Source organism: Vreelandella titanicae BH1 (genome assembly GCF_000336575.1).
In the GTDB taxonomy this organism is placed as follows: domain Bacteria; phylum Pseudomonadota; class Gammaproteobacteria; order Pseudomonadales; family Halomonadaceae; genus Vreelandella; species Vreelandella titanicae.
This window is the reverse complement of record NZ_AOPO01000009.1, coordinates 114,625-172,295: the sequence shown is the minus strand read 5'-3', so window position 1 is coordinate 172,295 and position 57,671 is coordinate 114,625. Positions and strand designations below refer to the sequence as shown.

The window sequence follows — 57,671 nt, the reverse complement described above, 5'->3', positions numbered from 1 at the left end:
TCGATCCCGAAGCACAGGCTCAGGAACCTGGCCACGTGCTGGAAAATGCCGAGATTACCCTATTCGGGGATAACGGCAGTGTCATGCAGTCGCTAAAAACACCGCGCCTTATCCATACCCCGCAGCGCAGCGAAACCTGGACGGAAGAGCCCGAGGCAGTACTGTATGACAGCGAAAACCGTCAGTGGCTGGCCAGCGCCGCTGTAGGCACGCTCAACACCGCTACCCAAGCCCTGCTGCTGTCAGGTTCGGCTCGACTGTTTGCACCAGATGAAGGCTGGCAGCTAGATACCGAGCTACTGCACTATGATGGCCTCGAGCAGCATGCCTGGAGTGACACACCGGTATTGATGCAGCAACCGCCGCAGCAAATGAGCGCTTCACGTATGGACGTTTGGCTTAACACCAGCCAGGTTCGCTTAACGGATAATGTGCGCGGCACGCACCCCCCGGCCACACAACGCTAATAGGAACCGCCATGAAAGCCATGATTTCCCCAGCCCTGCTCTACACTGCACTGTTCGGTTTAGCGATACCTTTATCAGTGTTAGCCCAAACCAACTCATCTTCCCAGGCCCCAGTGGAAGTGGAAGCCGACCGTTTAGATCTTGATCAGCGGGCAGGCACAGCTGTTTATACTGGGGATGTGGACATTCGCCAAGGCGAAATGCAACTGCGCGGCGAGCGGGTAGAGATCGAACGCAACGACGCGGGCGAACTCTCGACAGCCACCGCTACCGGTGAGCGCGCCTACTTGCGCCATCAAGGCGAAGGGCAAGAAGGCCCCACGGAAGGCTGGGCGCGGCGGATTATTTATCACGTCGCCGAGCGTCGCGTAGAGCTGATCGACCAAGCCGAACTGACCCAGCAAGAGGACACCTTTAGTGGCGGTCGCCTTGAGTATTTTATTGACCGAGAAGTGATTCAAGCGCGCTCTGACGTTGATGGCAGCGAGCCCCAGCGCATACGCATGACCCTTCAGCCTGAACAATAGGGAGCCTAGCTGTGGCCACTGCTGACACTGCGCCGATCAAAACCCTTTATGCCCACCACCTGGCTAAAAGCTACAAACGCCGCCGAGTGGTCAAAGACATCAATCTGGAGATATCCCAAGGCAGTGTCGTTGGCCTTTTGGGCCCCAACGGCGCGGGCAAAACCACCTCATTTTATATGATTGTTGGGCTGGTCAAATCCGACGCTGGCAAGGTGGGTATCGACGATGTGGATTTAACGCGCGCCCCCATGCACGAGCGCGCAGCCGCGGGGATTGGCTATCTACCTCAAGAGGCGTCTATTTTCCGCAAACTCTCGGTTGCCGAGAATATTATGGCGATACTCGAGACCCGCAAAGAGCTTAACCGCAGCGATCGCGAACAGCGCCTGGAAGCGCTACTCGAAGACTTCCATATCACCCATATTCGCGACAACCTGGGCATGAGCCTTTCGGGCGGCGAGCGCAGGCGTGTAGAAATAGCCCGCTCGCTAGCCACAGAGCCCGCTTTTATTCTGCTCGATGAGCCTTTTGCGGGCGTTGACCCCATCTCGGTAGGTGAGATTAAAACCATCATTCGTGCACTGAAACAGCGCCATATCGGCGTGCTGATCACCGATCACAACGTGCGTGAAACACTAGACATTTGCGATATCGCCTATATCGTCGGCGATGGGCAAATCATCGCCAGTGGCTCGCCCGCCTCGATTCTCACCAACCAAAAAGTAAGGGATGTGTATTTGGGCGCCGATTTTCGCCTGTAATGTTTTTGCCTTAATCGCCCCTAAATAGCGCTTTAAAACAACTTTACGACCAATGGCATGCTTATTGCACTTGCGCCAAGCACTCACTCGCACTAGGGTGGAGCATTCTGATTAACGAGTGGTTCTCAGATGGTCATGAAAGCTTCTCTCCAACTGCGTATCGGCACACAGCTGACCATGACGCCCCAGTTGCAGCAGGCCATTGCGCTGCTGCAACTCTCTACGCTGGATCTTCGTCAAGAAATTCAGCAGGCCCTCGATGCCAATCCCATGCTGGAGCAGGAAGATGAATTTAGTGAACAGGCTGTCAGCGAGCCTAAGGAAGAAGAGTGGTCAGAGAGCATCCCTACTGAGCTCTCGGTAGATAGCGACTGGTCAGATACCTATCAAGATATGGGAAGCCAGGGGGGCAGCAGCAGCGAAGGCCCCGACTTTGAGCGCCAGGCAGCCGGGCAGAGCCTTCATGGCCACCTGCTGTGGCAACTCGCCATGACCGATTTTAGCGCTCGCGAGCAGCTTGTCGCGGAAAGTTTAATCGACGCGCTAGACGCCAACGGCTACCTGACCCAGCCGCTCAACGACATCCGTGAAGGGCTTCGTGCCCAGGGCATTGACGGGCTAAGCCAGCGCGAAGTGGAAACCATTCTACTCAAGCTCCAGCAGTTTGAGCCGACCGGCATATTTGCCCGTGACTTGCGTGAATGCTTGATGCTGCAGCTCGCCGCTCTCCCCGATCATACGCCACTGCTGGTTCCCGCCCGCCGCTTGGTGCGGCAGTTTCTCGAAGCGCTTGGCAAAGACGATATGCGTCTGCTGAAACGCCGTCTAGGGCTCGACGACGAACAGCTGGCCGATGTCATCCTGCTTATTCGCAGCCTAGACCCACGCCCAGGCAGCGCCTACGGCGACACCGATGACAGCTATGTCACCCCCGATCTAGTCGTCCGCCACGATAATGAAGGCTGGCATTTAGAGCTCAACCCCGAGGCCCTGCCACGGCTGCGCATTCAGCCCGACTACGCCAGCTTGATTAAGCGTGCGGATAAAAGCGATGACAACCAGTTTCTCAAAGAGCACTTGCAGGAAGCGCGCTGGTTGATCAAGAGCCTCTCTAGCCGAAACGATACGCTGCTGCGTGTTGGTCGCGAAATCATTACCCGCCAGATTGGCTTTTTAGAGCACGGCGAAGAAGCCATGAAACCACTGATACTGGCCGACATTGCCGAAGCCGTGGAGATGCACGAGTCGACTATTTCACGGGTAACGACGCAAAAATATATCCATACACCCCGTGGTGTGTTTGAACTCAAATACTTTTTCTCAAGCCAGGTGAGCGGTCAAGATGGCGACAGCCACTCCAGCACCGCCATCCGTGCACGACTCAAGAAACTGATTCAAGAGGAGCCGCCCGGCAAGCCGCTTTCAGACAGCCGCTTAGTGACGCTATTAGGCGAAGGAGGGATTCAAGTGGCGCGTCGTACGGTGGCGAAATACCGTGAAGCCATGGGCATTCCCTCTTCCAGTGAACGGCGTCGTTTGCGCTAACTTCGTTAACGTTTCAGGGAAACTCTCGACAAGGGCTTTGCAACGCGGCAAAAAGGGTTACAATCGAAGTACAGTCCGATGGATAAGGAGCACGTCAATGCAAGTAAATATCACTGGTCATCACGTAGAACTGACTGACGCCTTGCGTGACTATGTCAACGAGAAGCTTGAGCGTGTAGAGCGCCATTACGACAATATAACTACGGTGCAAGTCACCTTATCAGTGGAGAAAGAGCGCCAGCAGGCCGCCTGTACGCTGCACGCCGCAGGTGCTGACTTACATGCGGAAGCCCTAGACAGTGATATGTACGCCGCTATCGACGCATTAGCGGACAAAATCGACCGTCAACTCGTTAAACACAAGGAAAAAGCACAAGCTCGCGCCCAAGGCGCCGGTGTGCGTTAATTCAATGACGTTGGAAACCATACTCCCCCCGGAACGCGTTCTGTTCGACGTCCCCGGGGGCAGCAAAAAAAGGGTGCTGGAGTTTTACAGCACCTTTATCGCCCAAAATATCCCCAGCCTGGACAGCCAAGAAGTGTTTAGCCGTTTAATCGGCCGCGAGCGCTTAGGTAGTACGGGTATTGGTAACGGCGTGGCTATTCCTCATGCGCGTAGCCCCCACTGCAACGCCCCTATCGCTGGATTTTTGAAACTGGCTGAAGCGATCGATTTTGACGCTATCGACGGCGACCCGGTAGATCTGGTGTTTGTCCTGTTGGTACCCGAAGAGGCAGATGACACGCATCTCTCACTACTGGGTCAGGTAGCGACCATCATGAATGATGCGGACACGCGCCAGCAACTGCGTAAAGCAGCCAGCCAGCGCGAACTGCTTGAGCTGATTACCGCCAAAATTCGCGAGCAATCAGCGGCCTAAGGGTCTGAAACCCTGTTCAGGGCAGATCACAGCAGGTTATCCGCTCACCACCCTCAACGCAGCTTGATCAAAGCAAAGAGAGACTCTATGCAACTGGTGATCATTAGCGGCCGCTCCGGGTCAGGTAAATCTATCGCCTTGCAAGCGCTGGAAGATCTTGGCTACTACGCGATTGATAACCTCCCAGCTATGTTGCTGGGGTCGTTGGTGGATGAACTGCGTGACCAGGGCGACCGAGCACATTTAGCGGTGAGTATTGATGCCCGCAATTTGCCGGGAGCTCTGGAGCGCCTGCCCTCTTTATTAGACGAGTTGCGCCAGCGTAAAATCGACTTTCAAGTTATTTACCTGACCACCGATGCGCGCATACTGCTTGAGCGTTACTCAGCAACGCGTCGCCGTCATCCGCTGACCCGCGATAGCGAAATGACGCTGGAAGAGGCGATCAATAAAGAAGAGACGACGCTAGAGGATATTCGCGATCTGGCCGATCTATTGATCGATACATCACGATTATCGGTGCACGATTTACGCCGTCGCATTACCGACCAAGTAGCCCATCAGCGGCGCGGCAAGCTGACGCTAACGCTGGAATCGTTTGGGTATAAACGCGGCGTACCGTTAGACGCCGACCTGGTCTTCGATGTGCGCTGCCTGCCAAATCCGTACTGGGATCCAACGCTGCGCCAGTTCACTGGCCGCGACGCGGAAATCGTGGCTTTTTTGAACAGCTATCCGATTGTTGATGCCATGAGCGACGACATCTTGGCCTGGCTAGAGCGTTGGCTACCCGCTTACCAGAATAGCCAACGTAGCTACATGACTATCGCGATTGGCTGTACTGGTGGCCAGCACCGCTCGGTCTATATGGCCGAGAAGTTAGCGGAAAAATTGACTCCTAGCATGGGCGAAGTTCAACTTCGCCACCGCGAACTGGGTCTGCACTACACCATAAGCGAACAGTTGGCCGCTCCCCTCGTCAGCGCTTCCACACCTAACGAGCGGCCAGAGACCTCTTAAGCGCGTCTATCCATTAATGACACCACTCGGCGAAAAGGAACCAGGGTGCCAGAACGCATACTTACACTTACCAATCAACGCGGGCTACACGCTCGCGCGGCGACAAAACTGGTCAAATGCGGCCAACAGTTCACGGCAAAAATACGCGTTTACAAACAGCAACAGGCCGCCGACGCCGCCAATATCATGTCACTGCTGATGCTTGCCGCACCTTGTGGCACCGAGCTTAGAATCACCGCCGAAGGCGATGACGCCGAACAGGCGCTTGAAGCGATTCAAGCGCTGTTCGACGCCCGCTTTGAGGAGGATCAGTAAGCCGCCGCTTGGCTTGTTAGTCCCCCGCCACGGTCATGGCATCAATCAACCAGCTACCCGTGTGAACACTGCCACGGGTATCAGTGTCATCGCCAATACCTACTAAGCCAGCAAACATCCGCTCCAGGTTTCCGGCAATGGTGAACTCTTCGACCGGGTACTGCACCTTTCCATTTTCGACCCAAAAACCTGCTGCACCGCGGGAATAGTCACCGGTCACACCGTTGACACCTTGGCCCATCAACTCAGTCACCCAAATACCCCGCCCCATCTCTTGCAACAAGCTTTCGCGTGATTGCAGTGGCGTTGCTAAACGCACGTTACGTGCCCCACCGGCATTGCCCGTGGTTTGCATATCGAGACGACGAGCGCTGTAAGAAGAGAGCATATAGCTGGCAATGCGTCCCTGATCGATAAAGCGATTATTGCGCGTTTGCACGCCCTCGCCATCAAACGGTGAGCTTGCCGTGGCGCCAATCTCCATTGGCCGCTCTTCGAGACTAAACCAGTCGGGAAACAATGGTGTACCGAGCCGGTCGCACAAAAACGAGGCCTGCCGGTAAAGCGCACCACCGGCTAACCCACCGAGCAGGTGGCCAATCAAGCCACTGGCCAACGATGGGTCAAACAGCACCGGAAAGGTGCCCGTTGGCGGCCGTTTAGCACCTAGCCTGCGCAGCGTACGCATCGCGGCTTCGCGCCCCACCTCAGCGGGGTCACGTAGCGCCTTGGGGTCACGGGCAGAGGTGTAGTCATAATCACGCTGCATACCGCTCGCGTCTTGGGCAATCAGCATGCAAGAAAGAGAGTGACTACTGCCCTTTTGGGTACCTAAAAAGCCGTGGCTATTGGCGTAAACGCGCACCCCTTCGCCACTGGAGAGAGACGCGCCATCTGACTGTGAGATGCCGTCAACGTCTCGCCCCGCCTGCTCGCAGGCAAGCGCTAACTCAATCGCCTCATCCGTTGTGAGCGCCCAGGGGTAGTGCACTTTTAGATCGGGTAACTCAGTAGCCATAAGGGAGGCATCGGCCAGCCCTGCGGCCGGGTCTTCGCCGGTATAGCGGGCAATCGCCAGCGCTTTCTCTACGGCTGCCTGGATCGAGGCACTGCTGGCATCAGTGGATGAAGCGCTGCCTTTACGTTGACCCACGTATAGCGTGACGGCAATGCCTTGGTCACGGGATAACTCAACCGTTTCAACTTCGCCCAGGCGTACGCTAACGCCTATACCCTGATCGACGCTTGCGCCTACTTCGGCAGCATCCGCGCCCAAGCGCTTCGCCAGCGCTAACGCCTCTTCGGCGCGCGCGGTCAATAGCGACTGCTGCGCGGATGCATCAAATGCCTGTGCCATATGGCCTCCTATTTCAACCGAATGCCTCTCAACCAAAGTCTTGCAAGAGAGTGTCATCGGCGAATCAATGTTGTACTCGCAGCTGGTATAATGCCGCCACGAATCTTGTCTGTGAGTCACACTATGCGTAAGCAACGTCCCGATCCCGTTGAAGTAGAAGAACAGGAAGAACGCCCTAGCAAGTCGCAACTCAAACGCGAAATGCATGCCTTACAGGCACTTGGGGAAACCTTAATCGCCATGCGACCGGCGGAACGCGCCCGTTTCCCCCTCTCTGACGATATGCTACGCGCTATCGAGGAAACCTCGCGTATTCGCTCCCATGAAGGTCGCCGCCGCCATATGCAGTATGTCGGTAAGCTGATCCGTAAAGAGGATCTTACCGCCATTCAAGCCGTGTTCGACTCCATCGACCAGGAGCAAGAGCAGCGCGACCACGCGTTCCACCGACTGGAAAAATGGCGGGAACGCTTAATTGACGAGGGCGATGCGGCAGTTGACCTGTTTATGGCGGAGCACCCCGACGCCGATCGCCAGACACTGCGTCAATTGATTCGCAACGCCCAGCGGGAACGCGAACAGGGCAAACCGCCGACCAGCTCGCGCAAGCTCTTCAAACACCTGCGCGAAACCCTCGCACTTTAAAAACAGCCTCTTTAAGACGGTTTTTCAAGACCGCCTATCAAGACTGCGTGCCGCCGACGGTCAGCTCATCCAATTTCAGGGTGGGCTGGCCCACACCCACCGGCACGCCCTGCCCTTCTTTACCACACACGCCAATGCCGGTATCCAGCGCCATATCATGGCCAATCATGGAAACACGCTGCATCGCTTCCGGCCCGTTACCAATCAAGGTGGCGCCTTTCAGCGGCACCGTCACCTTACCGTCTTCAATCAAGTAGGCTTCGCTGGCAGAGAACACAAATTTGCCAGAGGTGATATCCACCTGCCCGCCCCCAAAGCTCACCGCGTAAATACCGCGCTTAACGCTTTTGATAATATCGCTGGGCTCATCTTGGCCCGCAAGCATGACCGTATTCGTCATGCGCGGCATCGGCAGGTGGGCAAAGGATTCGCGTCGCGCATTGCCTGTGGGAGCCATGCCCATTAAGCGGGCATTGAGTTTGTCCTGCATATAGCCAGTCAAAATGCCGTCTTCGATAAGCGGCGTGTATTGGCCCGGCGTGCCCTCGTCATCCACGCTCATCGAGCCACGGCAATCAGATAGTGTCGCATCATCGACAATCGTCACACCTTTTGCGGCCACGCGCTCGCCCATTTTGCCAGCAAAAGCGGAACTGCCCTTACGGTTGAAATCCCCTTCCAAACCATGGCCGACGGCTTCATGAAGCAAAATTCCCGGCCACCCCGACGCCAGCACCACAGGCATTTGCCCCGCGGGCGCATCGACGGCTTCCAGGTTGACCAGTGCCTGACGCACCGCCTCTTTGGCGTACTGCTCGGCAACTTGGTCATCGCGCAGCTTGGCCATGGAGTAACGGCCACCGCCGCCCGCACTGCCGCGTTCACGACGACCATTTTTAACCGCGATAACGCTGACATTAAAGCGCACCAGCGGGCGAATATCCGCCGCCAAGGTGCCATCGCTTGCCCTCACCAGCACTACTTCGTAGGTACCTGAAAGAGAAGCACTCACTTGACTGATGCTCGGGTCTGCAGCACGCGCGATTTTGTCAGCCTGTTTTAGCATGGCGACTTTGTCTTCCGCGCTTAGCCCGGCCAGGGGGTCGATTCCCGCATAGCGCGACATGGCGGATACCGGGCGCACCAACTGTCCAGGCAGACGTTGACCTCTGCGGACGATGCCTGCCGCCGTGCGGCCGGTGTCCATTAGCGCATCGGCCGTTATTTGGTTGGAGTAGGCAAAGCCAGTCTTTTCACCTGCCAGTGAGCGTACGCCGACGCCACCGTCAATATTGTAGCTGGCCTCTTTTACCTCTCCATCCTCCAGTACCCAGCCCTCTTGCCAGGTACGCTGGAAATAGAGATCGGCATAGTCAATGCCCGCGCCCATGGCGTAGCCCAACCCCGTTTCCAGAGCCTCTAAATCGAGCCCTCCGGGGGTCAACAGAATGGCGGCGGCCGTATCTACATCACTTTTATATGCGGTCATTGGGGGCCTTCTAAAGTAACCTGCGGCGAAGTCCAAGGGCCTCGCACGCGATAATGGAGTGTCGTGGCGCGATCTAAGGCGTCGCCAAACAGCTGGTCAGCAAGGAACAGCGCTCCACCCACGATGGGTGCGCCAACGGCAATCGCCGCGATCGGTAAACTTTGCGTCACTGGTAGTGTGACGCCAAGCCGCTGGTCAAGTTCACGCGTCACCAGGTTGACACTGCCGGTAAGCGTTAGGGTGGTGGCCGGAGTATCAATTTGCAATGGCCCGCGCAGCGTCAGCAACTCACCAGTAACATCAGCCGTCCCCTTAACACGGTCAAATGCCGTGCCGCGGCCGGTAACGTCGGAAAAATCCAAGCGTAGACGACGTAAAATATTATCGAAATTGAGCAAGCCAATTAAGCGCGCAGGTGCCGATTCCAGAGTGACAAAGCGGCCATCACGAATGTCGGTACTGATATAGCCATCTGAGCGGCTTAACTCCAACTGCCAGGGCGCCCCCGGCCAATCAAGCGAAGCAGCCACATCGGCACTTCGGCTACGCATGGCCACCGGTTGGTCAAGACGCTCAAGGGCGGTGCCGATGTCGCCACCCTGAATCGTAATGTCCGCACGGGTATGACTGGAAACAGCGTCCCCCTCCCAGTAAAGCTCACCTCGCGCAGAGAGCTGACCCAGGGTTAAGCCAACGGGGGTAAGCGAAAAACGCTCGCCGTCAGTTTTCCAGTAAGCAGTCAAAGGGCCGAAGCGGCGCGGCCCCATAGCAATTTCGGCTAAGCGTAATCGTCCATTGGGCACATCGGCTAGCCAATCAGGAATGGCCACAGGCACCTTGCGCTGGGTATCGACCGTTTCCATCCAGGAGTCTGGCATCGGAGCATCGCTGTCGTGTTCAACATTGGCTAACGCCAGCAAGCGATCAAGCGCCAGCGCTTCAATGGCCACATCTAACGGTTGCGGTGATTGAGCATCGTACAGTAAATGCCCAGTGACCAGATTACCGCTTAGCCCCAAATCGATCCGGCTATCGTTCACGCCTCCCGACGCGTTAAGGCTGCCTAAACACTCCCTTTGGTAAACCACACAGGGTGTGGCTAACGAGACCGCCAACGGTATTTGAGTACCTCCACCCGACGCACTGAGCAACCCGCTGGGCATTAGCGGTGAAATCGCCTGCTGCCACGCTAGCGGGTCAATGCGAGGTAGGGCAGCATCGATACTAACCCCTGGCTGGGAGGGCCAGTCGGGCAGGCGCACCGCCTGGCTGCCTAAATTTAGCGTCCCGGCAAGCGAGCCATTAAGCTGTTGCAGTCGTGCAGAAGCGATATCGGCTAGGCGGCTTTCGATACGTTTTGTGTCCATATCGGCGGTTAATGTCCAGGGCCAGGCCTGCTGTGACGATTTTGCAAAGGGCTCGGGAAGATGACTGGTGACGCCGACTAAACGACTCTCCAAGCGCAGGATGGGCGTTGGCGTTAGGGCGACACTGCCCTGCCACTCTAGCGGTCCTTCTAGCGGCATACGCCCTTGACTATTCAACCCTGCAAGCCCAAAAAGCGCCCCAGTGGTGACACTCCCCTGCAGCTGTATGTCGTTGCGTTGAGTATCAATATCAGCGTTGATAGGGCCTCCCAGCAACTGCCCACTAACCTCACCGACGAGACCTGAACTCTTCCCGTTTTGAAGCCAGGCGAGATCCCCCTCAACCGATTGAAGACGTAGATCGAGCGGTTTATACACCACTTCCGGAAAGCGTGGCCGAGCATTGATTTCCAGTTGCAGCGCTTCAGGGTTTGCCAACGGCAACGACAACGCAATATCGCCGTTAACGCCACCCGTTACGCGCAAATCACTTAGTGGGGAAAGATCAATCTCGGGCATTGCCTGTAAAAATGATATCAGCGCTGGCCCATCCGATTTTAACTGCCCCGAAAGGTTGAGCGTCTCATCCTCCATCACCACCTCACCCTCTGAAGCAGTGATGCCATGGCTCTGGGCGTTATCAATTTCAGCTTCTAACACTCTGTTTTGCCACTTTAAGCGCCCCTCGACGTCGTCAAGACGTGGCCAGCCTGGCGCGATCGGCAAATGTCCTTGGGTCACCGCCAGAGCGAGCGTTGCAGTAAAGTCGTTGGCGGTCGCCCCTTCGCCTAACGGTTGGCTAAGCTGCAGAGAGCCCTCGCTCACGTAGCCACCAATATCATTAAGCAGCCATTCGCGAAGCTCGTCATCCATGACGCTGAGCGGCAACCACTGGGCCAGCGGACGCTCAACAGCATCCACGTCACTGAAATTGAGGTCTAAACCAAAATGCCCGCGCTGATTACCCGTCACCAAACCAAAGCCGCCCGCTATCTGGGCGCCGTCCCAGTCGACGCTTAGGCGCTTGCCACTCACCATGGTATTGGGGCCGTCGTATACCCACTCCACTTCCCCTTCAGCACGTCGCAGTTGCATGGGAGCGGCAAAAAACTCAGGAAAGTAGAGAGTGCTTTCACCGTTGCTGCTAAACAGCACGCGGCCGCGTAAATCCCGCGCCTGTACCCAGGCATCCAGCGGGCCTCCGCCCGGTGCCTGCTGCCACGGTGAGACCTCCACGCCGGTTAGCGCCGCATCCACTCCCCAGTGACCATCCTGCTGCCCCACGTGCAACCCCTCGACTTGCCCACGGGGAGCAAGGGTTTGCAATACCCTGGTGACGGATTCAGGGAGCAATACGTAGTCACGCCAAGCGGTCAGCGAGGCAAGCTCAAAGGCGCTGGTGCGCACTTCCCACTGTCCTGGTTGGTGGGTGGCATGCCAGTGGCGTGGCAACGCTGGCCCAACGTTACCTCCAGGGGGCTGGGCCCACTCAACGCTCTCCGCGTCGCCGCTTAGCCACGCCTCACCACCTTCGCCGTCGCGCTGCCACAGGCCATTAGCCTTAATATCTCTTAACACCGCGTACTGAACCTGGTGGCGAAGCGTCAACTGTGGAACGTCGACGGCAACACGAGCTTCCTCAAGGCGCCCGGTGGTCCAACGCCCCCATAGCCGCGCACTGCCCCCGGCTTGCTCTAAATAGGCGGCATGATCAGGCCGAAACATATCCGCCAGAACCACTAACTGATCAAGCTGAATATCCAACTGCAGTGCTGCCGAAAAATCGCTAAAACCCCGTCGGCCGGGCTGCATTTCGACCTTCATTTCCGCCGCAGGAAGGTCTATATCGCGAGCCTGCTCTAACGATGGGGCGATATTGATGGCGCCCTCTAACCTTGTGCGCCGCTCATCACCGGTCAGCAGCAGTGTCTGAGCATGCAGCATCACGGTGTCGTCTTTGCCGTGCAGTACAACCCGCGTGTCATCCACCCACAGGCGTTGGCGTAGAATCAAGCCCGCCCAGCTATCAATTGTGGCCAGATCCACATCGGGTTCTGCTGCCATCAATAGCGGTAACTCCGCAGGCTCAGGCCACTGTAAAGACCTCCCCGAACCTTGATAGAGGTGAAACTGTGTACCACTGATACGCGCATCACTAAAAATCGGTGCCAGATTGGCAAACGACGCCCAGGTATCTAAGCGCAGCCCCGCATGCTCAAGGGAAAAGAGTGCTTGGCCATCAGGGGTTTCCGCGTTCACCCCGTCAAGCCGTAGCAGTAGATCGCTACGCGCTAGCGATAGCGATAAGCGCTCGATGGTCACCGGCACGCCAATGCGCGCCTCGAGTAACGCTTCAATGTGGGGGGTAAGGGCATCGGATTGGCTGATCGCTAGACGCAGCAGTAACAGCAGCACAGCCGCGCTGCCCAAAAGCCAGGCCGCTATCAGCAAACTCCAACGCACCAGCGAACGAGTCAGCATGGTTACATCAGCACAATATCGTACTGCTCTTGGGAGTAGTGTTGCTCAACCTGAAAACGGATCGTTTTATTGATAAACGTCTCCAGGTCAGCCACTGCCGCTGACTCTTCATCTAGTAAGCGGTCAACAACGGACTGCGATGCAAGCACCATATAAGTTTCAGCACTGTAGGCACGCTCTTCGCGCAGAATCTCACGGAAAATTTCGTAGCAGACAGTCTCAGGCGTTTTAAGTGTGCCGCGCCCACTGCAGGTTGGGCACGCTTCACACATCGTTTGCTCTAGGCTCTCCCGGGTGCGCTTGCGGGTAAGCTGAACCAAGCCAAGCTCGGTAACACCGGTACACTTGGTTTTAGCGTGGTCGCGCTCTAAGGCTTTTTCCAATACTCGCAACACTTGCCGCTGATGCTCAACATCGTTCATATCGATAAAGTCGATAATGATGATACCGCCCAGGTTGCGCAACCGAAGTTGGCGGGCAATCGCCGTGGCCGCCTCAAGGTTGGTTTTGAAAATGGTCTCTTCAAGGTTGCGGTGACCCACATAGCCGCCGGTATTAACATCAATGGTGGTCATTGCCTCGGTGGGGTCAATCACCAGATAACCACCGGATTTCAGCTGCACCTTGCGACCCAAGGCTTTCTGGATCTCATCCTCGACACTGTAGAGATCAAAGATGGGGCGCTCACCTGGGTAGTACTCAATCCGCTCAACGGCATCGGGCATAAACTCTTCGGCAAACTCGACCAGTTTGACGAAGTTTTCCCGCGAGTCGATACGCACTTTTTCAATATCGTCGCGCATTACGTCGCGCAGAGTGCGCATAAAGAGCGGCAAATCATCATAAATGACGCTTTGTGGCGTCGCGGTGACTTTACGCTCACTCACCTTACGCCACAGCCGCAACAGAAAGTGCATATCGCCTTTTAGCTCTTCGTCACCTACGCCTTCCGCGGCAGTTCGGACAATAAAGCCACCCGTCACTTCCAGCGTCTGCTCCGCCACGCTGTTATCCAGCAGGGCTTTTAAACGCTCGCGTTCACGCTCATCCTCGATGCGTTGCGAAACGCCGTGATGCGGCGAGTCAGGCATATACACCAAATAGCGGGAAGGGATCGAGAGGTGCGTGGTTAAGCGCGCACCTTTACTTCCAATAGGGTCTTTGGTCGCCTGCACCACCAACGCCTGGCCTTCATGAAGCAACTGGCCGATGGTCTGCTGCTCATCGAGCGGCGTGCCGGGTGGCATCACTTCGTGGGCATGAATAAATGCCGCCCGCTCTAAGCCAATATCAACAAAGGCAGCCTGCATACCAGGCAACACACGCACTACTTTGCCTTTGTAGATATTGCCCACGATGCCACGCCGACGGGAACGCTCGATCAGTGCCTCTTGCAAAACGCCATTTTCAACCAGCGCGACGCGGGTTTCCATTGGCGTTAAATTGATGAGAACTTCACCGCTCATGCAAAATTCCTTGTTGGTTGACGTATTCCTTGCCAGCGATACAGGCGGCGTTGCCCTCTATATCTAGAGAATTAAACACGCTGCCAGATAGGAACTCCCTGTCGGCATAGCAAGTGCGTCGTCTCATACAGCGGTAGCCCTACCACTGCTGAGTGACTGCCTTGAATCTGTTTTACAAATATGGCGGCTAACCCCTGTATTGCGTAGCCACCAGCCTTATCAGCAGGTTCACCCGTGCGCCAATAGGCAACGATTTCATCAGCGCTTATCTCACGCATTGTCACCTGAGTAGTCACGCAGGAGGAGAGCATACCTTCTGGCCCACTTATCGCCACAGCGGTAAGCACCTCGTGGCACCGCCCCGAAAGCAGCCGCAGCATCTCGGCGCCCTCCTCAGCATTCGCTGGTTTACCTAGGATACGCCCATCGACCACCACAGCGGTATCTGAACCTAGGATAGGCAAGTGGGTAAAAGGGGCTGCTGCCTCGGCTTTGGCAACTGCTAAGCGCTGCACATACGCTTGAGCCGACTCACCCACCTGCAGTGTCTCATCAATATCACAAGGGTGAACCGTGACCGGAACACCAATGGATGCCAGCAAAGCTCGACGGCGTGGAGAGGCAGACGCTAAACACAAAACAGGCGCAGTCATGAAGCAGCCAACCGACGTTCTAATGCCTGGAACATCGTCGCTAGCCATGGCCATAGCAACGCACTGATCAGCGCGGGAATCAAAAAGGCTAAATGAATCGAAAAATCACCCACGATAGTGCGTAGCCATTGAGCGACTAGCTGCATCAAGCCCAACAGCACCAACACCAGCGCTGACTGCTGTACCAGTGAATAAGCACGGAAGCGGGGATAGACCAGCGCACACAGGAAGGCCAGCAATGCATAAATAAGCGCATGCTGGCCCAGCACGGTGCCTTCAATTAAATCCATCAAAATCCCCAGCACAAAGCCATGAAAAACGCCGACTCTGTCGGGTGTGCGCATACACCAGTAGATCAGCATCAGCCCTAACCACTCGGGGCGATATACCTGCCAGCCATCGGCCAGCGGCATCACCTGCAAGCAAAGAGCCAAGACCAAACTAAACCAAATAATCACTAGCGGAACAATCGGTGCTCGTGGCATCAGGGCACCTCTTGAGATGATGCATTTGAGTCGCGCAACGCATTGTTGGGGCTTGTTGAAAGCTGGAGTGAAGAGCGCAAGGCCTCTGCGGAGATATCCAGCGTCTCATCCCAGGCATGTTCTTCTACCTCCTCTCGCGGGGGCGGAAAAAGTAGCAAGAAATGACGCGAGCGCTGCAGTTGAGCCATCGGTTCGGCCGTCACGCGAGCAAAAGGCTGCCCCGGATCGTGAAACACCTCGGTGACTCGCGCCACGGGGTAACCCGGAGGAAAGCGTCCAGCCAAGCCCGATGTGGTCAGTAAATCACCTTCACGGATATCAGCCGTATCAGGTACGTGCATCACATTAACGCTGCTGTAACGCCCCGCCCCTTGGACGATAAAACGTAAGCCATTGCGGTTTAACTGAACCGGCAACGCATGACTGGCATCAGCTAACAGCAGTACCCGACTTGAGTAGGCAGAGACCGCGGTAATTTGCCCCACCAAGCCCGAGGCATCAATCACCGGCTGCCCCACGTAGGTGCCATTGCGATGGCCGCGATTAATCACCATCTGATGACTAAAGGGGTCGTTATCAAGCGACAACAGTTCGGCGGTGATATAAGGAATATCACGCCGCTTCGCGGCTTTTAGCAATTCGCGCAGCTCGCTGTTTTCCGCGGTCAAATTCGCCATTCGCTGACCACGATGGGAAAGGGTGAGAATCTGCTCACGCAGGCGACGGTTTTCATCCACCAACGCCTGCTGATCGGAGAGCGCAAGCGACCCCCAATTCAACAGGTCGCTAGGCACACTGACGACCCATTGAATAGGAGCAACGACCATCGACATTTGCGCGCGCACTTTCTCCATACGCGTGAAATGCTGGTCGACAAACATCAATGCACTGGCGGCCAAGACGCAAAAAAACAGCCGGTAGCCCGGCAGTGGCCCGTGCGAAAACAGCGGTTTAATAGGCAATCCCCCCGCAATTAACCGCTGCGATTAGTCGCTCGACAGCAACTCAAAGGTGTGCTGATCAATCATCTCCAGCGCCTTACCACCGCCGCGAGCAACGCAGGTCAACGGGTCTTCGGCAACAATTACCGGCAACCCTGTCTCTTCAGCGATCAGCTTGTCCAGGTCTCGCAACAGCGCCCCACCGCCCGTTAGCACCAAGCCTCGCTCAGCGATGTCGGATGCCAACTCAGGCGGTGACTGCTCAAGGGCGCTCTTAATTGCGGCCACGATAGAACCCAGGGTTTCTTGCAATGCTTCCAGGGTTTCGTGGGAATTGAGCGTGAAGCTGCGTGGAATGCCTTCGGCCAGATTACGACCGCGCACGTCAATTTCGCGCAGTTCGCCACCGGGGTAGGCGCAACCAATCTCTTCCTTGATGCGCTCGGCTGTCGCTTCGCCTATCAGGCTGCCGTAGTGACGACGTACATAGGCGGTAATGGCCTCATCAAAGCGGTCGCCGCCCACCCGAATCGATTCGGAGTAGACCACGCCGTTGAGTGAAATAATCGCGATTTCAGTGGTACCACCACCGATATCCACCACCATCGACCCCTGCGCTTCATCAACCGGAAGGCCAGCGCCAATTGCCGCCGCCATGGGTTCTTCGATCAAGAACACCTCGCGGGCACCTGCCCCTTCGGCAGACTCACGAATCGCCCGACGTTCTACTTGTGTTGACATGCAAGGAACGCATACCAGAACGCGTGGACTGGGGGTTAAGAAGGTGCTTTGGTGAACTTTACGGATAAAGTGCTGAAGCATCTGCTCGGTGACGGTGAAGTCGGCAATAACGCCATCTTTCATCGGCCGAATCGCGGTAATATTGCCGGGCGTACGCCCCAGCATTCGCTTGGCATCAGTACCAACTGCCGCGACGCTGCGCATATTGCCAGACTGGCGGATAGCAACCACGGACGGCTCATCGAGCACGATACCGCGACCGCGAACATAAATCAGTGTGTTGGCCGTACCCAAGTCGATCGATAGATCGCTGGAAAACAGCCCCCTCAAACGTTTAAACATGGATGTTGTTACCTAGTGCAGACCGGGAACCCTGTGCGGATGCAAACGGTATCACCGCAACCCCCTGGCAGCAAGCACGAGTCGCGCCTAACACTGCCCGTTAAGGCCAAGATGTGGTACCTTTTGCGGCTATTTTCCACGTCTGCAACACAAGACGTTTTTTTGATATCGGTATGTATACCGCTTAAAGCCGATTATGTTCCATCACGTTTATGAGGAAATATCGATCATGGCGCTTGAAGAATCTCATGTGCGCCGGGCCGCTCACTTGGCCCGACTCGCTGTCAGCGATGACCAAGCCAGCGGCTTTGTAGACGACCTAAGCCGGATTCTGGACATGGTCGACCAGCTACAAAGCCTCGATACTGAAGGCGTTACGCCGCTCGCCCATCCGCTAGATGCGACCCAGCGACTGCGCGCCGATGAAGTGACGGAAACCAACCAGCGCGACACGTTTCAGCGCTGTGCTCCGGCAGTGGAAAATGGCCTGTATCTCGTGCCCCGCGTCGTTGAATAAGTACGCTGAGTAACAACGCACGAATATTTAATCAAGCCACCACTATTGCCTCTTTTTTTCTCCCCTGAACGGAGCTTCTGGGTCATGTACGAGAAAACCTTAACGCAACTCGCCGCCGCGCTAAAAAGCGGTGAGTTCTCAAGCCGCGAGCTGACCGCTCACTATTTGCAGCGTATCGAACAGGCTGACGGCAAGCTGAATAGTTTTATCAGCGTGACCGCCGAGCAAGCGCTGAAACAGGCTGAAGTAGCCGACAACGCCCGAGCGGCGGGCAACGCCGGGCCGCTGGCAGGCATTCCCCTAGCGCTCAAAGATATTTTTTGCACCCAGGGCGTGAAAACCAGCTGCGGTTCAAAAATGCTGGATAATTTTATCGCCCCCTACAACGCCACAGTGGTTGAAAAGCTCAACGCGGCGGGCACGATCAGCCTGGGCAAAACCAATATGGACGAGTTCGCCATGGGCTCCTCCAACGAAAACAGCTACTACGGCCCGGTCAAAAATCCCTGGGATCTGACAGCGGTGCCCGGCGGCAGCTCCGGCGGCAGCGCAGCAGCAGTCGCGGCTGGTTTGGTGCCCGCCGCCATGGGTACTGACACCGGCGGCTCGATTCGCCAGCCCGCGGCATTTTGTGGCATCACCGGTTTAAAGCCCACCTATGGTCGTGTGTCGCGCTTCGGCATTATTGCCTACGCCTCAAGCCTTGATCAGGCTGGCCCCATGGCGCGCAGCGCCGAAGATTGCGCCCACCTACTGGGTGTTATTGCGGGCCATGACGGCCGCGATTCCACCAGCGTTGCCCGCGGCGTACCCGACTATGTGGAAGGCCTCAATGCCCCCCTCTCGGGCCTCAAGATCGGGCTTCCCAAAGAGTATTTCGGCGATGGTTTAGACCCTGATGTCGAAAAAGCCGTCCGTGAGGCGGTAAAAGTTTACGAATCCCTAGGCGCGACGGTTCGTGAGGTCAGCCTACCGCATACCCACTATGCGATTCCGGCCTACTACGTGATCGCCCCCGCGGAAGCCTCTTCCAACCTGTCCCGCTACGACGGTGTGCGTTTTGGTCACCGCTGCGACAATCCCAGCGATTTGATCGATCTCTACACACGTTCGCGGGCTGAAGGCTTCGGCGAAGAAGTTAAACGACGCATCCTGATCGGCACTCACACGCTCTCTGAAGGCTTCTTTGACGCCTACTACACCAAAGCCCAGCAGGTGCGCCGTTTGATCCGTCAGGACTTCCTGGACGCCTTTGAAGACGTCGACGTGCTGATGGGCCCCGCCTCGCCTACCCCCGCGTTTGACCTGGGTGCCAAGAAAGATCCGGTGTCGATGTACCTGCAGGATATCTACACTATCGCGGTGAACCTAGCGGGCATTCCCGGCATCAGCGTGCCGGCGGGTTTGGCCGGTGGCCGCCCCGTTGGTCTCCAGATTCTGGGCACCCACTTTGCCGAAGCGCAGCTGCTTAACGTCGCTCACCAGTTTCAGCAAGCGACCGACTGGCACTTACAACGTCCTGCCTTTGCCGAGGAGTACGCCTAATGCAATGGGAAACCGTGATTGGGCTTGAAGTCCACGTTCAGCTCGCAACGCGTTCAAAAATCTTTTCCGGTGCCTCAACGGCGTTTGGCGCCGAGCCAAACACCCAGGCCTGCGCGGTGGATTTAGGCCTACCTGGCGTGCTGCCAGTGCTCAATGAGCAGGCCGTGGCCATGGCCGTGCAGTTTGGCCTGGCGGTGCATGCGGATATCGCCGAAGTCTCGGTGTTTGACCGTAAAAATTACTTCTACCCCGACCTGCCCAAGGGTTATCAAACCAGCCAGATGTACCATCCCATCGTCGGCCCTGGCGATGTTGAGATTACGCTGGAAGATGGCAGCACCAAGCGTATCCGCATTCACCATGCCCACCTTGAGGAAGATGCCGGTAAATCGCTGCATGAAGATTTTCACGGCATGACCGGTATCGACTTGAACCGTGCTGGCACGCCGCTACTGGAGATCGTCTCCGAGCCGGATATGCGTAGCGCCAAAGAGGCCGCGGCGTATCTCAAAGCGATTCACTCGATCGTTACTTACCTGGGCATTTCCGACGGCAATATGGCGGAAGGCTCCATGCGTTGCGACGTTAACGTCTCGGTACGCCCCAAAGGTCAGGAAGCCTTTGGCACCCGCGCTGAGATTAAAAACGTTAACTCTTTCCGTTTTGTCGAGCGCGCCATTGCCTTTGAGGTTGAGCGACAAATTGAGCTGATCGAAGATGGCGGCAGCGTGGTTCAAGAAACCCGCTTGTTTGACCCAGACCGTGATGAAACCCGCAGCATGCGTACCAAGGAGGAGGCCAACGACTACCGTTACTTCCCCTGCCCTGACCTGCTGCCGGTGGTACTTGACCAAGCCTACCTGGATCACCTGCGTGGCCAGTTGCCCGAGCTGCCAGCAGATAAGCGTGAGCGCTTCCAGAACGAGCTGGGGCTGTCTGCTTATGACGCCAATGTCATCTCCGCCAGTCGCGATATGGCCGAATTCTTTGAAGCGGTGCATAGCGAGTGCGGCGATGCCAAACAGGCAGCTAACTGGGTACAAGGTGAACTTTCCGGGGCGCTTAACCGCGAGAACCTGAGTATTGCCAATAGCCCGATCTCAGCCCGTCAGCTAGGCGAGCTGATCAGCCGCGTACTGGATGACACCATTAACGGCAAAGCCGCTAAAGAGGTTTTTCAGGCGTTGTGGAATGGTCAGGGTGAGTCCGCCGATGAGGTGATTGACGCAAAAGGCCTCAAGCAGGTGACCGACACCGGCGCCATTGAAGCAATGATCGATCAAGTGATTGCCGACAGCCCCGCTCAGGTCGCCCAGTACTGCGACTCGGAGCCGGAAAAACGCGGCAAAATGATCGGTTACTTTGTTGGTCAGGTGATGAAGGCGTCGCGCGGCACCGCCAACCCACAGCAGGTGAACGGCTTGCTAAAAGAGAAGCTCGACGCGCTGCTGTAAAACCCAAAAAAACGGCTGCCTAGGCAGCCGTTTTTTTAATGACACACATTTGAACTAGGCCAACTGGCTGGGTTGGGTAAATCGCTTCAACTGCGCGCACCCAGCGGCCCACACATCGGCTTCAAACTCGGCGATGGCGGCGGTAGGGAAGCCAAGCCCCTGAGCAGGGCTGCCCTCTACTAACAACCCCGCCAGTTCGCCTACCAGCGGCATATGGCTGACCAGCATGATCGGCGCACCTTCAGGCTGTTCAAGCAACCAGTCGCTTACTGCATGGGGCGAGTCATCCGGAGTGATAAAATCCAGCGTTTCCAGCGAGGCTCCCAGCGCATCACATAGCGTTTGCGCGGTTTGCTGCGCGCGAGAATAGGGGCTGGCATAAATTTGCGGCATAAACAGCTCCCCATCAGCCACGCGCTCAGTCAGCCAACGGGCCATTTTTTTGACCTCCTGCTCACCATGAGGCGTTAATCGACGCGCTTGGTCGGGATACCCCGGTGCGGCCTCAGCGTGGCGCATAATCAACACATCAGGCATTCCTGTCTCCCTTGTCCTTAGAAACCTGGTTCTTAGAAACCTGGTTCTTAGCAGCGTGGTTGTGAGGAGCTTGGTCTCGATGGGCCTGCTGTACGGCTTCACGGGGCAGAATAAACTCTACATCGCTACTCTGCTCACCCATCATAAGGGTGCGCGCCATCTCCTGGGCGGGCACGCCGTCAAACAGCACATGATTGAGACCTTCCGCCAACGGCATATAAACACCCATTTCACTCGCTTTAGCGCATACCAGTTTAACGGTGTTTACCCCTTCTGCGACCTGGCCAAGGGCATCAACCGCCTCTTCCAACGTACGCCCTTCGCCCATGGCGTAGCCAACACGATAATTACGCGACAGGTTAGACGAGCAGGTAACGATCAAATCCCCCACCCCCGCCAGTCCTAAAAAGGTCATTGGGTTAGCCCCCTGGGCAACGGCAAAGCGGCTCATTTCGGCTAAGGCGCGAGTCATCAGCATACTGCGGGTGTTTTCGCCCATGCCCAGCGCCGCCGCCATACCGGCGGCAATCGCATAAATATTTTTCAGTGCACCACCCAGTTCAACACCATGACGGTCATCGCTAGCGTACACACGAAAGTAACGGCAACCCAATACTTGCTGTACGCGGGTGCGGGTAAGCGGGTCAGCGCTGGCAATCACGGTAGCAGTTAACTGCTTATCGGCAATTTCAGAGGCCAGATTTGGGCCCGCAATCACGCCAATGTGACTAAAACCCGTTTCCTGCTCGAGTACTTGGCTCATCAGCAGAAAGCCCTTCTGCTCGATCCCCTTAGTGGTACTGACCAGTATCTGCTCGGGTCTCAACCACGCTTTCGCCGCCTGCACAACGCTGCGAAAGGCCTTTGAAGGAATAGCGATGAGTACAAGCTCCGCATCGGCCAGCACGGCTTGGAGGTCGGTTGAGGCTTTCACTGCCGGATTCATTGCATAGTGGGGCAGATAACGACCGTTACGGTGCTCTTGGTTGATTTGTGTGACCAGCGTTTCGTCACGCATCCACTGACGAACGCGGGCACCATTATCGGCGGCAATGCTCGCTAGCGCCGTACCAAAACTACCGCCTCCCAGCACCGCTACGTTGGTTGTCACTGGGACATTGGTTTGCTGCTCAGCCATGACGATATCCTGATCGTTAGTCTCTTACATTTACTGGGTACTTTAGCATCTTCACCCATAGCATCTTCACTAACAGATGCGGCCCGCTTGGAAATCCAAGCGGGCCGCATGTCTGACGTTATTGGCTCATTAAGCCGTCAAGACGCTATTCAGACGTTTCACGTAGGCAGCCGGGTCATCCAGATGGCCGCCCTCTGCAATAATTGCCTGATCGAGCAGGATGTGGGCTAACTGTCCAAATTGATCGCCTTCAGCCCCTTCCAAACGCGCTACCAGCGCGTGGCTAGGGTTAAGCTCAAGAATCGGCTTCACCTCGGGCAGCGGCTGACCGGCGGCTTCCATAATGCGGCGCATCTGGTAGCCCATTTCATGCTCGGGTAGCACGACGCAGGCCGGTGAATCGGTAAGGCGGTGAGTCACTTTTACCTCTTGAACACCATCGCCCAGCGCTTCTTTTACGCGCTTCACCAGTTCCTCTTTGGCTTTAGCGGTCTCCTCCTGAGCTTTTTTCTCTGCTTCGTCTTCCACATCGCCAAGATCAAGCTCGCCCTTGGCCACATCAGCAAAGGTTTTACCGTCGAATTCAGTCAGATGGCTCATCAACCAGTCATCGATACGGTCAGACAACAGCAGAACTTCGATGCCTTTTTTGCGGAAGATCTCCAGGTGAGGGCTGTTTTTCGCCGCATTGAAGCTATCAGCTACGACGTAATAAATCTTCTGCTGCCCCTCTTTCATGCGCTCGACATAGTCTGCCAGCCCGTGCTCCTGGGCAGCCGTATCGGTATGGGTTGAGGCAAAGCGCAGCAGACCAGCAATTTTTTCCCGATTAGAGGGGTCTTCGCCCGGCCCTTCTTTCAACACGCTACCAAAGGTATTCCAGAACGTCTGGTACTGCTCTTTATCTTTGGCCAGCTTCTTCAACATATCCAAACCGCGCTTAGTAAGCGCCGATTTGATCTTATCAACATTGGGATCCTGTTGGAGCAGCTCACGGGATACGTTTAGCGACAGTTCGCGGGTATCCAGTACGCCTTTGATAAAGCGCAGGTAGAGCGGCAGGAACTGTTCGGCATCGTCCATAATAAAGACACGCTGAACGTAGAGCTTAACGCCCCGGGCACCGTCGCGCTCAAACAGGTCAAAAGGTGCCCGACCCGGTACATAGAGCAGGCTGGTGTATTCGAGCTTGCCTTCGACCTTGTTGTGGCTCCAGGTCAGCGGGTCAGAGAAATCGTGGGCAACGTGCTTGTAGAACGCCTTGTACTCATCGTCGGAAACCTCGCTCTTGGGACGCGACCACAGCGCCGTCGCCTCGTTAACGGTTTCCCAGGTAGTCACTTCACTACCCTCGATAGGATTGCCCTCGTCGTCCTTCGCCGTTTCTGTTTTCGGCATGCGCACGGGGACTTCGATATGATCCGAGTACTTACGAACCAAGCCCTGCAGCCGATAGTCGTCAGCAAACTCTTTGGCGTCCTCTTTCAGATGCAGAGTGATTTCTGTGCCGTGCTGAGCACGCTCAATATCGGCAACGGTAAATTCACCTTCCCCTTTCGAGCGCCACTCAACGCCTTCTGAAGCGTCTGTACCCGCCTTGCGGGTGCGCACCGAAATTTCATCAGCGACGATAAAACCCGAGTAGAAACCAACGCCGAACTGACCGATTAGCTTGGCGTCTTTCTGCTGCTCACCAGAGAGCTGCTTGAGAAACTCAGCGGTACCGGAACGCGCAATGGTACCCAAGTTGGCGATCACGTCTTCCCGGTTCATGCCAACGCCATATCACGTAGGGTGATAGTGTTGGCATCGCGGTCGTGTTCGATTTCAATGCGTAGTTCGCTGTCGCCTTCGTAGAGCGCATCGTTATCGAGAGCCGCGTAACGTAGCTTATCGCAGGCGTCGGCGGCGTTTGAGATAAGCTCGCGTAAGAAAATCTCCCGGTTAGAGTACAGGGAGTGAATCATCAAATTCAGCAGTTGCTTAACTTCCGTTTGAAAGCCTAGCGTTTCTTCGTGGTTAGCCGATTTATCAGTCGCTTGTTCGTGGGTAGCTGTAGTCATGCGCTTAGCCCTTATCAATCACGTTGAGTCGCATCCCTCTGCGTGTACATGCAATGGGATAAAATGGTTTCGTGGAGTAGATATGGGGATAGGCAGCGATTTTTCAAGCAGCCTTGATCAAGAAGCCACTGGGGGTAGCAAGCCGCTGGGGTCAAGAAGGCGTCATATCGGGATCGGTATATTTCCAGGCTCGATAGCCTTCCAGGCGCTGATCGATACGATTGAGCAACCAGCCGACAATCAGCACGTCATCCACCACGCCGATTAGCATCAGAAAATCGGGTATCAGATCGAACGGCAGTACCAAATAACCCAGCGCTAATGCCATCATGCCGAATGCCGACCAGGGAATAGGCCGAAAATCGCCACGCATGACGTCTCGCGTCATGGGGATAAACAGTTTTAATGCGCGCACTATACGTTTTGTCGCCCAAACGCGTGATTTGAGTCGACGCAGCAACGACCAAGTGGATAATGGGGCCATAGGTAATTAAATCCTTTTAGTATCTGGGCTGTCAGATCATGACGGCTAATATTCGTTCAGTATAGCGGTTGCACCGCAAACTGCGTGGGCTGCTCCCGAGCCCCGATTAAGTGACACCGATTTACAGAGAGAGAGCACCATGTTGGTTTCGCCATTTCGCCATACCGCCCGCGTGCTGTGTACAGCACTACTGGCGGGATTACCTGCACTTTCGTGGGCCGCATCCGATAGTGAGTTACGCGATGCCCTCGCTGCTGCCCGCGAGCAGCAGTGGGCACGGGTCGATGAGCGCTCAATTGAAGACCACCCGCTGCGTGGCTATGTGGAGTACCACCGCTTAAGGGGGCAATTGCCTAACGTGGCTCCTGAAAGGGTGCATCAATTTATCGACCAGCACGCAGACTCTCCTCTAGCAGGGTGGCTGCGTGGTCAAGCGATCGCAAAGTATGGCCATGCGGGCCGCTATAGCGACCTGCTCGCAGTGGCCGATGGCGAGCCTGCGGGCACGGTTCGCCAGTGCTACTACTACACGGCGCTGCTAGATGAGCAGCCTCAGCAGGCGAGCGAAGCGGGGTTGGCTTTATGGCGCGTAGGCAGCTCGCAGCCTAATGCTTGCGACCCGCTATTTGCACGCCTGCGGGCCAATGGCACTATTGATGCCACAGCTATTTGGGAGCGTAAAATGCTCGCCTGGCAGGCGAGAGAAGCGCGCCTATCGAGCTATCTTGGTGGGCTATTAAGCGGTCAGTGGCAAACCGCTCTAGAGACGGTGGATAGTGTCACAGCACGCAGCAGCGCCATTACCCAGGCGCCCAGCTGCCTAGGCCCCGAGTGTGCCGCCACGGCAAGCTTCTACCGGGCCGCCATGCAGCGCTACACCCGTGAAGATACGCCTGCAGCCTTTGCCGCCTGGCAGACGCTCTCGTCGCGTTTAAACCTGCTGCCCAGTGACCGTCAAGCTATTGAAGAAGAACTGGCTTTTTACGCCCTGGTGCGCAATGTACCGGGCACGCTAAGCTGGGTTGACAGCGTGCTACCGAGCCTGGAGAGCGAGCGCGTATTAGAGCTGCGTGTCCGCCATGCCCTGGCTAGCAGGGACTGGAACGGAGTGCTCTACTGGATTGCCGAAATGCCCGCTATCCAGCAGGAGAATAGTCGTTGGCAGTATTGGCTGGGCCGCGCCAATGAGCAGCTTGGCAATCAGGAGGCCGCCGAAGCACGCTACCAACAGGCTGCGCAGGATCGCAGTTTTTACGGCTTTGCAGCAGCAGAAAAGCTCGGCCAACCCTATCAATTGAATCTTGAACGCAATCATTTTGACGAAGCGTCGCGTCAACGTATTGCCCAACTACCCGCCGTTCAGCGCACCGAGGCCTTGCTACGCATTGGTGAGGATGGTCTCGCCAACAGTGAGTGGCTGCACGCGGTGCAGAGCGGTTCGCCGCAACAGGCACGAGCGCTAGCCGACTATGCCGCTCAACAGCAGTGGCATGCGCGCCTGGTGCAAACCACCATTGCCGCTGAAATGTGGGACGCCTTGGATTGGCGCTTCCCCCAGGCCTACCACGACAGCTTTCAACATTGGGGCCGTCTCACCGGCGTGGATCCATACCTATTGATGGCCATTACCCGGCGTGAAAGCGCTTACAACCCTAACGCCCTTTCACCCGCAGGGGCGCGTGGATTAATGCAGCTAATGCCCGGTACCGCCAGCCAAGTCAGTCGCGAATTGGGCATTAGCGATCCTGGCCCCTACGGCGTTCTCGACCCAGAGCTTAATATTCGCCTGGGCAGCACCTACCTGCGCGACAAGCTGCAACGCTACCAGGGCAATCGACTGGCCGCCGCAGCGGCTTATAATGCGGGCCCTGGCCGCGTCGATCAGTGGCTGGGCGATGGCGTAGAGGCCTTTGATCTCTTTGTAGAGAGCATCCCCTTCCGCGAAACCCGCGACTACGTGCAGGCGGTGCTTAGCTATCGGGTGATTTTTGAAAGCCTCGCTAACGGTGGCAGTAGCGAAGGCGTTTCACTGCTTAGCGATAACGAGCAGCAGGTACGCTACGACCGAGCCCTGCTGGCCCGCCGCTAAGCCCTTCTCTACCTACCACATTACCAGCGTCCGGTTTATACCGGGCGCTGTGTTAATGCCAGCCGAATACCAAACACCACCAATACACTGCCCGTCACGGCATTAAGCGCTTGCGCAAAACGTGCGTTAGCCAACCATTTGCCGGCGCTTCCCACCATCATGACCACGCTGATTTGCCAAATATTGGCGATGATAAAGTGCACCCCTGCCAGCCATAGCGACTTCAGTAGCGCAGGATCCCCAGGAGCAATGAACTGAGGCAAAAAAGCCATGTAGAACACTACGGTTTTGGGATTCAACACATTGGACAAAAAACCCTCTTTGACCGGCTGCCAGCGCGAAACGGCAGGCACGCCTTCTAACATTCCATTAACCGGCAGTGGCTGGCCTTTCCGCGCCGCTAATAAGCTGGTAATGCCCAGCCATATTAGATAGCCCGCCCCCACCAGTTTCAGCATATGAAACGCCCAGGCCGATTGCAGCAGGATAAGCGAAATACCCAATGCAGAAATCGTGGCATGTACAAACAGACCGCAGCAGATAGCCAAACTCGTGGTGATACCATCACGGATGCCTCCGCGTGCCGTGTTACGTATCACTAGCAGCGTATCGACACCGGGGCTTATCGTCAGCAACGTGATCGCTACCAAAAAGGAAATAAACTGCGCATCAATAAAACCTAACTGCATCATTTGTGCTTGCTCGCAACCAAATAAAAAATCTTAGGAATGTCGCTGGACGACAGCCGTGTTTACATCTAGAGTAATTGTAGCGGGTGGACAATAGAGTTGCCCGTGATTACTAAGCACGTTAAGGAAATAGAAAATGGCAACTGGCACTGTTAAGTGGTTCAACGACACTAAAGGCTTCGGCTTCATCTCTCCTGATGACGGCGGAGACGATCTGTTCGCCCACTTCTCCGAAATTCAAGCTGAAGGCTTCAAGACCCTGCAAGACGGTCAAAAAGTCAGCTTTGAAGTGACTCAGGGTAAAAAAGGCCTTCAGGCTTCCAACATCCGCCCAGCTTAATTGCTAACGGATGGACAAAGGCCCGCAAACGCGGGCCTTTTTTATTGCCTGACTATTGGCTAAAGAGAATCACTCAAGCGATCCTCTCTCACTCCGCGACTCTCCATTAGCACCGGTTTCCTGGCTATCTTCAGCGCTATCGACATCACGATTATCAGAATCACCGCTATCGGAGTCATTGCTGTCAAAGTCATTGCTATCAAGCTCGCCTGACGGCTCGACCACAGCACCACTCTCCGCCTCACGATTCTCCAACTCTTGGAATTGTTCCTCAAGCCGCTGCTGCGCTTCTTCAAAGCGACGTTCGGTGTCTTCAATCAAGGCGTCAACATCGGTTACATCACTGTCATCCTGCAAGGGTGTGCGCTCGGGCAGACTGCTTTCGGTGTCCCAGCTAGGCGGTACATCCTCGTTCTCCATCGGCTCCAAGGTTGGCGCCTGCTGCTCTACCTCCTGAAACTGCTCCTCCAAACGCTGCTCGGCCTCTTCAAAACGGCGTTCAGTTTCGGCAATGATGTCATCTACATCGGAACGTGTAGCTTCACCCGGCATAGCGCTCTCTTCATCAAGCACCTCTTCAGGATCCGCCGCCAAGGTGTCTTCACCAGCCTCAACCTCTTCACCGCCAGCCGTCGCACTGCCACTGGACTGAGTACCGCTGGACTGGGGATCACTAGCCTGAGTGTCGCTATCCTCGCGCAGCGCTTCCGCTCGCTCAAGCTCCTCAGCAGCTTGGCGCTCCTCAATATCATCCTCTACTTCTTCAGGACTGGACATCTCAGTCGCGTTTTCAGCCGTGACCGACGCTTCTTCGCCCGCCCCCTCATCACGAGCTGTTTCTTCATCCGTCACCGCAGCATTATCATCGGGTGTCACGGTGGGATCTTCCTGGGAGTCACCGCAGGCACTCAGCAAAAGTGCCACGGCGGCGAGCGCGGGTATCCACACGCGATTTGCCATTTAATTCTTCTCCTTTATAACGTTAACAATGTGAGCCAAAAGAACTAAGGCCGGCTGGTCGAGGAGAGCAACGGGCACTCCTCAGGCAGTAACACACGCAGAGCAAGGGGCACTACTTCCGCGCAGAACTGGTCATAGTAGCGCGCTTCGCCGTCTAACGTGAGTGGCCAGGGCGAACCATTTGCCTGGGTGGTCACGGTTAGTTGGGTCGTGGTGAAGTAGCGCACGAATCGCCCGTCATAGGGGAAACTCTGCAGCTCGCTAATGAGTTTGGTCAGTTCCGTTATCGACCGAAAGTCTTTGACAAGCAGCACGTCCAGACGGCCATCATCCAGCTTGGCACGCGGCCCCAGTACCTGTCCCCCGCCCGACTGGCGGCCATTACCTAGCGCCAGTAGCAACAAAGACGCACTCTCCTCTTTTTCGTCCCAATGGAGCGTGCCGCGATAGCTGCGGTGGCGCCAAGCCTTCAGCGCGCCCATCACTGAGTAAGCCCCGCCCCCGAGCAGCCGCTTAAGCGTTTTCGGTGTCGACGAGGTAACTTCAGCGCCAAACCCACCGGTGGTCATGTTGATATAGTAGCTGGTGGACGATTCGCCACCTGCACCTGCGGTCACGCGCACAACATCAATGGGATAGGCGCTTAACTCCCGTGCAGCGGCCAAAGCGGCGCCTGGCTCCAGCGGTAAACCAACGGAGGTAGCAAAATCATTGGCACTGCCTAGGGGCACAATGCCCAGCGCAGGACGCCGGTCATGAGGCAAGCGCATCAGCCCGTTCATGACTTCACTGACGGTGCCATCGCCACCACAGGCAATCACGTGGGTAATGCCCATGGCGTCAGACTGCTCTGCAATATCCGCAGCGTCGCCCCCTTCCCAGGTAGCGCGAACCGTAATCAGCATCCCTGCCTGACGTTGTTCATTGACTGCTTCACGCAATGCCGGGTTACCGGCGGATTTACCATTGATAATCAGTAAATAGTGTTGCTGTGAGTCTGTCACTATTGTTATTCCTTTCCATGGTTTAACTGCGGTTGTTCACTACTGCGCTAAACGCTTATGCCAGTGCTTTCTCGACCACCTCGTATACATTTGAAGATAGCGGCTGTTGTTTGATCCGCTCAAGCTCAGACCGCATTAGTGCTTGGCGGGTTTCATCAAAGCGCTGCCAGCGGGTTAACGGGGTGATTAGCCGCGCGGCAATTTCCGGGTTAAGCCGGTTGAGCTCGATGACCACATCAGCCAGTAGTTGGTAGCCTTGACCATCCAAACGGTGGAAATTGACCCGGTTCTGAGCAAAGGCGCCGACCAATGCACGGACTCGATTGGGATTCTTGAGTGAAAAGGCGGGATGCTGCATCAGGTACTTCACCCGCTCAAGCACATCTGGCTGAGGGCGCGATACCTGGACGGTGAACCACTGATCCATCACCAACGGGTCATGCGCCCACTTCTCACCGAAGGCTTTGAGTGCTGGCGAAGCCAGGTCGTCGCGGTCGCTGTGCACCAGCAGGGTGAGCGCCTGACGCACATCGGTCATATTGTGGTCAGCAGCGAACTGGCTTTCACACAGTGCCAAGCCCTGCTCATCTTCAATCGACATAAGATAAGAGAGCGCCACGTTTTTCAGGCTACGCTGAGCTATTTGCTCCGGTGTCGGCGCGTACGCTTCTTCCGTCACATTGGCTTCATAGATAGCCAGAAACTCATCCCGCAGAGCCACGGCTAATGACTGACGAACAAATTCCCGCGCGGCATGGATAGCATCTACATCCACAATGGGCTGCTGCTCGGCGATATATGCTTCAGAGGGTAGCGTCAGCATCTCTGCCAATACCGCCTTATCGCTCATTGGCCCGCTCAGCAGCGCTCTAAAGGCATCGACAACGCGGCTATCCATGACCTTTTCGACGCCATTCCTATGGGCAGCAATCAAGTCATCCAAGGCCAAAAGCGCTAGGCGTTGACCCGCATCCCAGCGGTTGAAACCATCGCTGTCATGGGTCAATAAGAAGGCGAGATCTTCCCTTGAATAGGGATAATGCAGCTTCACCGGGGCGGAAAATTCGCGTAGCAAAGAGGGCACCGGCGCTTCGGCAACATCGGTGAATACAAACGTTTGCTCATCGTCACGTAGATGAATAACCGCGTCTTTGCCGAGCTTTTCGCCATTGAGCGTCAGGGTGAGATCCTGCCCCGACTTGGTACCTACCAGCCCCATACGCACCGGGATATGCAACGGCAGCTTATCTGGCTGGCCAGGTGTTGCAGGCGTACGCTGACGCAGCGTCAAGTGGTACTCGCCCTGAACATAATCATACTCACCGTGGGCATCAATATCCGGCGTTCCCGCCTGGGAGTACCAGCGCATAAACTGGCTGAAGTCTTCACCGGAGGCTTCAGCCATACAGCCGACAAAGTCTTCAATGGTCACCGCTTGACCGTCGAACCGCTCGAAGTAAAGGTCTGAACCGCGACGAAAGCTCTCCTCCCCTACTAAATTACGCAACATGCGTACGACTTCGGCCCCTTTCTCATAAATCGTCAGGGTGTAGAAGTTGGTAATTTCGATAAAGTGGTCGGGACGAATCGGATGCGCCGTGGGGCCAGCATCTTCGGCAAACTGGGCCGTGCGGAAAAAGGAGACATCCTGAATGCGCTTAACCGGCGCTGAATTGGTATCCGCTGAAAAGCACTGGTCACGAAAGACCGTAAAGCCCTCTTTCAGCGAGAGCTGGAACCAGTCGCGGCAGGTAACGCGATTGCCCGACCAGTTGTGAAAGTATTCGTGGGCGACTATGCCTTCCACGTTTTGGAACGCTGCATCGGTGGCGGTCTGGGGGTGGGTCAAGACTGCGGCAGAGTTAAAGATATTGAGGCCTTTGTTCTCCATCGCCCCCATATTGAAATCATTGACGGCCACGATCATAAACAGATCCAGGTCGTATTCGCGCCCATACGCCTGCTCGTCCCACTCCATGGCACGCTTTAACGAGGCCATGGCATGCTCGGTCTTATCCAGGTTCTCTTTTTCTACCCAAATCTGCAGCGTGACATCCCTTCCGCTCATGGTGGTGAAGTGATCTTCTACGCTATGCAGGTTGCCTGCCACCAAAGCAAACAGGTAACAGGGCTTGGGGTGCGGGTCTTCCCAAGTAACAAAGTGGCGACCGCCCTTCAGCTCGCCGCGCTCAATCGGGTTACCGTTAGCCAGCAAAACCGGCTCTTGCTGCTGATCGCCGATCACAGTGACCTTAAAGGTCGCCATGACGTCTGGGCGGTCAGGGTAAAAGGTAATCCGCCGGAAGCCTTCGGCCTCGCACTGGGTGCAGTACATACCGTTGGATTGGTACAGCCCCTCTAACGCCGTATTCTCCTGCGGGGCGATCTCCACCTCGCTCTCCAACACAAAACGCTCGGGCACCTGAGCAATGCGCAGGACTTCATCATCTAGTTCATAAGCAGCGGCATCCAGCGGCGTTGCATCAATCGCCAGAGAGATAAGCTTTAGCTGCTCGCCATTTAAGGCGAGCGGTGCATTAGCGTCAGCTTCTGGATGTCGCTCAATCAACAGTCGCGCTTTCACACGGGTCGCGGCGGGGTCAAGATCAAACGTCAGCTCGGTATGAGTTACCCGGTAGGCGGGTGGCTGGTAGTCGCTTAAATAAACCGGCTGCGGATCAGACATAGTGCGTGACTCCTGTATAAAACGAATATTACATAGTTCAAAATGTTCGACAGCTTAACACCGCTACCTAGTCGCGGAAGTTATCGAATTGGAGCGGTAAATCCGGCCCCTCTTCGCCGCGCAACAGTGCCATAACAGCTTGTAAATCGTCGCGCTTTTTACCCGTTACACGCACTTTCTCACCTTGAATTTGCGCCTGCACTTTGAGCTTGCTGGCCTTGATGCGCTTGACCACATCTTTGGCTTCCGCCGCGTCGAGCCCCTCCTTGAGAGCGACTTCCTGACGCGCTTTCACGCCGGAGAGCACCGGGTCTTGAACATCCATACAGCGGGCATCGATACCCCGGGCGATTAAACGGGCTCGCAGCACATCAAGCATCTGCTTGAGCTGGAAATCGACTTCCGCCTCTAGCTGCACTTTGTCACCTTCAAGGGTGAAGCTGGCATCGACCCCCTTAAAATCGAACCGTGACTGCACTTCCCGGTTAGCTTGGTCTACGGCGTTAGCGCCTTCGTGTTTATCGAACTCTGAAACAATATCAAATGAGGGCATGATGTAATTCCTGAAAAGACATGACCACCTATTCTAGAGCAGCCAGCCCCCTAGGGGCCAATCCTGTTCTTTTTTGTTGGATTTTAGGGTGCATTATTGAGACAAATATTCACAAAACACCGAAAATACCTGTACAAAAATTATCTTCAAGTACCTCCATAAAGATGTTCAACCCTGTGCTGATAGCTTAGGCTAGCGGATTATGAATATTGGCTATTTTTCAGCTTTCCGCTTTATCAGGAGATACCATGAGTGACCGCGACACCCGCCACAAAGCCTCTATGGAGAAGCTTAAAACGCGCGTAGAGGAGAAAGTCGCCAGTGCTAACGAGCAGCGCGGCCTAATCATCGTTAACACCGGTAACGGTAAAGGCAAAACAACCGCTGCCTGGGGCACGGTCACCCGCGCTTTGGGTTATGGATATAAAGTGGGCGTAGTGCAGTTTATCAAGGGGTTGTGGGAGTGCGGCGAACGCAATCGATTGGAGGAGGATGCCAATCTAGAGGTGGCGATAATGGCTACCGGTTTCACCTGGGATACGCAAAATCGCCAAGCGGACACCGACGCCTGCCAAGCAGTGTGGAAAGAGGCTGAGCGTATGCTCGCAGATCCAGAGACCTATCTGGTGGTGCTCGACGAAATTACCTATATGCTCAAGTTTGGCTACTTGGAGATCGAAGCCGTTAAACAAGCACTGGAGAATCGTCCTAAAGAACAGACAGTGATTATTACCGGCCGCAACGCTCACCGCGAACTCGTCGCCATGGCCGATACGGTGACCGAGATGCAGGAAGTGCGTCATGCCTTCAACAATGGCCTGCAGGCGCGCCGGGGTATCGACTTTTAATCCTGACCATCAATGCAAAAGGGGCAACTAAGTTGCCCCTTTTGCTCACTAATGGCCCGCTTAAAGCGTGCTTAACTATCGAACGGGTTACGCAGCACGATGGTTTCCATGCGGTCTGGACCGGTGGAAATAATATCGATACTGGTGCCTACCTGCTCTTCAAGGTAGCTGATATAAGCGCGGGCATTGGCAGGTAAATCTTCTACCTTCTTAGCGCCCAGGGTCGACTCTTTCCAGCCTGGCAGGTCTTCGTAGAGGGGTTCGACCGCTTCGTAGCCTTCTGAATCCACTGGCGTTTCCAGCACGTCACCATCTTTACTGCGATAGCCAACGCACACGCGGATATTTTCCAGCCCGTCCAGTACGTCCAGCTTGGTCAGGCAGATACCGGTGACCGAGTTGATTTGCACCGCGTGACGCAGTGCCACAGCGTCAAACCAGCCACAGCGGCGGGCACGGCCAGTGGTAGCACCAAACTCGTGGCCACGCTCGGCAAGGTGGCGGCCATCGACATCGAACAGCTCAGTGGGGAACGGGCCTGAACCAACACGGGTGGTATACGCCTTGGTGATACCCAGCACGTAGTCCAAATAGAGCGGGCCGACGCCAGAGCCGGTGGCCGTGCCGCCTGCGGTGGTGTTGGAGCTGGTTACATAGGGGTAGGTACCGTGGTCGATATCCAACAGCGAGCCCTGAGCACCTTCAAACAGGATATTCTCACCGGCTTTTCGCAGGTCGTGCACCATACTGACGGTATCGCACACCATGGGACGCAGCTCTTCGGCCATCTGCATCGCCGTGTCCAGCACTTCCTGGAAGTCGACCGCCGGTTCACCGTGGTAATTCACCAGCACGAAGTTGTGGTAGTCGAGCACTTCGCCCAACTTGGAAGCGAAACGTTCGCGATGCAGCATATCGCCTAGGCGCAGGCCGCGACGGGCGACTTTGTCTTCGTAGGCAGGACCAATGCCCCGGCCAGTGGTGCCAATTTTGGCAATGCCACGGGCTTTTTCACGGGCCTGATCCAGGCGCACATGGTAAGGCAGGATCAGCGGACAAGCTGGTGACAGACGCAGGCGTTCACGTACCGGCACACCTTTGGCTTCCAGCTCACGGATCTCTTTGATCAGCGCTTCCGGCGAAAGCACCACACCATTACCAATCACGCAGGTTTTGCCTGGGCGCAAAACGCCAGATGGAATCAGGTGAAGAACGGTCTTTTCACCGTCGATGACCAGCGTATGACCCGCGTTATGGCCACCTTGAAAACGCACCACGGCGGATGCGGATTCAGTCAGCAGGTCAACGATTTTACCCTTGCCTTCGTCACCCCATTGGGTGCCCAGCACTACGACATTCTTACCCATTATGATGCACTCGTCTCTTGTGTCAGGGCCGTTGGCTGCCAACGACCATCGATAAGCTCAAGACGGCGGTCACACTCATGTTCCGCCGGCCCAGTACGCTGCCCTGGCAGCGCTTGAATCACGCGTTCCCCCTGCTCACGCAGCGCGACAATGGCAGCGTTGAGCGACTCATCCTGCACAGCGGGCGACCAAATAGCCCCGCGACTCGGGGAGGCCAGCGCCAGCGACGCCAGCTGTTTCAGATCCATCGAGAAGCCGGTGGCCGGGCGCGCACGACCAAAGGCCCGCCCGGTATCGTCATAACGTCCGCCTTTAGCCAGCGCATGTCCATAGCCCGGCACATAAGCGGCAAACATCATACCCGTGTGGTATTGATAGCCGCGCAGTTCAGCCAAGTCAAAGTAGAGCGACACATCAAAGCGCGCCAGCACCCCTTGATAGAGCGCATCCAACTGATCCAGTGCCGCCGTGACCGAGGCCGGCGCGCCGGCAAAACGCTCCCGCGCCTGGCGTAAAACATCCGCACCGCCGTGCAGATCACCCAGAGCTAACAGCATGTCCGCTAAGGCCGGGTCGCTGACGCTGGCATCTACATGCTGCGCCAGTTGACTGGGTGATTTTAGCGCTAACGCCTCAAATAACGCACGCTCCTGCTCGTCACTGAGCGCTGCCGCTTCTGCAAGGCTTCGATAGATACCGATATGCCCCAACGCCAAGTGAATCTCCTCAGCGCCCGCGGCCTTCATACTGGCCAGCGCCAAGTGAATTATCTCACTGTCCGCTTCTAGCCCGGCATGACCAAACAGCTCAGCACCCACCTGTACCGGGCTACGCCCTCCCTGATGCTGGTCTGCCTTAGCACGCAGTACATTAGTGCAGTAGCAAAGGCGCACCGGCCCCTGACGCTTTAGCGAATGGGCATCCATACGCGCAACCTGCGGCGTAACGTCCGCCGAGGCGCCCATCATACGGCCGGTCAACTGATCAGTCAGTTTGAAGGTCTGAAGATCCAGATCCGTACCGGTGCCGGTTAACAGCGAATCCAGAAACTCCACTGGAGGCGGCATAACTTGGTCGTAGCCCCAGCAGTGGTAAAGATCGAGCAGCGCGCGGCGCAGCTCTTCCATACGGCTTGCCTGAGGCGGGAGCACCTCATCCATGCCGTCGGGCAGTAGCCAGCGGTCAGCGATGGTCATGACGATTGCCTTGAACTTGAAGAAATAGGAGCCACAAAAAAACCGGGCGACGCCCGGTCAACAAATTCTATCACGTTTATTGGCCGGGTGAACCCCGCTTGGCTATCAACAAACCAAGACGAGGAGCACCGGCCAACGGCGGTTTACTCGCCGCTGTCTTCACCGCTTTCTGGTTCAGCGCTGCGCAAATAGCGGAAGAAGTCGCTACTCGGCTCCAGCACCATCAGATTGCCATCGTCGGCAAAGCTTTCGCTATAGGCATTAAGGCTACGCCAGAAAGAGTAGAACTCCTGATCCTGACCATACGCTTCAGAGAAAATCGCAGCGGCCTGGGCATCACCTTCACCGCGCAGCGTCTCGGAGCGCTCATTGGCCTGGGCAAGCAGTACTTGGCGACGACGATCCGCATTGGCGCGAATACGCTCAGCCTCTTCCTGACCCTGAGCACGCCATTCACGAGCTTCACGCTCACGCTCGGAGCGCATCCGCTCAAAAACAGCGGCTGATACGTCTTCGGGCAAATCGATGCGCTTGATACGAATATCGCGAATTGCCACCCCGAGCTCTTCACGCATCAGCTCGTCAAGTTCTGCGGTGGGGCCCGTCATCAGGTCATCACGACGCTCGGCGATAATTTCCTGAAGATTCAAGCGACCAAATTCATTACGCAGGCTCTCATCCACCCGCGGCTGAATCAGGCGAATGGCCATCAACTCATCGCCGGCAGTCGCCTCGTAGTAGCGAGTAGGATTAACCACCTGCCACTTAACATAGGAGTCAACGATAACCGCTTTCTGCTCAAGGGTCAGATAGCGGCTGGTATCGGTGTCCAACGTCAACAAGCGCGTATCAAACTTACGAATCGTTTGCGCGATCGGCACTTTGGCATGCAAGCCAGGCTGAATATTCTCTTCAATGACTTCACCAAAGCGCAGTTTAACGGCACGCTCGGTTTCGTCTACCACGTACAGAGTGTTGCTTGCCAGCCACGCCACGGCAGCCAGACCACCAACAATCAGCAGGGATCGATTATTAATCATTTACCGGCCCTCCCTGCGGATGGAGCTACTATTGGTATTCGATGAAGAGCTGGAACTGCCCTGGGTGTTGCGTAACCGCTCAAGCACACTCGGGTCTAGCTGTTCATCGCTATTGGCGCTTCCGCTCGAAGAGTTATTTCGATTACTGCTTCCACCACTAAGCTGATCGAGGGGCAGATACATCAGCGGCGCGTTTTCGCTTACATCCAACAGCACCTTCGGCGAATTACTAAACACTTCTTCCATTGTGTCCAGGTACATACGTTCACGCATGATATCCGGGGCATTTGTGTACTCGGAGAGTAGCGAGTTAAAGCGGTTGGCTTGACCCTGCGCTTCAGCGACTACTGACTCACGGTAACCCTGCCCCTGCTCAACAATACGCTGCGCCTGACCTTGCGCTTCCGGAATAATCGCGTTGGCGTAAGCAATACCCTGGTTGATCGTACGCTGACGATCTTCACGGGCCCGGATAACGTCATCGAAGGCGTCAATCACTGGCGCGGGCGCCGAAGTGGACTCGATGTTAATGGTTTGCAGGCGAATACCGGCACCGTAGTTGTCGAGATAGGACTGTAGACGACTAGCAACCGAGCTACCCAGAATCTCACGGCCAGAGGTTAAGATATCGATCATATCGGTACCGCCGACGACGTGACGTAGTGCCGAATCCAGCGCATTCTCAATCGAGATAGCAGGATCGCGTACGTTAAGCACAAAATCGCGTGGATTAGCTACTTGGTACTGAGCAGAAATTTCCACTTCGACAATGTTTTCGTCGCGGGTCAGCATCGACTGGGTCTGCGACAGAGAGCGCACACGGGTCACATTGACCATACGTACATCGTCAATCAGCGGCGGATTCCACTGCAGGCCTGGATCTACGATGCCCTGAAACTCACCAAACCGCAGCACAACGCCGCGCTCGGATTGATCCACGAGGTAGAAGCCCATTGCAGCCCAAATAGCCAGCGCAACAATAATCAGCAGGCCTGGCAGCGCGAAAGGGTTGCGGTTCTTATCACTACCGCCACCCCCGGTTTTCTTGCCGCCGCCTTTTTTGCCGCCACCCAACATGCTGTTGAGCTTGTCCTGAAACTTTTTCAGCGCTTCATCCAGGTCAGGTGGACCTTGGTTGTTACCCCCTTTATTGCCGTTGTTGCCGCCGCCATTATTACTGCCACGGTTTCCATCGCCGTCGTTTCCACCGCGTCGGCCGCCACTACTCCAAGGGTCGTGCTGGTTGCCACCACCAGGCTCATTCCAGGCCATACTTCGTCTCCACTAAGGTATTCGCTAACGCTAGTGGCATCACACTTAGGCAGCACCACCGCGTTTTGATATTATTGCTCTATAAACCTTGTACCATTTTTATACAAAACTGCATACATGCAGCGTACTAGGATGGGTAATTAAGTCGCTTACCACTCATTGGTTTCACGCAGCGCTTCAGGTAAATAGGTGTTGGCTCGCTCGCCCAGTTGGGCCATCAACTGATTAAAGTCACGCCGCGGCAAACGCACATCAAGCACTGAATGCCCCTGCTCATCAAAGGCTTCTTCGCGAACGGCATTGAGCTCGTGCAACCCTGCCCGCAGCTTACCCTGCTCGGGAGTCAGTGTCAGCGAAAAGCCAATGACATCATTTGCCAAGCGCTCGGTCAGCGCTTCATGGAGCAGTTCAAGCCCCTGGCCCTGCTGGGCCGAAAGCCAAACCACTTCGGGCACACCATGCCCATCACGCTCTATACGTGGGGCACTATCGAGCTTATCAATTTTATTCATGACTTTGAGTACCGGCACATCATCGGCGCCGATCTCTTTGAGCACTAGCTCCACCTGCTCCACGTTTAACTCGCGGTCAGGATCTGCGGCATCGATCACGTGTACCAACAACGACGCTTCAGAGGCTTCCTGGAGCGTCGCTTGAAACGCCTCAACCAACTTGTGCGGCAAGTGGCGAATAAAGCCCACGGTATCGGCCATCACTACCGGACCAACGTCTTCAATCTCAAGCCGCCGCAAAGTAGGGTCAAGTGTCGCAAACAGCTGGTCGGCTGCATACACCTCAGAATTGGTTAAGGCGTTAAATAGCGTTGACTTACCGGCGTTGGTGTACCCCACCAGCGATACGCTATGAATTTCCGCGCGCGCACGCGCTCGGCGATTCTGGTCGCGCTGGCTGCGCACTTTATCGAGCCGTTTGTGAATCGATTTGATCCGACCACGCAACAGACGACGGTCAGTTTCTAACTGCGTCTCGCCTGGGCCGCGCAGGCCAATCCCACCTTTTTGCCGCTCTAGGTGTGTCCAACCACGCACGAGGCGAGTCGACATATATTCAAGCTGAGCAAGCTCTACCTGCAGCTTACCTTCATGGGTTCTTGCCCGTTGCGCAAAGATATCGAGGATCAAACCAGTACGGTCGAGCACTCGGCACTTGAGCTCTTGCTCTACATTGCGCTCTTGAGAGGGACTTAAGCTATGGTTGAAGATCACCAGCTCTGCCTCATGAGCCGCGAGCAGTGCCCGCAGCTCTTCCAACTTACCTGACCCAATAAAGGTGCGCGAGTCAGGTCGGTGGCGGCTAGCAGTGAGAAGAGTCGCAGGCTCTGCACCAGCAGAGCGTACGAGCTCTAAAAACTCACCCGGGTCTTCACGTTTTTGTTCATCATGAAAATCGACGTGAACAAGAACTGCCGTTTCACCGGCGTCTGGGCGTTCGAAAAACAATCAATACCTCGTGGACTCTCTTGCTTCTCCAGCGGTGTTAAATCTCCGCATCCTGCTCTGCCGGGTCTTGCGCAGGCAAGCGTACGTTGCGAGATGGAACAACCGTGGAAATAGCGTGTTTATAAACCATCTGACTAACGGTATTGCGCAGCAGGATAACAAACTGGTCAAACGATTCTATCTGGCCCTGCAGCTTAATGCCGTTGACCAAAAAGATAGAGACCGGAATGCGCTCCTTGCGCAGAATGTTCAAGTACGGGTCTTGAAGGGACTGCCCTTTGGACATGTTGCTCTCCCTAAAACTGTCGTTGGGGTTAATTATCAAATGGCGTGCCCTACTGGTGCTACGCCGCACTATTTTATTACTGCCCGAAAGGCCGAATGATGCCCGAAGAGCCTAGTGATATTCGAAAGGCTCAAACACCCAGCCAATCGAAAACACACTACCTAAATTACCAGCTTAGCGAACTATCTTACGCTAAGCACTGCTGTCACGCACGAGTTTCAACACCTGATCCAGTGCATCTGAGCGCTGTGAATCTACCCAGTTAAGTTCTGGCCAGCTTCTTAACCAGGTTAATTGTCGCTTGGCTAGCTGACGAGTTGCGATCACGCCTCGCTCAACGAGGGAGGCATAATCATACTCACCTTCCAGGTACTCCCACACTTGGCGATAACCAACACTCTTCATCGCCGGTAGGCCTAAATGTAAGTCATTACGCTTTTTGAGGGCGGCGACTTCATTTATCAAGCCCTCACCCAACATTACTTCGAAACGCTGGGCAATGCGTTGATGCAGCAAGCTGCGATCACTGGGCGCCAAAGCTATCGACAACACGCGCCAGGGAAAGGTTTCCGGCTGTTGCTCCGCCCACAGCTCACTCATTGGCCGCCCACTGGCGTAGTACACCTCCAGCGCGCGCATGACGCGCTGCGGGTCATTGGGGTGAATGCGCTGGGCGGATAGCGCATCCACCTCTGCCAGGCGTTGATGTAGCGACAATAGTCCTTCGTTTTGCCACTGTGCTTCAAGCCGCTGGCGAATAGCCGGGTCGGCAGAAGGCAAGTTTGCCACCCCTTCGACCAGCCGCTTGTAGTAAAGCATAGTACCGCCGACCAGCAGGGGGACTTTGCCTGCCGCGCTGATTTGTCGCATAAGAGAAAGCGCATCTACACGAAAATCGGCCGCCGAATAGGGCTCGGCTGGATCGCGAATATCAATCAAGTGGTGAGGCGCACGGGCAAGCTCACTCGCGCTGGGCTTGGCACTGCCAATATCCATACCGCGGTACACCATGGCCGAGTCAACGCTAATCAGCTCATGCCCCAGGTGCTCGTGTAGCGCCATCGCAGCATCGGTTTTCCCAGCGGCCGTGGGGCCCATTAAAAAAATCGCCCAGGGGCGGGTATCAGCCATGCGCGGTTCCGTTAGCTAAGAAAAAGGTGATTACTGATCGCGCAGCTGTTGTTCAAGCATCTATTGGCCGCGCAAGAAGAGCCGATCAAGCGCTTTGAGCCCCATCTGCGTCCAGGTGGGACGACCGTGATTACATTGGTCGCTGCGCTCGGTGCGCTCCATGTCGCGCAGTAGCGCGTTCATCTCGTCGATAGTAAGCCGACGGTTGGCACGCACGCTGCCATGACAGGCCATAGTAGAGAGTAGTTCATGCACCCTAGCCTCGACTTGATGGGTACGCCCATAGCGCGCCAGCTCTTCCAGCATCTGACGCACCAGCGCCTCAGGATCAGCCTGGGCAAGTAACGCCGGCAGTTGACGTACCAGCAGCGTCTCTGGCCCGGCGATATCCAGCTCAATACCCAGCTTGGCAATTGACTCTTGCTCGCTCTCTGCCGTGGCCACTTCGGCCCGGCTAGCGGCAATGGAGACGGGCACTAGCAGCGGCTGCGCATCCAACCCTTTGGCAGCGGCCAGCTGTGTCTTCATGCGCTCATAGACGATTCGCTCATGGGCGGCATGCATATCCACCAGCACCAATCCCTCAGCGTTCTGGGCCAGAATATAAATGCCGTGCAACTGCCCTAGCGCAAACCCTAGTGGTGGTGGCGCAGTGGGGTCGTTATCAGGCATCGCCAGGGGCGCTTCACGCACCTCACTACCTCGCTCACTGGGAGGGCTCGGCTGAGGCGTTAACAGCGTTTCTTCGTGATTGGGGTGTAGCGCCTGATAACCCTGCATAAAGCGGCGCACGCGCTCAGCACCGGGGTGGCGATCCGGCGAGTGGGTCAGCGCAATCCCCTGCTGCTGCCAGCGGGGTTGTTCAGCCCCCATTTCTGAAGCTTCGCCCTGTGGCGATGCGCCTGACGTATCAGACACCTCGGCATCATGCTCCTCTGCACTCTCAGCGGGTTTAGCCGACGCCAGGGAGTGATGGAGGCTCGAATAGAGAAAGTCGTGAACCATACGACCATCACGAAAGCGCACTTCATGCTTGGTGGGGTGGACGTTGACGTCCACAACGTCTGGATCAAGCTCCAGATAGAGCACAAAGACCGGATGACGGCCGTTAAACAGCACATCACGATAGGCCTGACGCACCGCGTGGGCGACCAAACGATCACGCACCACGCGTCCATTGACAAAAAAGTACTGTTGGTCAGCCTGTGAGCGCGAGTGGGTGGGCAAGCCAACCCAGCCGCTTAGCCGTATACCGCCCGCTTCGCGCTCGATATAGCGAGCATGCTCGATAAAATTCTTGCCCAACAGCGAGGCAATACGCCGCTCCCGGGCCGCCGCAGAGTGACCGGCGGGCAACTGGTGAATGACTTTTTGGTTATGGCGCAATACCCAGGCGATGTCGTAGCGGGATAGCGCCTGACGGCGAAATGCCTCTTCTACATGGGCAAATTCGGTCTTTTCTGTGCGCAGAAACTTGCGCCGGGCGGGGGTATTAAAAAACAGATCGCGCACGCCAACGCTGGTACCACGGGGGTGTGGCGCAGGTGTCACCCGTGCTTCCATGCCCCGCCCTTCCGCAACCACCCGCCAGCCATGGCGGGGGTCGTCTTCGGCATTGGAGATCAGCTCCAGCCGCGAGACGGAGCTAATCGATGCCAGCGCTTCACCGCGAAAGCCTAGCGAACTAACGCCCTCTAAGTCTTCCAGGCTGCCAATCTTACTGGTGGCATGGCGGGCCAGGGCCAGCGGTAAATCCTCTTCGCCAATGCCAATCCCGTCATCGCGCACTTTGATCAGCCGCGCGCCCCCTTGCTCGATCTCTACTTCGATACGCTGGCTGCCAGCATCAATAGCGTTCTCTATCAACTCTTTGGTGACCGATGAGGGGCGCTCAACCACCTCCCCGGCGGCAATCTGGTTGGCCAACCGCGGGTCGAGTACCTGTATACGCGGTGCGGTAGCGGTCATATCAGTCAACACGGCACCTCATGAACGGGGAATCTGTAACACTTGGCCAACACGAATCACGTCACCATTCAGGTCATTGGCCTGCCTCAACTGATTAACCGGCACGCCATGACGCACAGCAATCGCTGACAGGGTGTCTCCCGACTGAATACGGTACTCGTTACCCGAAGGGCGACGCTGATTATCACGCTGCCAGGCAAGCAGGCTGGCCGGCGGTGGGAATCGCTCGAAATGCTCGCGCAAACCGCTGAAGATAGCCTGAGAAAGCCCTGATTGGTGTACTGGGTCGCGTAGCCGACGCTCTTCGTCAGGGTTAGAGATAAAGCCAACCTCGATCAACAGCGAGGGGATATCGGGAGACTTCAGTACCATAAACCCAGCCTGCTCGACCCGCGACTTATGCAGCCGGTTAATGCGGCCTAACTGCTCCAATACCTGACCACCGATCGAGAGCGAGTCATTCAGCGTGGCAGTCATGGTCAAATCCAACAACACGCCGCGCAGCACCTGGTCTTTATCACGCAAGGAGAGACTGCCATCGACACCACCGATAAGGTCGGAGCGGTTCTCACTATCCGCCAGCCACTGGGCGGTTTCCGAGGTGGCGCCGCGCTGAGAAAGCGCATAGACCGAGCTCCCTTGGGGTCTTGGGCTGGTGAAAGCATCGGCGTGTATCGAGACAAAAAAGTCGGCTTTTTGCTCACGTGCCAGTGCGGTACGCTGACGCAACCCTATATAGTAGTCACCATCCCGCACCAGCACGGCTTTAAAGCCCTCAGTACCGTTCACTTCAGCGGCTAGGCGACGGGCTATTTCCAGCACCACGTCCTTTTCCCGTGTGCCTGAAGGGCCAATCGCCCCCGGGTCTTCACCACCATGACCGGCGTCGACGGCAATAATAATATCGCGCCTTGGGTGCGGCTTGGCTGCCTGCACTTCTGTCGGCGCTGCCTCGCTAGGCGGCGCCACGCTGTCCGACAGCAGGCCTTGAGCAGATGCCCGCTGGGCCTGAATTTCCTGATCCCGAATCATCGCCTCAATGGGGTCAATCGGATTCTCGACGGCACTCTCACCAGGATATTCGAGATCAACGACCAGTCGGTGACCGTACTGGTCGTTAGGTGTCAGGGTAAAATGGCGTGGCTCAATTTCTCGATTGAGTTCAAGCACTACCCGCAGGTCCCCACCCTCCCGCACGCCGGTACGCACCGAGGTAATTGCACTGTCATGCAAAGGCAGCGTACTGGGGTCGGTATCCATTTGGGTATCATCTAAATCAATCACCAACCGCGCCGGGTTCTCCAGCGAAAATACGTTGGCATTAGTCGCAGCGGAGAGATCAAACACCAGCCGGGCATGATCTGGCGCCGCCCAAAGCCGCATGCTCTCTACGCTGGACGCTTGTACATCAACCGCCGCCAGGGCAAAAAAACCGGCGGCTAATAAGCGATATACGCCTGCCGCTATGCCCTTCATTTCCATTGAATCACACCGTTCTCCAACTGGTCGGAACCTTCTTTACTGACTGCACTTACCTTACTTCGCAATAATTCAAGCATACGCTGACCGTTATCACTACCCGCAGCTAATGAGACTAAACGCCCTTGCGCCACTACTTCTAAGGTTAGGCGTAGGTCAGGCGCTGGCAACCACCCTTCACCGCGGCTGGGCCACTCAATAATGGTGACTGCATCGTCGGCCAGCACGTCTCGACCACCAATAAACTCAAGCTCTTCTGGATCCGCTAAGCGGTATAAATCCAGATGATAAACCCGCTGATCGTTCAACTCATAAGGCTCTACCAAGGTGTAAGTGGGGCTTTTAACCGCCCCTTGATGGCCGTAAGCCCGCAGGATGCCACGCGTTAACGTGGTTTTACCGGCACCTAGCTCACCCTCTAGATAGACGAGCCCGCGTCCTTGCAATACGTGCCCGAGAGTTTCGCCAAAAGCGACCTGGGCCTCTTCGTTGTCTAATTGCACCTGCATGTGGGCTGCCTTCACGGATTAATCAGTTTTCGCGCATAGGATGCCAGATCGCTGGCCAGCAGGCCACGCTCGCCTTCTTCCGCTGCCGCGCGATCGGCCGCTAACGCATGCACCATGGCACCTAGCCAGACACTAAACTCCACCTCGCCCCGCTGAGCAACCAACGCCCCCAGCATGCCGCTGAGCACATCGCCCATGCCGCCGCTGGCCATACCGGGGTTCCCGTAAGGGCACACCACCAAACCGCTAGGCCCAGCAATTAAACTGCCCGCGCCTTTTAAAATCACCACACCACCCCGAGCGCGTTGCAATGCCTGGGCAGCAGCGGGCCGGTCGGATTGGATATCGGCAACGGAACAGTTCAATAGTCGCGCGGCCTCACCGGGGTGTGGAGTCAAAATCCAGTTATCACGGCGAACCTCCGGCCACTGGCGCGCCAGGAGGTTAAGCCCGTCGGCATCTACCACCAGCGGCTTATCTGCCTGCAGCGCACTCTGCAGCACCGCCTGCCCCCAGGCAGCTTGGCCAAGCCCTGGCCCGACCACCACAACGTCAGCGTTACTGGGCAGTTCAGCGGCCTCAGCGCCACCGCGTACGCCATGAGCCATCACCTCCGGGCAACGCACCAAACTGGCGGCAATATGTTCTGGGGCAGTCGCCAAGCTTACTTTACCCGCCCCTAAGCGGGCAGCAGCCTGACAGGTCAGCAGCGCGGCACCTCCGAAACCAGGGGCGCCGCCCATGATCAGCACATGGCCCATGTCGCCTTTATGGCTGGTACGCAGGCGTGGTGCAAAAGCCTCTGCCAGCAGCGAATCATCCAGCCGCCAAGCCGTGGGGGGAATATCGAAATAGGCCTGGGCTTTGACACCCAGGGGTCGAAAGTCGATCTCGCCAGTATAGGCAGGGGCATCACCTGTATGTAATCCAACCTTATCGCCAATAAAGGTCACCGTGCAGGAGGCCTTCACAGCAATACCCGGTACCGCACCGGTGTCGGCAACCAATCCAGAGGGAATATCAATCGCCAGGACTGGCTGCTTTGCAGCGTTGATCGTTTCAATAGCACGCTTGAAGCGCCCCTCTACTTCACCGGTCAACCCGGTACCCAGCAATGCATCAACAATCACTTCGCCGGTGAGCTCAATCCCAGCGTGCCACTCCTCGCAGCCCACGCCCGCGGATGTTGCTAATTCTGCGGCACGGGTCGCGTCGCCGCTGAGCTCTTCAACGGACTTAAGGGTTATCCGCTGTACTTTGAGGCCCGACTGCATGGCTAGCGCTGCCAGCACGTGACCATCGCCACCGTTGTTGCCACTCCCACATAGCACGGTGATACTACGTGCTTGTGGCCAGCGGGAGCGGAAGCTGTGCCAGGCGCTTGAGGCGGCGCGCTGCATCAATGCAAAGCCATCGATACCCCCGGCGATCGTGCGCCGATCGAGTTCCTGAACCTGGGCGGCTTTATAGAGGGGGCGTAGCATGGAAGTATTCGGGACTGTCACGATCGCTCCTTTCACATGTTTTGATGGCTGCCAATGCGTTAGCATAGCGCGCTTAATGCCTTGCTGTTGATTGACTATGTCGAATTCCACTGCCTTTGCACGTTCTGATGGTGCAATGACTGACCAGAAACTTGCTCGCCTTGCCGACCTGATTAAAACCTGGGGGCGAGAGCTGGGTTTTCAGCAGGTGGGCATCACCGATACTGAACTGTCGGCTCATGAAGACCACCTCGACGCGTGGCTGGAAAAGGGCTACCACGGCGAAATGGGCTTTATGGCCAAGCATGGCACCAAGCGCACTCGCCCAGAGGAGCTGGAACCCGGCACTCAACGCATTATCAGCGTGCGCATGGATTACCTGCCCGCCGAGGTGGAGAGCACCAAGGTGCTCGGTCAGCCCAACCGCGCCTATGTATCGCGCTACGCCCTTGGCCGTGATTATCACAAGCTAATCCGCAAACGGTTAGCCCTATTAGCAAAAAAAATTGAGCAGGAAGTCGGCAGCTTCGGTTACCGCGCTTTTGTCGACTCAGCGCCGGTGATGGAACGCGCTCTGGCTCAAAAAGCGGGGCTTGGTTGGTTTGGCAAAAACGCCATGCTGCTCAACCCCAAGGCGGGTTCGCTGTTTTTTGTTGGCGAACTCTATACTGACCTTCCATTGCCCATTGACGCACCGTTTGAGCACGAACACTGCGGAAGCTGTAACGCGTGCAAGGTGGCCTGCCCCACCGGCGCCATTGTTGACGATAAAGTGGTCGACTCGCGCAAGTGCATTTCGTATCTCACCATTGAGCTACACGGGGCGATTCCGGTCGAGTTTCGCCGCGCTATGGGTAACCGTGTTTACGGCTGCGACGACTGCCAATTGGTATGCCCTTTTACGCGTTTTACCCATATCACCCAGGAAAATGACTTTGCGCCGCGCCATGACCTGGATCGCGCATCGCTTATTAGCCTGTTTGGCTGGGGCGAAGCGGAGTTTCTGGATAAAACCGCTGGCAGCCCCATTCGGCGCATTGGCTACCAGCGCTGGCTGCGCAATATCGCCATTGGCCTGGGTAACGCGCCCTGGAGCGAGGCCGTTGAAGCCGCGCTCTGGGCGCGCAGAGCCTACCCAAGCTCGCTGGTGCGTGAACACGTCGCCTGGGCGCTTGAGGTGCAGCGTCTTAAACGCAGTGAGCGCATTGCCACTGACGCGTCTTAAACGCTACTCTTCTTAGCTATTCTTCTTCGTCGCTGCGCTGATCAACGCGTAAAAATGTATTGCGGTAGTGGGCCAGCTCGGCAATCGACTCTTTAATATCGTCCATGGCCAAGTGCACATTCTGTTTACTAAAGCCCGCCAGCGCACCGGGGTTCCAGCGTTTGGCCACTTCTTTTATGGTAGACACATCAAGATTGCGGTAGTGGAAAAAGTTGAGCAACGCAGGCATTTCACGCTCGAGAAAACGACGATCCTGATGGATGCTGTTGCCACACATGGGCGACGAACCTGCCACTGCGTACTGCTGCAAAAACGCCAGGGTTTGCTGCTCAGCTTCCGCGGTTTCCACTTGGCTTGCCTTCACGCGTGCGACTAAGCCTGATTCGCCGTGGGTTTTCTGGTTCCAGTCATCCATCTGCGCCAGCAGACTATCGGGCTGCTTCACCGCAATAACCGGCCCCTCGGCGACCACATTCAAATCCGCATCTGTAATGAGCGTGGCTACTTCAATGATGCGCTCTTTATTAGGATCGAGACCGGTCATCTCTAGATCAATCCACACCAGCAGATCATTCCGCGGCGCTGTTTTTCCTTCTGTTGCACCCGTCGTATCGTTGCTCATTACCGTTATCCTTTTGCCTAAATGGCTATTCAAATCATGCCATTGTGCCTTAAATTTACGCTTACAGTTAAACAAGGGCCTGTGGACGTTTCAGCGTGAATCACGACGAAACGTCCACAGGCCCTATAAATTCTCGCACTTTAACACGAGGGGAAACAGTTCTGCATCTGCCGCTGAAGCTATATCATCAGCAAACTATGCCGTTTTAATTATGGGTAAAGATTCACAAGCAGATCTCTGATTTAATTGGCATTTAAGTAGAAACAATGTTCACAAGATCGCCGTCACCCTTGGAAAGTTTATTAATATTGCGTGCCATCGTTAACTGGCGGCGCTTTACCGTACCGTGTGTCCATCCTGACATGTGCGGGGTCATAATCACGTTGTCTAATTCATGGAAAGGAAGAGAAGCGGGTAAAGGGTTAGACTCTGAGCCTGCCGGATAGACATACCAAGTATCTATGACCGCGCTAGCAATTCTCGACTCATTTAGGGCATCAAATAACGCTTTCTCATCAACCACGCGGCCACGACCAACATTGACAAAAACAGCGCTCCTTTTCATATCTTTAAACTCTTTTTGACCAATAAAACCTTCAGTATCTTTAGACAGCGGAAGCGTATTAACGACAATATCGACATCTTTCAACATAGAAGATAGATCATCAAAAGCATAATATTTTTTTATTTGGTTAGACGCTTCAACTATGCTCCTATTTGCTATTGAAACATCCATTCCAAAAGCATGAGCTCGACTTGCCAATTCTTTCCCAATATGTCCAAAACCGATGATACCTATGGATTCAGAAGATAGCTCAGTGCGTAGGCCTGATGCACCACCAGCCCAATACTCCCAGTCACCATGTCTTAATTTTTTATCAGCATCCGCTAGAGGAACATGTCTCAGCAGCAGAGCTGATATAATATACTCAACGATGGCTTGCTCATGGCCAAAACAATTACAGACCGTTGTTGTGCTTGGAAGCAGAGAGAGGTCTAAACCGTCATAACCAGCGCCTGGGACATGAAACAACTTTGTTTTTGTTAAAGTAGGTAGCGATGAATCATGTTTGACACCAACAATGACATCGGCACCGGCATAGCAAGCAATATCTTCTTCGGATTCGAGCGTATCTGGCAACAGTTTTATGGTGTGATCGTCCTCAAGAAGGGATTCAAAATTGCTAAAAAATGTTTGTGCATTTTTGCCATGAAAGACTATGTCCATGGAAGCTCCAGTATTGTTATTAAATTAAGGTTGTTTAAATTCCATTCTTACATCAAAGACACTAGGAGGTAATTCATCGCTTAAAACCGGCAACATATCTTTCACAAAGTCAATAAGCTTATCAGATGCCAGTGCGGCTTGTTCTGGCTTACCGGAAAGTATGGCATCCAGGACAGCGATATGACCTTCCACGGTACTATCAAGACTTTCCCCACCGGCAGTATAGGAATGATAAACCCAGCCAATTCTTCGAAAAATAGTATGCAGAGGTCTAAGCGTATACTGTAGAAAAGGCTCACCGCACGCGGAAAGCACCATTTGGTCTATTTTGCTATCATAAGCATTGAATTCAGAGATAGTTAAAGACTCACTTGTTTTTAACAAGTTAGCTATGTGGCGAAACTGACTTCTTTGCGCGTCGCTTGCCCTTTGGCTAGCCAGCGATATAACAAACCTTTCAAGGTCTCGACGTAAGTCAAGCAGTAATGAAGCACGAGACAAGTCTATTGGTGAAATCTGGACACCTTGTCGCGGATGAATAATCATTAACGTATCAGCAGCCAAACGAGTTGTCGCCTGATACACCGGCATTCGATTAAAGCCTGTCATCGTTTGTAAGTCTTGAATCCTAAGATGGCTGCCTGGCTTTAGCTCGCAGGTGACAATGAGTTCTTCAAGCTTATCATAGGCGAGATCAAGCAGGTTCTGACCCGCATTACTAGTTTTATTGCTCATATCTATTCAGCCATTGTTATCGGACAAAACTTGCCTATTTTTCCATGCATAAGCTCGCCAAATAAAATATTATACTTGGTAAATAAATAAAAACACTCATCGCACCTTTCATAGCAAACATAAATTTAACATTCAATCAACCTCTATCAAAAAAAGCACAACAAATTATCATGTAAAAACTCATTTTCCGTCAAAATCAAGCTGAACTTTCATGGATTTTTCACGCAGAGAAGCTAGATCGAAAGCAGACTTTGCCTCTCCAAAAGGTATAACTGAAGATACGAAAGGTTTTAAATCAACCACCTTTCTATCAATAAGATCAGCTGCCTGGGAAAATTCCTCGTCAAAGCGGAAGCTCCCCATCATCTTAACCTCCTTAGCAACCGCTAAATTTAAGGGAAATGGAATCTCACCACCTAAACCGACCAAAATAATAATACCGCCGGGCTTAATAATCTCTAATGCCGACGCAAGTGCTTTGGGGCTACCCGAGCATTCAAAGATAACATCTTGGCTACCCTTCCCGTGAGCAAGGGAGGTCAACGCATCTGGTTGGCTATTGAGATTAACACTACGATGCGCACCTAATTGAGCCGCAATCGCTAAAGGAGCATCAGAAAGATCTGTCGCGGTAATATATTGAGCCCCAGCACGAGCAGCAGAAAGTACCGTTAAGCAGCCAATCGGCCCGCATCCCGAGACTAATACGTTACTCCCGACCAAAGAGCCTGCTTGGCGTACAGCATGGAGGCAAACGGCTAAAGGCTCTGCGCAAGCAGCATATGTCAGGTCAGTATCGGGTTGTAGCGGGTAGAGTTGTTGGGCTGGAATCGTGACATTTTGGCGAAACAACCCCTGTTGATGAGGAAAACGCATGGCACTTCCAAAAAAACGCATGTCTTCGCATTGGTTTCGTTGGCCATTTTGACAGTACTGGCATTTGCCACAAGGCATAGAAGGATTCACAGCCACCTTATCGCCCACTTTCAAATGTGAAACACCTATGCCAAGTTCCGCGACAACACCAGCTACTTCATGTCCTAGAACCATAGGCTCTTGCAACCTTACCGCACCAAAACCGCCGTTATGGAAGTAATGAAGGTCAGAGCCGCAAATACCACCTTTACTAATCGTTATTTTTGCTTCACCTGAACCAGGCGGATGCGCTTCTTGATGCTCTTCGACGCGCAAGTCACCGGGGGAGTGTATAACTATTGTTTGCATAAAGGCCCCCTATAGCACTGATATCATGCCGCCATCAGCATAAATTATTTGTCCATTAACATAGCCTGAAGCAGCGGAGCTAAGGTAAATGGCTGTTCCTGCGAGTTCCTCAGGTTTCCCCCAACGGCGGGCTGGTGTTCGACTTTTTACCCATGCATCAAAATCGGGGTTAGTGGTTAGGGCCTCATTCATGTCAGTCAACATATAACCTGGGCCAATAGCGTTGGCCTGGATTCCATACTCTCCCCACTCAGCAGCCATGGCTTTAGTCAGCATTTTAACGCCGCCCTTGGCTACCGTGTAGGGAGCAACCGTTGCCCGGGCTAGCTCACTGGTTAAGGATCCGATATTAATTATCTTTCCGTAACCACGCTCAATCATTCTTTTTGCCGCTTCTCTGCCGACAACAAAAGCTGAGGTTAAATTAGTATCTATTACACGGTGCCAATCGGATGTTTCAAGCTCAACCATCGGCTTTCTAAATTGTATTCCGGCATTATTTATCAAAATGTCAATATTGATACCAGCTTTATCGAATTGGTCGAAGGCTGATTTAATCTCGCTTTCATTGGTGACATCAAAAGCTGCTATTTCGACATGATAGCCACTCTGAGTCATCTCTCTTTTAGCTGCCTCTAGCCTCTCTAGGCTCGTGCCATTAAGAATGATCGAAGCTCCAGCACTGGCAAGCCCCTCGGCAAAAGCGCGACCCAAGCCCCGTGAAGAGCCGGTAATGAGAGCGGTTTTACCCGTTAAGTCAAAAAGATTCGTTGCCATGGGTGGCTCCTTTAAAGTGAAGTTTTTCTCACGCTCAAATCGGAGCGTTTAAAGAAAGTGGGCAGAAGCTCAACGCCAAGCCCTGGCCCCTCCATGGGGTATACAAAGCCATTCTCGATTTTGGGTACAACCGTTACCAACTCGGTGTACCAGCCTCGATAAAAAGCTCTTACACTCTCCTGAATGAGCGTGTTTGGCTGACTAAACGACATATGAATGGCGGCCACAAATCCAACCGGGCCAATACAGTCATGAGGAGCAAAAGGGCGATGCCAGGTTTCGGCAAGGGAGGCTATTTTGCGCCCTTCTGTTAACCCCCCAGTCCAGCAGAGATCGACCATAACCACATGGGTTGCGTCACGATCCAGCATGTCTTTATAGGGCCAACGAGAACCAAGCGTTTCACTGGCACACGTCCAAACAGAGGTAGAAGCGGCAAACTCAGCAAGTGCTTGCGGTGAGTTCATTCGGATGGGGTCTTCATACCAAGTGGGATTAAATTGCTCCAATTCCTTAGCAATATTTTTTGCGGTCGGTAAATTCCACTGAGAATGAAACTCAACCATGATGTCAATTTCATCGCCAACAGCCTTACGTATTTCTTCGAAAGGTTTTATCGCTTTTTTCATTTGCGGTGAGGTGATGTACTGGCCACGCGTCTCAGCAGCAGCGGGGTCAAATGGCCAGATTTTCATTGCCGTAATACCCGACTCCAGGAGATTTTCAGCTAACTGCGCTGGGCGGTTCATAAAGCCGTCCAGATCCTCATAAGGCCCCTCTGAGGCACCTATATTCCAATTTGAAACCGGCTTGATATTGTTGGTTCGAACGTAACGATAACCTGCGCAAGTGTTATATATACGAATTTTCTCCCAACACAGTCCCCCTAACATTTGGTGGACTGGCTGGTTACATACTTTACCAAAGATATCCCAGAGAGCTATGTCGATAGCAGAAGCTGCGCGGTATTCAGCGCCTGTTGAAGACTGCGCCATGGGGAGTGATACCATCTCTTTGTGCAAAGCCTCAATATGAAGAGGATCTTTGCCCAACAATCGCTCGGAAAGTGTTTCGTGTATATGGGCCTCTACAGCCCCAGCACCATAAAATGTTTCACCTAAACCGACGATACCAGCATCCGTTTCAACGTGTACCCAAAGCACATTGGAAAATTCTTTTAGTCGATATGTTTTTATCGCTGTTATTTTCATTTTTAATCCTTTTTAGCTGAGTGCGGCAGGCAACCAAAGTGCTATACCAGGAAAAGCCAACATAAATACCAGTATTGCTATTTGTATAAGCATAAATGGCCAAAGCGAAGCGTATATTGTTTGAAGGCTGATCTCAGGTGGGGCAACACTTTTCAAATAAAATGCAGCCGGCCCAAATGGAGGTGACAAAAATGCAACTTGCATCGTTAGTGAAAAGAGCACACCAAACCATACTGGGTCATAACCTAAATGAGTTACAATGGGTACAAAAATAGGAATTGTAAGAAGCAGTATTCCAATCCAATCCATAAACAGCCCAAGCACAAAAAACACTAGCATCATAACCAAGATTGTTGCAAAGGGAGAAATACCTAGCCCAGCAATAAAGCTAGTAACATACTGTTGCCCCCCTGAGAGATTGTATATTCCAATTAATACAGCTGCGCCAAAAGTTACCCATAAAATGATACCGCATGACAGGAGCGTCCTTTTAAGCGCTTGCCACACTAACTCTTTGCAAAGCTCTTTGCGTGCATATATCACCATAAGGGTGGCGCCCACAGCTACCCCAGCTGCTTCTGTAATTGATGTTATTCCACCATAGATGCACCCAAACACGATAAAAATTAGCAACAGAAACGGAAGGAAACCATGAATGATGTCCTTCCAACCAATGGCTTCGACTTCTACTTTATCGGGCATTGGGGCTAGGTTTGGGTTTAATGTACAACGAATATAGATATAAGCATAATAGGCAAGCGCTAATACAAAGCCTGGAATAAATGAAGCGAGAAACAATTTATGCACTGAGACTTCGGCGGTGAGCCCATAAACAATTAGCACAATTGACGGAGGGATCATTGTCCCCAAGGAACCGCCAGCACAGATCACTCCAATTGCCAGTTTTTTATCATAGTTAAGCCTCAACATTTGAGGTAGTGCCACTAGACCGAGCAGAACAATCTCACCACCTATGATACCGCTTATGGCAGCCATAAAGATGGATATAACAAGCGTAACGGTCATTACGCCACCTTTTCGGTGTCCAAATAGTTTATTGAGACTATTGTAAAGGTCGTGGGCTATTCTCGATCTTTCTAACAGCGTTGCCATAAATATAAACAACGGAATAGAGAGTAATGCATACTCAGTAGCCAGCCCATATATCGTTTTGTGGGCAATGGCGATGACGGGAGTACCATAATTAAAGTAAGCGATTGTGATCGCAAGAGAACCCGCAGCAAAGGCCAGCGGCACACCTATGGCCATCAGAAATAGAACGCCAAGAACAAGTACTAGGGTAATTAACTCAATCGACACGTCCCTTCTCCTCAGCCAGTGAGCGAGTGTCGATCCCCCGCATATTATTGACGAAATTGATAATCGCGTAGATCGCTATTATCAGTGCTGCGCACACTATGGCAGGCTTGACTGTCGCAGGTATGGGAGGATTCCAAGCGGTACCAAAGCGCTCCCACGTTGACAATGCTTTCCATGAACTGGGCCAACCGAACCAGGATACCGCCAAGCAGTAAGTAAGCACGCAAATAAGCTGGATACAGTCGAATACTCGCTTTAGCCAAGATGGCGAAGCGTCATATAAGACGGTAATACGAAGGTGTTGGTCGAGCTGCATTGCATAGACACCTGCTGCCGCATAAAGAAGCGCAGATAACCAAAGTGCCAGCTCATTGGCCCACAGGGTGGGAGCTTTAAATATATACCTGGCTAACACTTCGTAAAAAGTGACGGCCACAATCACGAGTAGCAGCAAAGAAAAAAGTGCCGTTATTGTTTTTGCAATCGATGACTTATGCTTAGCAGGTGGCATAGAGTCTCTCCTTGAGTAAGCCGAGGCCTAATGGCCTCGGTTTATTGGCATTTTCATCTATTCAAGGATGCCTATTTTCGTCATATAGGCGATATGTGAATCATACGCGGCTTTCGCTTCAGGACTACGTGTCGACCAATCTTCCCACACTGCTTGAGCTGCTTCCCTGAATGCCTGACGGTCTTCCTCGCTCCAATCGTGTAGAGTTACGCCTTCTTGTCTAAGTTCTACTGCTGCTTGACGATCGAGCATTGTGGAGTCTTGAACTATCTCCAATGCAATGGTATCCAGAGCAGAACGAAGTATTTGTTGCTCTGCTTCACTAAGGCTATTCCACTTTTCAAGATTCATCGCCACGTGCTCAATGGGCATTGAATGAAAACCCGGATAAGTAGCGTGCTCTGCTATATCGTAGAGACCTAAACCTTTATTCACTGCCAAGGTGGATGCATCCGCGCCGGAAACGGTTCCTGTGGACATCGCCGTAAACACTTCACCAAAAGGCATTACAACTGGGCCAGCTCCCAAACTTGCAAATATTTCAGACTCCATACCAGGAGGAGAGCGGAACTTCCAACCATCTATATCTTCTATCCCCGCCAACTCAGTAGTCGAGCTGAGCGCTTCAGGAGTCGCGACAAACACTCCAACCAAGTGCATATCAAATTTGTGGTATAGTTCGTTAGCTAGCTCTAACCCGCCTCCATCTTTATACCAACCGATTAACTCGAGAGGTGTGTTGTACCCTCCCATGATATCGCCATAAAATTGAAAGGCTGGATTTTTACCCGTTATATATCCTGCCCCCGTTGCATCACCATCAATAATACCCATACTTGCTGACTCAAATGCCTCAGACGCTTTCACTACTGCTGAGTCAGTATGCATTTTTATATCTAAACTACCGCCTGACATTTCGTTTGCCAAATCGGCAAATCGATTAAGTGCCTCTCCTTGTAGTGATGAGGAACTATGATGTGTTTGGAAGTTAAGCGTTGTTACGTCTTGCGCGTAACTGTTGGTTAAAGGCGAGAGTAAAGCAATGCCAAGCGCTGCTACGATAGATCTTTTTATAGTTTTCATAAGCTGCTCCATGTTTGCGATGCATGCTGTGATATATCACAAAATATTAATAGCAGCCCTCAGATTGCTGTGTCAAATAGCCCTTGGTGAAGATTTTTTAAAGACTCATAAAAAGACTAGTGAGACCTATGCTTATACAACCCTATAATGCAG

General features: G+C 54.5%; 52 protein-coding genes and 1 pseudogene (1 of these 53 running past the window's edge). 16 read left to right on the top strand and 37 right to left on the bottom strand.

Annotation, left to right across the window (positions count from 1 at the left end):
- From lptC to HALTITAN_RS16395, 8 genes are all read left to right on the top strand, one after another.
- Positions 1 to 467, top strand: partial view of an LPS export ABC transporter periplasmic protein LptC gene (gene lptC / locus HALTITAN_RS16430; protein ID WP_009287775.1) — the 3' portion only. 103 nt of this gene lie to the left of the window's left edge; only the last 467 of its 570 coding nucleotides appear in the window; the start codon falls outside the window, past its left edge; its stop codon occupies positions 465 to 467.
- An 11-nt stretch (positions 468 to 478) separates the two neighbouring features.
- Complete coding sequence (gene lptA / locus HALTITAN_RS16425) at positions 479 to 994, top strand: lipopolysaccharide transport periplasmic protein LptA (RefSeq protein WP_009287774.1); 516 nt, start codon at positions 479 to 481, stop codon at positions 992 to 994.
- A gap of 11 nt (positions 995 to 1,005) precedes the next feature.
- Positions 1,006 to 1,755, top strand: coding sequence for an LPS export ABC transporter ATP-binding protein (gene lptB / locus HALTITAN_RS16420; RefSeq protein ID WP_022523936.1), 750 nt, complete (start codon positions 1,006 to 1,008; stop codon positions 1,753 to 1,755).
- Positions 1,756 to 1,884: 129 nt separating this feature from the next.
- A complete protein-coding gene (locus tag HALTITAN_RS16415) occupies positions 1,885 to 3,300 on the top strand; it encodes an RNA polymerase factor sigma-54 (RefSeq protein ID WP_009287773.1) in 1,416 nt (471 codons plus the stop codon).
- A gap of 97 nt (positions 3,301 to 3,397) precedes the next feature.
- Positions 3,398 to 3,706, top strand: a complete 309-nt coding sequence (gene hpf / locus HALTITAN_RS16410) for a ribosome hibernation-promoting factor, HPF/YfiA family (protein ID WP_007114683.1) — start codon at positions 3,398 to 3,400, stop codon at positions 3,704 to 3,706.
- A gap of 4 nt (positions 3,707 to 3,710) precedes the next feature.
- Positions 3,711 to 4,181, top strand: coding sequence for a PTS sugar transporter subunit IIA (locus HALTITAN_RS16405; RefSeq protein WP_039859784.1), 471 nt, complete (start codon positions 3,711 to 3,713; stop codon positions 4,179 to 4,181).
- 87 nt (positions 4,182 to 4,268) lie between these two features.
- The gene (gene rapZ, locus HALTITAN_RS16400; protein WP_039859783.1) at positions 4,269 to 5,201 is read left to right on the top strand and encodes an RNase adapter RapZ; all 933 of its coding nucleotides are present in this window, start codon (positions 4,269 to 4,271) and stop codon (positions 5,199 to 5,201) included.
- Positions 5,202 to 5,246: 45 nt separating this feature from the next.
- The gene (locus HALTITAN_RS16395; protein WP_027959080.1) at positions 5,247 to 5,516 is read left to right on the top strand and encodes an HPr family phosphocarrier protein; all 270 of its coding nucleotides are present in this window, start codon (positions 5,247 to 5,249) and stop codon (positions 5,514 to 5,516) included.
- 16 nt (positions 5,517 to 5,532) lie between these two features.
- Here the strand turns inward: HALTITAN_RS16395 and pmbA are convergent, their stop codons facing one another.
- Positions 5,533 to 6,873, bottom strand: coding sequence for a metalloprotease PmbA (gene pmbA, locus HALTITAN_RS16390; protein WP_027959079.1), 1,341 nt, complete (start codon positions 6,871 to 6,873; stop codon positions 5,533 to 5,535).
- Positions 6,874 to 6,996: 123 nt separating this feature from the next.
- Here pmbA and yjgA point away from each other — a divergent pair, with 123 nt between their 5' ends.
- The gene (gene yjgA / locus HALTITAN_RS16385) at positions 6,997 to 7,518 is read left to right on the top strand and encodes a ribosome biogenesis factor YjgA (protein ID WP_039859781.1); all 522 of its coding nucleotides are present in this window, start codon (positions 6,997 to 6,999) and stop codon (positions 7,516 to 7,518) included.
- Between the two features lie 37 nt (positions 7,519 to 7,555).
- Here the strand turns inward: yjgA and tldD are convergent, their stop codons facing one another.
- The 7 genes from tldD to HALTITAN_RS16350 form a co-directional block, all read right to left on the bottom strand.
- On the bottom strand, positions 7,556 to 9,007 hold the full coding sequence (gene tldD / locus HALTITAN_RS16380; protein WP_039859780.1) for a metalloprotease TldD: 1,452 nt from the start codon (positions 9,005 to 9,007) through the stop codon (positions 7,556 to 7,558).
- Positions 9,004 to 12,855: a YhdP family phospholipid transporter gene (locus HALTITAN_RS16375; protein ID WP_039859777.1), complete on the bottom strand. Its 3,852-nt coding sequence runs from the start codon at positions 12,853 to 12,855 to the stop codon at positions 9,004 to 9,006. The genes tldD and HALTITAN_RS16375 overlap by 4 nt, the downstream gene beginning before the upstream one ends.
- 2 nt (positions 12,856 to 12,857) lie before the next feature.
- Positions 12,858 to 14,321 carry a ribonuclease G gene (gene rng / locus HALTITAN_RS16370; RefSeq protein WP_009287771.1) on the bottom strand — a complete coding sequence of 488 codons (1,464 nt, stop codon included), beginning with the start codon at positions 14,319 to 14,321 and terminating at the stop codon, positions 12,858 to 12,860.
- A gap of 71 nt (positions 14,322 to 14,392) precedes the next feature.
- Positions 14,393 to 14,974 carry a Maf family protein gene (locus tag HALTITAN_RS16365; RefSeq protein WP_039859775.1) on the bottom strand — a complete coding sequence of 194 codons (582 nt, stop codon included), beginning with the start codon at positions 14,972 to 14,974 and terminating at the stop codon, positions 14,393 to 14,395.
- Positions 14,971 to 15,459 (bottom strand): rod shape-determining protein MreD, encoded by a 489-nt coding sequence (gene mreD / locus HALTITAN_RS16360; RefSeq protein ID WP_022523947.1) that lies wholly within the window; start codon positions 15,457 to 15,459, stop codon positions 14,971 to 14,973. Before mreD ends, HALTITAN_RS16365 begins: the two co-directional genes overlap by 4 nt.
- A complete protein-coding gene (gene mreC / locus HALTITAN_RS16355) occupies positions 15,459 to 16,421 on the bottom strand; it encodes a rod shape-determining protein MreC (protein WP_009287769.1) in 963 nt (320 codons plus the stop codon). The genes mreD and mreC overlap by 1 nt, the downstream gene beginning before the upstream one ends.
- Before the next feature lie 24 nt (positions 16,422 to 16,445).
- Positions 16,446 to 17,483: a rod shape-determining protein gene (locus tag HALTITAN_RS16350; protein ID WP_007114671.1), complete on the bottom strand. Its 1,038-nt coding sequence runs from the start codon at positions 17,481 to 17,483 to the stop codon at positions 16,446 to 16,448.
- A gap of 229 nt (positions 17,484 to 17,712) precedes the next feature.
- Here HALTITAN_RS16350 and gatC point away from each other — a divergent pair, with 229 nt between their 5' ends.
- The 3 genes from gatC to gatB all read left to right on the top strand — a co-directional run bounded on the left by gatC (position 17,713) and on the right by gatB (position 20,999).
- Positions 17,713 to 18,000, top strand: coding sequence for an Asp-tRNA(Asn)/Glu-tRNA(Gln) amidotransferase subunit GatC (gene gatC, locus HALTITAN_RS16345; RefSeq protein WP_022523948.1), 288 nt, complete (start codon positions 17,713 to 17,715; stop codon positions 17,998 to 18,000).
- Positions 18,001 to 18,084: 84 nt separating this feature from the next.
- A complete protein-coding gene (gene gatA / locus HALTITAN_RS16340) occupies positions 18,085 to 19,545 on the top strand; it encodes an Asp-tRNA(Asn)/Glu-tRNA(Gln) amidotransferase subunit GatA (protein WP_039859774.1) in 1,461 nt (486 codons plus the stop codon).
- Entirely contained in the window at positions 19,545 to 20,999 is a 1,455-nt protein-coding gene (gene gatB / locus HALTITAN_RS16335; protein ID WP_009287767.1) for an Asp-tRNA(Asn)/Glu-tRNA(Gln) amidotransferase subunit GatB, read from the top strand. The genes gatA and gatB overlap by 1 nt, the downstream gene beginning before the upstream one ends.
- Before the next feature lie 54 nt (positions 21,000 to 21,053).
- Here the strand turns inward: gatB and sixA are convergent, their stop codons facing one another.
- From sixA to HALTITAN_RS16315, 4 genes and pseudogenes are all read right to left on the bottom strand, one after another.
- Positions 21,054 to 21,536, bottom strand: a complete 483-nt coding sequence (sixA, locus tag HALTITAN_RS16330) for a phosphohistidine phosphatase SixA (protein ID WP_027959073.1) — start codon at positions 21,534 to 21,536, stop codon at positions 21,054 to 21,056.
- Complete coding sequence (locus HALTITAN_RS16325; RefSeq protein ID WP_051052091.1) at positions 21,529 to 22,674, bottom strand: NAD(P)H-dependent glycerol-3-phosphate dehydrogenase; 1,146 nt, start codon at positions 22,672 to 22,674, stop codon at positions 21,529 to 21,531. The genes sixA and HALTITAN_RS16325 overlap by 8 nt, the downstream gene beginning before the upstream one ends.
- A 129-nt stretch (positions 22,675 to 22,803) precedes the next feature.
- Positions 22,804 to 24,737, bottom strand: a pseudogene (htpG, locus tag HALTITAN_RS16320) (molecular chaperone HtpG).
- A 151-nt stretch (positions 24,738 to 24,888) separates the two neighbouring features.
- The gene (locus HALTITAN_RS16315) at positions 24,889 to 25,221 is read right to left on the bottom strand and encodes a YkvA family protein (RefSeq protein ID WP_022523954.1); all 333 of its coding nucleotides are present in this window, start codon (positions 25,219 to 25,221) and stop codon (positions 24,889 to 24,891) included.
- A gap of 139 nt (positions 25,222 to 25,360) precedes the next feature.
- Between HALTITAN_RS16315 and HALTITAN_RS16310 the strand changes: the two genes are divergently transcribed.
- Complete coding sequence (locus tag HALTITAN_RS16310; protein WP_009287765.1) at positions 25,361 to 27,310, top strand: transglycosylase SLT domain-containing protein; 1,950 nt, start codon at positions 25,361 to 25,363, stop codon at positions 27,308 to 27,310.
- 35 nt (positions 27,311 to 27,345) lie between these two features.
- Here HALTITAN_RS16310 and HALTITAN_RS16305 read toward each other — a convergent pair whose 3' ends face one another.
- The gene (locus HALTITAN_RS16305; protein ID WP_009287764.1) at positions 27,346 to 28,002 is read right to left on the bottom strand and encodes a LysE family translocator; all 657 of its coding nucleotides are present in this window, start codon (positions 28,000 to 28,002) and stop codon (positions 27,346 to 27,348) included.
- Positions 28,003 to 28,135: 133 nt separating this feature from the next.
- Between HALTITAN_RS16305 and HALTITAN_RS16300 the strand changes: the two genes are divergently transcribed.
- A complete protein-coding gene (locus tag HALTITAN_RS16300) occupies positions 28,136 to 28,339 on the top strand; it encodes a cold-shock protein (protein WP_007114660.1) in 204 nt (67 codons plus the stop codon).
- 69 nt (positions 28,340 to 28,408) lie between these two features.
- Here the strand turns inward: HALTITAN_RS16300 and HALTITAN_RS16295 are convergent, their stop codons facing one another.
- The 4 genes from HALTITAN_RS16295 to HALTITAN_RS16280 form a co-directional block, all read right to left on the bottom strand.
- Positions 28,409 to 29,299 carry a hypothetical protein gene (locus tag HALTITAN_RS16295; protein WP_051052089.1) on the bottom strand — a complete coding sequence of 297 codons (891 nt, stop codon included), beginning with the start codon at positions 29,297 to 29,299 and terminating at the stop codon, positions 28,409 to 28,411.
- Between the two features lie 44 nt (positions 29,300 to 29,343).
- Positions 29,344 to 30,303, bottom strand: a complete 960-nt coding sequence (gene yegS, locus HALTITAN_RS16290; RefSeq protein WP_009287763.1) for a lipid kinase YegS — start codon at positions 30,301 to 30,303, stop codon at positions 29,344 to 29,346.
- Between the two features lie 55 nt (positions 30,304 to 30,358).
- Positions 30,359 to 32,989 carry an aminopeptidase N gene (gene pepN / locus HALTITAN_RS16285; protein WP_009287762.1) on the bottom strand — a complete coding sequence of 877 codons (2,631 nt, stop codon included), beginning with the start codon at positions 32,987 to 32,989 and terminating at the stop codon, positions 30,359 to 30,361.
- Positions 32,990 to 33,056: 67 nt separating this feature from the next.
- Positions 33,057 to 33,542 (bottom strand): YajQ family cyclic di-GMP-binding protein, encoded by a 486-nt coding sequence (locus HALTITAN_RS16280; RefSeq protein ID WP_007114656.1) that lies wholly within the window; start codon positions 33,540 to 33,542, stop codon positions 33,057 to 33,059.
- 248 nt (positions 33,543 to 33,790) lie between these two features.
- Here HALTITAN_RS16280 and cobO point away from each other — a divergent pair, with 248 nt between their 5' ends.
- Positions 33,791 to 34,390: a cob(I)yrinic acid a,c-diamide adenosyltransferase gene (cobO, locus tag HALTITAN_RS16275; protein WP_027959068.1), complete on the top strand. Its 600-nt coding sequence runs from the start codon at positions 33,791 to 33,793 to the stop codon at positions 34,388 to 34,390.
- Positions 34,391 to 34,461: 71 nt separating this feature from the next.
- Here cobO and HALTITAN_RS16270 read toward each other — a convergent pair whose 3' ends face one another.
- The 11 genes from HALTITAN_RS16270 to HALTITAN_RS16220 form a co-directional block, all read right to left on the bottom strand.
- Complete coding sequence (locus HALTITAN_RS16270) at positions 34,462 to 35,757, bottom strand: adenylosuccinate synthase (protein ID WP_022523961.1); 1,296 nt, start codon at positions 35,755 to 35,757, stop codon at positions 34,462 to 34,464.
- The gene (locus tag HALTITAN_RS16265) at positions 35,757 to 36,953 is read right to left on the bottom strand and encodes an ATP phosphoribosyltransferase regulatory subunit (RefSeq protein ID WP_022523962.1); all 1,197 of its coding nucleotides are present in this window, start codon (positions 36,951 to 36,953) and stop codon (positions 35,757 to 35,759) included. The genes HALTITAN_RS16270 and HALTITAN_RS16265 overlap by 1 nt, the downstream gene beginning before the upstream one ends.
- A 143-nt stretch (positions 36,954 to 37,096) precedes the next feature.
- Positions 37,097 to 37,993, bottom strand: a complete 897-nt coding sequence (gene hflC / locus HALTITAN_RS16260; protein WP_009287760.1) for a protease modulator HflC — start codon at positions 37,991 to 37,993, stop codon at positions 37,097 to 37,099.
- Complete coding sequence (gene hflK, locus HALTITAN_RS16255) at positions 37,994 to 39,265, bottom strand: FtsH protease activity modulator HflK (protein ID WP_027959067.1); 1,272 nt, start codon at positions 39,263 to 39,265, stop codon at positions 37,994 to 37,996.
- A 149-nt stretch (positions 39,266 to 39,414) separates the two neighbouring features.
- Positions 39,415 to 40,725 (bottom strand): ribosome rescue GTPase HflX, encoded by a 1,311-nt coding sequence (hflX, locus tag HALTITAN_RS16250; RefSeq protein ID WP_009287759.1) that lies wholly within the window; start codon positions 40,723 to 40,725, stop codon positions 39,415 to 39,417.
- Between the two features lie 37 nt (positions 40,726 to 40,762).
- On the bottom strand, positions 40,763 to 41,011 hold the full coding sequence (hfq, locus tag HALTITAN_RS16245) for an RNA chaperone Hfq (RefSeq protein WP_007114649.1): 249 nt from the start codon (positions 41,009 to 41,011) through the stop codon (positions 40,763 to 40,765).
- Positions 41,012 to 41,203: 192 nt separating this feature from the next.
- Complete coding sequence (gene miaA / locus HALTITAN_RS16240) at positions 41,204 to 42,142, bottom strand: tRNA (adenosine(37)-N6)-dimethylallyltransferase MiaA (RefSeq protein WP_009287758.1); 939 nt, start codon at positions 42,140 to 42,142, stop codon at positions 41,204 to 41,206.
- A gap of 60 nt (positions 42,143 to 42,202) precedes the next feature.
- Positions 42,203 to 44,110, bottom strand: coding sequence for a DNA mismatch repair endonuclease MutL (gene mutL, locus HALTITAN_RS16235; RefSeq protein ID WP_039859795.1), 1,908 nt, complete (start codon positions 44,108 to 44,110; stop codon positions 42,203 to 42,205).
- An 18-nt stretch (positions 44,111 to 44,128) separates the two neighbouring features.
- Positions 44,129 to 45,592: an N-acetylmuramoyl-L-alanine amidase gene (locus HALTITAN_RS16230; protein ID WP_039859772.1), complete on the bottom strand. Its 1,464-nt coding sequence runs from the start codon at positions 45,590 to 45,592 to the stop codon at positions 44,129 to 44,131.
- Positions 45,583 to 46,098, bottom strand: coding sequence for a tRNA (adenosine(37)-N6)-threonylcarbamoyltransferase complex ATPase subunit type 1 TsaE (gene tsaE / locus HALTITAN_RS16225; RefSeq protein ID WP_039859770.1), 516 nt, complete (start codon positions 46,096 to 46,098; stop codon positions 45,583 to 45,585). The genes HALTITAN_RS16230 and tsaE overlap by 10 nt, the downstream gene beginning before the upstream one ends.
- 11 nt (positions 46,099 to 46,109) lie before the next feature.
- Entirely contained in the window at positions 46,110 to 47,582 is a 1,473-nt protein-coding gene (locus HALTITAN_RS16220; RefSeq protein WP_039859768.1) for a bifunctional ADP-dependent NAD(P)H-hydrate dehydratase/NAD(P)H-hydrate epimerase, read from the bottom strand.
- A 97-nt stretch (positions 47,583 to 47,679) separates the two neighbouring features.
- Between HALTITAN_RS16220 and queG the strand changes: the two genes are divergently transcribed.
- Entirely contained in the window at positions 47,680 to 48,807 is a 1,128-nt protein-coding gene (gene queG, locus HALTITAN_RS16215; protein WP_411572265.1) for a tRNA epoxyqueuosine(34) reductase QueG, read from the top strand.
- Between the two features lie 16 nt (positions 48,808 to 48,823).
- Here queG and orn read toward each other — a convergent pair whose 3' ends face one another.
- From orn to HALTITAN_RS16170, 9 genes are all read right to left on the bottom strand, one after another.
- Positions 48,824 to 49,429 carry an oligoribonuclease gene (gene orn, locus HALTITAN_RS16210; RefSeq protein WP_039859766.1) on the bottom strand — a complete coding sequence of 202 codons (606 nt, stop codon included), beginning with the start codon at positions 49,427 to 49,429 and terminating at the stop codon, positions 48,824 to 48,826.
- A gap of 253 nt (positions 49,430 to 49,682) precedes the next feature.
- Positions 49,683 to 50,657, bottom strand: a complete 975-nt coding sequence (locus tag HALTITAN_RS16205) for a 2-hydroxyacid dehydrogenase (protein WP_009287756.1) — start codon at positions 50,655 to 50,657, stop codon at positions 49,683 to 49,685.
- A 24-nt stretch (positions 50,658 to 50,681) separates the two neighbouring features.
- Complete coding sequence (locus tag HALTITAN_RS16200; protein ID WP_051052087.1) at positions 50,682 to 51,392, bottom strand: GntR family transcriptional regulator; 711 nt, start codon at positions 51,390 to 51,392, stop codon at positions 50,682 to 50,684.
- 180 nt (positions 51,393 to 51,572) lie between these two features.
- On the bottom strand, positions 51,573 to 52,616 hold the full coding sequence (locus HALTITAN_RS16195) for an L-idonate 5-dehydrogenase (RefSeq protein ID WP_009287755.1): 1,044 nt from the start codon (positions 52,614 to 52,616) through the stop codon (positions 51,573 to 51,575).
- A gap of 9 nt (positions 52,617 to 52,625) precedes the next feature.
- Positions 52,626 to 53,393, bottom strand: a complete 768-nt coding sequence (locus HALTITAN_RS16190; RefSeq protein ID WP_039859764.1) for an SDR family oxidoreductase — start codon at positions 53,391 to 53,393, stop codon at positions 52,626 to 52,628.
- Positions 53,394 to 53,404: 11 nt separating this feature from the next.
- Positions 53,405 to 54,604 carry a mandelate racemase/muconate lactonizing enzyme family protein gene (locus HALTITAN_RS16185; RefSeq protein WP_009287754.1) on the bottom strand — a complete coding sequence of 400 codons (1,200 nt, stop codon included), beginning with the start codon at positions 54,602 to 54,604 and terminating at the stop codon, positions 53,405 to 53,407.
- A gap of 12 nt (positions 54,605 to 54,616) precedes the next feature.
- Entirely contained in the window at positions 54,617 to 55,924 is a 1,308-nt protein-coding gene (locus tag HALTITAN_RS16180) for a TRAP transporter large permease (protein WP_009287753.1), read from the bottom strand.
- Positions 55,914 to 56,435, bottom strand: a complete 522-nt coding sequence (locus tag HALTITAN_RS16175) for a TRAP transporter small permease subunit (RefSeq protein ID WP_009287752.1) — start codon at positions 56,433 to 56,435, stop codon at positions 55,914 to 55,916. The genes HALTITAN_RS16180 and HALTITAN_RS16175 overlap by 11 nt, the downstream gene beginning before the upstream one ends.
- Positions 56,436 to 56,492: 57 nt before the next feature.
- Positions 56,493 to 57,518 carry a TRAP transporter substrate-binding protein gene (locus tag HALTITAN_RS16170; RefSeq protein WP_039859763.1) on the bottom strand — a complete coding sequence of 342 codons (1,026 nt, stop codon included), beginning with the start codon at positions 57,516 to 57,518 and terminating at the stop codon, positions 56,493 to 56,495.
- Between the last annotated feature and the right edge of the window lie 153 nt (positions 57,519 to 57,671).

Bases quoted from the DNA above. Each gene is read 5' to 3' on its own strand.
- lptA (WP_009287774.1), top strand. From the start codon at position 479: ATGAAAGCCATGATTTCCCCAGCCCTGCTCTACACTGCACTGTTCGGT.
- HALTITAN_RS16415 (WP_009287773.1), top strand. From the start codon at position 1,885: ATGGTCATGAAAGCTTCTCTCCAACTGCGTATCGGCACACAGCTGACC.
- hpf (WP_007114683.1), top strand. From the start codon at position 3,398: ATGCAAGTAAATATCACTGGTCATCACGTAGAACTGACTGACGCCTTG.
- HALTITAN_RS16405 (WP_039859784.1), top strand. From the start codon at position 3,711: ATGACGTTGGAAACCATACTCCCCCCGGAACGCGTTCTGTTCGACGTC.
- rapZ (WP_039859783.1), top strand. From the start codon at position 4,269: ATGCAACTGGTGATCATTAGCGGCCGCTCCGGGTCAGGTAAATCTATC.
- pmbA (WP_027959079.1), bottom strand. From the start codon at position 6,873: ATGGCACAGGCATTTGATGCATCCGCGCAGCAGTCGCTATTGACCGCG.
- yjgA (WP_039859781.1), top strand. From the start codon at position 6,997: ATGCGTAAGCAACGTCCCGATCCCGTTGAAGTAGAAGAACAGGAAGAA.
- tldD (WP_039859780.1), bottom strand. From the start codon at position 9,007: ATGACCGCATATAAAAGTGATGTAGATACGGCCGCCGCCATTCTGTTG.
- HALTITAN_RS16375 (WP_039859777.1), bottom strand. From the start codon at position 12,855: ATGCTGACTCGTTCGCTGGTGCGTTGGAGTTTGCTGATAGCGGCCTGG.
- rng (WP_009287771.1), bottom strand. From the start codon at position 14,321: ATGAGCGGTGAAGTTCTCATCAATTTAACGCCAATGGAAACCCGCGTC.
- HALTITAN_RS16365 (WP_039859775.1), bottom strand. From the start codon at position 14,974: ATGACTGCGCCTGTTTTGTGTTTAGCGTCTGCCTCTCCACGCCGTCGA.
- mreD (WP_022523947.1), bottom strand. From the start codon at position 15,459: ATGCCACGAGCACCGATTGTTCCGCTAGTGATTATTTGGTTTAGTTTG.
- HALTITAN_RS16350 (WP_007114671.1), bottom strand. From the start codon at position 17,483: ATGTTTAAACGTTTGAGGGGGCTGTTTTCCAGCGATCTATCGATCGAC.
- gatC (WP_022523948.1), top strand. From the start codon at position 17,713: ATGGCGCTTGAAGAATCTCATGTGCGCCGGGCCGCTCACTTGGCCCGA.
- gatA (WP_039859774.1), top strand. From the start codon at position 18,085: ATGTACGAGAAAACCTTAACGCAACTCGCCGCCGCGCTAAAAAGCGGT.
- gatB (WP_009287767.1), top strand. From the start codon at position 19,545: ATGCAATGGGAAACCGTGATTGGGCTTGAAGTCCACGTTCAGCTCGCA.
- sixA (WP_027959073.1), bottom strand. From the start codon at position 21,536: ATGCCTGATGTGTTGATTATGCGCCACGCTGAGGCCGCACCGGGGTAT.
- HALTITAN_RS16325 (WP_051052091.1), bottom strand. From the start codon at position 22,674: ATGGCTGAGCAGCAAACCAATGTCCCAGTGACAACCAACGTAGCGGTG.
- HALTITAN_RS16315 (WP_022523954.1), bottom strand. From the start codon at position 25,221: ATGGCCCCATTATCCACTTGGTCGTTGCTGCGTCGACTCAAATCACGC.
- HALTITAN_RS16310 (WP_009287765.1), top strand. From the start codon at position 25,361: ATGTTGGTTTCGCCATTTCGCCATACCGCCCGCGTGCTGTGTACAGCA.
- HALTITAN_RS16305 (WP_009287764.1), bottom strand. From the start codon at position 28,002: ATGATGCAGTTAGGTTTTATTGATGCGCAGTTTATTTCCTTTTTGGTA.
- HALTITAN_RS16300 (WP_007114660.1), top strand. From the start codon at position 28,136: ATGGCAACTGGCACTGTTAAGTGGTTCAACGACACTAAAGGCTTCGGC.
- HALTITAN_RS16295 (WP_051052089.1), bottom strand. From the start codon at position 29,299: ATGGCAAATCGCGTGTGGATACCCGCGCTCGCCGCCGTGGCACTTTTG.
- pepN (WP_009287762.1), bottom strand. From the start codon at position 32,989: ATGTCTGATCCGCAGCCGGTTTATTTAAGCGACTACCAGCCACCCGCC.
- HALTITAN_RS16280 (WP_007114656.1), bottom strand. From the start codon at position 33,542: ATGCCCTCATTTGATATTGTTTCAGAGTTCGATAAACACGAAGGCGCT.
- cobO (WP_027959068.1), top strand. From the start codon at position 33,791: ATGAGTGACCGCGACACCCGCCACAAAGCCTCTATGGAGAAGCTTAAA.
- HALTITAN_RS16270 (WP_022523961.1), bottom strand. From the start codon at position 35,757: ATGGGTAAGAATGTCGTAGTGCTGGGCACCCAATGGGGTGACGAAGGC.
- HALTITAN_RS16265 (WP_022523962.1), bottom strand. From the start codon at position 36,953: ATGACCATCGCTGACCGCTGGCTACTGCCCGACGGCATGGATGAGGTG.
- hflC (WP_009287760.1), bottom strand. From the start codon at position 37,993: ATGATTAATAATCGATCCCTGCTGATTGTTGGTGGTCTGGCTGCCGTG.
- hflK (WP_027959067.1), bottom strand. From the start codon at position 39,265: ATGGCCTGGAATGAGCCTGGTGGTGGCAACCAGCACGACCCTTGGAGT.
- hfq (WP_007114649.1), bottom strand. From the start codon at position 41,011: ATGTCCAAAGGGCAGTCCCTTCAAGACCCGTACTTGAACATTCTGCGC.
- miaA (WP_009287758.1), bottom strand. From the start codon at position 42,142: ATGGCTGATACCCGCCCCTGGGCGATTTTTTTAATGGGCCCCACGGCC.
- mutL (WP_039859795.1), bottom strand. From the start codon at position 44,110: ATGACCGCTACCGCACCGCGTATACAGGTACTCGACCCGCGGTTGGCC.
- HALTITAN_RS16230 (WP_039859772.1), bottom strand. From the start codon at position 45,592: ATGGAAATGAAGGGCATAGCGGCAGGCGTATATCGCTTATTAGCCGCC.
- tsaE (WP_039859770.1), bottom strand. From the start codon at position 46,098: ATGCAGGTGCAATTAGACAACGAAGAGGCCCAGGTCGCTTTTGGCGAA.
- HALTITAN_RS16220 (WP_039859768.1), bottom strand. From the start codon at position 47,582: ATGCTACGCCCCCTCTATAAAGCCGCCCAGGTTCAGGAACTCGATCGG.
- queG (WP_411572265.1), top strand. From the start codon at position 47,680: ATGTCGAATTCCACTGCCTTTGCACGTTCTGATGGTGCAATGACTGAC.
- orn (WP_039859766.1), bottom strand. From the start codon at position 49,429: ATGAGCAACGATACGACGGGTGCAACAGAAGGAAAAACAGCGCCGCGG.
- HALTITAN_RS16205 (WP_009287756.1), bottom strand. From the start codon at position 50,657: ATGGACATAGTCTTTCATGGCAAAAATGCACAAACATTTTTTAGCAAT.
- HALTITAN_RS16200 (WP_051052087.1), bottom strand. From the start codon at position 51,392: ATGAGCAATAAAACTAGTAATGCGGGTCAGAACCTGCTTGATCTCGCC.
- HALTITAN_RS16195 (WP_009287755.1), bottom strand. From the start codon at position 52,616: ATGCAAACAATAGTTATACACTCCCCCGGTGACTTGCGCGTCGAAGAG.
- HALTITAN_RS16190 (WP_039859764.1), bottom strand. From the start codon at position 53,393: ATGGCAACGAATCTTTTTGACTTAACGGGTAAAACCGCTCTCATTACC.
- HALTITAN_RS16185 (WP_009287754.1), bottom strand. From the start codon at position 54,604: ATGAAAATAACAGCGATAAAAACATATCGACTAAAAGAATTTTCCAAT.
- HALTITAN_RS16175 (WP_009287752.1), bottom strand. From the start codon at position 56,435: ATGCCACCTGCTAAGCATAAGTCATCGATTGCAAAAACAATAACGGCA.
- HALTITAN_RS16170 (WP_039859763.1), bottom strand. From the start codon at position 57,518: ATGAAAACTATAAAAAGATCTATCGTAGCAGCGCTTGGCATTGCTTTA.